Origin of the sequence: Sphingomicrobium aquimarinum, assembly GCF_039655735.1 — a bacterium.
Classification (GTDB): domain Bacteria; phylum Pseudomonadota; class Alphaproteobacteria; order Sphingomonadales; family Sphingomonadaceae; genus Sphingomicrobium; species Sphingomicrobium aquimarinum.
In genome coordinates, this window is record NZ_JBBYXH010000003.1 from 1 (window position 1) to 55,823 (window position 55,823).

At 64.1% G+C, this 55,823-nt stretch carries 56 protein-coding genes and 1 tRNA gene (1 of these 57 running past the window's edge); 25 read left to right on the forward strand and 32 right to left on the reverse strand.

The features are described from left to right. Nucleotides 1–803: SDR family NAD(P)-dependent oxidoreductase (locus tag WJS89_RS12025; protein ID WP_346341219.1), on the forward strand; the 803-nt coding region annotated here is incomplete at its 5' end. 54 nt (nt 804–857) lie between these two features. On the opposite strand, the gene WJS89_RS12030 is transcribed toward WJS89_RS12025, so the two are convergent. The 5 genes from WJS89_RS12030 to WJS89_RS12050 all read right to left on the reverse strand — a co-directional run bounded on the left by WJS89_RS12030 (nt 858) and on the right by WJS89_RS12050 (nt 7,385). Beyond that, on the reverse strand, nt 858–1,559 hold the full coding sequence (locus WJS89_RS12030; RefSeq protein ID WP_346341220.1) for an ATP-binding protein: 702 nt from the start codon (nt 1,557–1,559) through the stop codon (nt 858–860). A gap of 209 nt (nt 1,560–1,768) precedes the next feature. Then, the gene (locus tag WJS89_RS12035) at nt 1,769–2,824 is read right to left on the reverse strand and encodes a fatty acid desaturase (protein ID WP_346341221.1); all 1,056 of its coding nucleotides are present in this window, start codon (nt 2,822–2,824) and stop codon (nt 1,769–1,771) included. Nucleotides 2,825–3,240: 416 nt separating this feature from the next. Next, nucleotides 3,241–5,577 (reverse strand): hybrid sensor histidine kinase/response regulator, encoded by a 2,337-nt coding sequence (locus tag WJS89_RS12040; protein ID WP_346341222.1) that lies wholly within the window; start codon nt 5,575–5,577, stop codon nt 3,241–3,243. Between the two features lie 33 nt (nt 5,578–5,610). Beyond that, a complete protein-coding gene (locus WJS89_RS12045) occupies nt 5,611–7,083 on the reverse strand; it encodes an ATPase domain-containing protein (protein ID WP_346341223.1) in 1,473 nt (490 codons plus the stop codon). After that, complete coding sequence (locus WJS89_RS12050; protein ID WP_346341224.1) at nt 7,080–7,385, reverse strand: hypothetical protein; 306 nt, start codon at nt 7,383–7,385, stop codon at nt 7,080–7,082. Before WJS89_RS12050 ends, WJS89_RS12045 begins: the two co-directional genes overlap by 4 nt. 89 nt (nt 7,386–7,474) lie before the next feature. Between WJS89_RS12050 and WJS89_RS12055 the strand changes: the two genes are divergently transcribed. The 3 genes from WJS89_RS12055 to WJS89_RS12065 are packed head-to-tail and all read left to right on the forward strand — an operon-like array spanning nt 7,475 to nt 11,020. Continuing rightward, the gene (locus WJS89_RS12055; RefSeq protein ID WP_346341225.1) at nt 7,475–8,650 is read left to right on the forward strand and encodes a PepSY-associated TM helix domain-containing protein; all 1,176 of its coding nucleotides are present in this window, start codon (nt 7,475–7,477) and stop codon (nt 8,648–8,650) included. Further along, nucleotides 8,647–8,847: a hypothetical protein gene (locus WJS89_RS12060; RefSeq protein ID WP_346341226.1), complete on the forward strand. Its 201-nt coding sequence runs from the start codon at nt 8,647–8,649 to the stop codon at nt 8,845–8,847. The genes WJS89_RS12055 and WJS89_RS12060 overlap by 4 nt, the downstream gene beginning before the upstream one ends. A 37-nt stretch (nt 8,848–8,884) precedes the next feature. Continuing rightward, the gene (locus WJS89_RS12065) at nt 8,885–11,020 is read left to right on the forward strand and encodes a TonB-dependent receptor (RefSeq protein ID WP_346341227.1); all 2,136 of its coding nucleotides are present in this window, start codon (nt 8,885–8,887) and stop codon (nt 11,018–11,020) included. 44 nt (nt 11,021–11,064) lie between these two features. Here WJS89_RS12065 and WJS89_RS12070 read toward each other — a convergent pair whose 3' ends face one another. Beyond that, complete coding sequence (locus WJS89_RS12070; RefSeq protein WP_346341228.1) at nt 11,065–11,439, reverse strand: VOC family protein; 375 nt, start codon at nt 11,437–11,439, stop codon at nt 11,065–11,067. Between the two features lie 163 nt (nt 11,440–11,602). Here WJS89_RS12070 and WJS89_RS12075 point away from each other — a divergent pair, with 163 nt between their 5' ends. The 3 genes from WJS89_RS12075 to WJS89_RS12085 all read left to right on the forward strand — a co-directional run bounded on the left by WJS89_RS12075 (nt 11,603) and on the right by WJS89_RS12085 (nt 15,840). After that, nucleotides 11,603–12,322, forward strand: coding sequence for a helix-turn-helix transcriptional regulator (locus tag WJS89_RS12075; protein WP_346341229.1), 720 nt, complete (start codon nt 11,603–11,605; stop codon nt 12,320–12,322). A gap of 272 nt (nt 12,323–12,594) precedes the next feature. Beyond that, entirely contained in the window at nt 12,595–13,836 is a 1,242-nt protein-coding gene (locus WJS89_RS12080) for an MFS transporter (protein WP_346341230.1), read from the forward strand. After that, nucleotides 13,837–15,840, forward strand: coding sequence for a BCCT family transporter (locus WJS89_RS12085; RefSeq protein ID WP_346341231.1), 2,004 nt, complete (start codon nt 13,837–13,839; stop codon nt 15,838–15,840). Nucleotides 15,841–15,927: 87 nt separating this feature from the next. Here WJS89_RS12085 and WJS89_RS12090 read toward each other — a convergent pair whose 3' ends face one another. Both WJS89_RS12090 and WJS89_RS12095 read right to left on the reverse strand, forming a co-directional pair. After that, nucleotides 15,928–17,010 (reverse strand): extracellular catalytic domain type 1 short-chain-length polyhydroxyalkanoate depolymerase, encoded by a 1,083-nt coding sequence (locus WJS89_RS12090; RefSeq protein WP_346341232.1) that lies wholly within the window; start codon nt 17,008–17,010, stop codon nt 15,928–15,930. A 29-nt stretch (nt 17,011–17,039) separates the two neighbouring features. Further along, complete coding sequence (locus tag WJS89_RS12095; protein WP_346341233.1) at nt 17,040–17,486, reverse strand: hypothetical protein; 447 nt, start codon at nt 17,484–17,486, stop codon at nt 17,040–17,042. A gap of 249 nt (nt 17,487–17,735) precedes the next feature. On the opposite strand from WJS89_RS12095, the gene WJS89_RS12100 reads away from it, so the two are divergent. Together WJS89_RS12100 and WJS89_RS12105 are read left to right on the forward strand one after the other, a co-directional pair. Next, on the forward strand, nt 17,736–17,999 hold the full coding sequence (locus tag WJS89_RS12100; protein ID WP_346341234.1) for a hypothetical protein: 264 nt from the start codon (nt 17,736–17,738) through the stop codon (nt 17,997–17,999). A 73-nt stretch (nt 18,000–18,072) separates the two neighbouring features. Next, nucleotides 18,073–20,166 (forward strand): catalase, encoded by a 2,094-nt coding sequence (locus tag WJS89_RS12105; protein ID WP_346341235.1) that lies wholly within the window; start codon nt 18,073–18,075, stop codon nt 20,164–20,166. Nucleotides 20,167–20,189: 23 nt separating this feature from the next. On the opposite strand, the gene WJS89_RS12110 is transcribed toward WJS89_RS12105, so the two are convergent. The 14 genes from WJS89_RS12110 to WJS89_RS12175 form a co-directional block, all read right to left on the reverse strand. Next, nucleotides 20,190–20,264, reverse strand: a tRNA-Gln gene (locus WJS89_RS12110). Nucleotides 20,265–20,328: 64 nt separating this feature from the next. Continuing rightward, the gene (locus WJS89_RS12115) at nt 20,329–22,698 is read right to left on the reverse strand and encodes a putative bifunctional diguanylate cyclase/phosphodiesterase (protein ID WP_346341236.1); all 2,370 of its coding nucleotides are present in this window, start codon (nt 22,696–22,698) and stop codon (nt 20,329–20,331) included. Nucleotides 22,699–22,807: 109 nt separating this feature from the next. Next, on the reverse strand, nt 22,808–23,695 hold the full coding sequence (locus WJS89_RS12120; protein ID WP_346341237.1) for a branched-chain amino acid aminotransferase: 888 nt from the start codon (nt 23,693–23,695) through the stop codon (nt 22,808–22,810). Nucleotides 23,696–23,746: 51 nt separating this feature from the next. Then, a complete protein-coding gene (locus WJS89_RS12125; RefSeq protein WP_346341238.1) occupies nt 23,747–24,553 on the reverse strand; it encodes a pyrroline-5-carboxylate reductase family protein in 807 nt (268 codons plus the stop codon). After that, on the reverse strand, nt 24,550–25,047 hold the full coding sequence (locus tag WJS89_RS12130) for a type III secretion system chaperone family protein (protein WP_346341239.1): 498 nt from the start codon (nt 25,045–25,047) through the stop codon (nt 24,550–24,552). Before WJS89_RS12130 ends, WJS89_RS12125 begins: the two co-directional genes overlap by 4 nt. Before the next feature lie 15 nt (nt 25,048–25,062). Continuing rightward, complete coding sequence (locus tag WJS89_RS12135) at nt 25,063–25,341, reverse strand: accessory factor UbiK family protein (protein WP_346341240.1); 279 nt, start codon at nt 25,339–25,341, stop codon at nt 25,063–25,065. 14 nt (nt 25,342–25,355) lie between these two features. After that, entirely contained in the window at nt 25,356–25,862 is a 507-nt protein-coding gene (locus WJS89_RS12140) for a TspO/MBR family protein (protein ID WP_346341241.1), read from the reverse strand. Beyond that, complete coding sequence (locus WJS89_RS12145) at nt 25,859–26,605, reverse strand: TlyA family RNA methyltransferase (RefSeq protein WP_346341242.1); 747 nt, start codon at nt 26,603–26,605, stop codon at nt 25,859–25,861. The genes WJS89_RS12140 and WJS89_RS12145 overlap by 4 nt, the downstream gene beginning before the upstream one ends. Further along, nucleotides 26,589–27,719, reverse strand: a complete 1,131-nt coding sequence (locus WJS89_RS12150) for an endonuclease/exonuclease/phosphatase family protein (protein WP_346341243.1) — start codon at nt 27,717–27,719, stop codon at nt 26,589–26,591. The genes WJS89_RS12145 and WJS89_RS12150 overlap by 17 nt, the downstream gene beginning before the upstream one ends. Before the next feature lie 10 nt (nt 27,720–27,729). Beyond that, nucleotides 27,730–28,101, reverse strand: a complete 372-nt coding sequence (locus WJS89_RS12155; protein ID WP_346341244.1) for a diacylglycerol kinase — start codon at nt 28,099–28,101, stop codon at nt 27,730–27,732. An 83-nt stretch (nt 28,102–28,184) separates the two neighbouring features. Then, nucleotides 28,185–28,874: a helix-turn-helix transcriptional regulator gene (locus WJS89_RS12160; RefSeq protein WP_346341245.1), complete on the reverse strand. Its 690-nt coding sequence runs from the start codon at nt 28,872–28,874 to the stop codon at nt 28,185–28,187. 8 nt (nt 28,875–28,882) lie between these two features. After that, entirely contained in the window at nt 28,883–30,808 is a 1,926-nt protein-coding gene (dxs, locus tag WJS89_RS12165; protein WP_346341246.1) for a 1-deoxy-D-xylulose-5-phosphate synthase, read from the reverse strand. Between the two features lie 56 nt (nt 30,809–30,864). After that, the gene (locus tag WJS89_RS12170; protein ID WP_346341247.1) at nt 30,865–31,329 is read right to left on the reverse strand and encodes a Fur family transcriptional regulator; all 465 of its coding nucleotides are present in this window, start codon (nt 31,327–31,329) and stop codon (nt 30,865–30,867) included. Between the two features lie 54 nt (nt 31,330–31,383). Further along, the gene (locus WJS89_RS12175; protein WP_346341248.1) at nt 31,384–31,764 is read right to left on the reverse strand and encodes a MerC domain-containing protein; all 381 of its coding nucleotides are present in this window, start codon (nt 31,762–31,764) and stop codon (nt 31,384–31,386) included. A 126-nt stretch (nt 31,765–31,890) separates the two neighbouring features. Here WJS89_RS12175 and WJS89_RS12180 point away from each other — a divergent pair, with 126 nt between their 5' ends. The 6 genes from WJS89_RS12180 (at nt 31,891) to WJS89_RS12205 (ending at nt 35,911) form a co-directional block, all read left to right on the forward strand. Continuing rightward, complete coding sequence (locus WJS89_RS12180; protein ID WP_346341249.1) at nt 31,891–32,916, forward strand: COX15/CtaA family protein; 1,026 nt, start codon at nt 31,891–31,893, stop codon at nt 32,914–32,916. Continuing rightward, nucleotides 32,913–33,266 carry a divalent-cation tolerance protein CutA gene (cutA, locus tag WJS89_RS12185; RefSeq protein WP_346341250.1) on the forward strand — a complete coding sequence of 118 codons (354 nt, stop codon included), beginning with the start codon at nt 32,913–32,915 and terminating at the stop codon, nt 33,264–33,266. The genes WJS89_RS12180 and cutA overlap by 4 nt, the downstream gene beginning before the upstream one ends. A gap of 122 nt (nt 33,267–33,388) precedes the next feature. After that, complete coding sequence (gene rplM, locus WJS89_RS12190) at nt 33,389–33,868, forward strand: 50S ribosomal protein L13 (RefSeq protein ID WP_346341251.1); 480 nt, start codon at nt 33,389–33,391, stop codon at nt 33,866–33,868. Then, complete coding sequence (gene rpsI / locus WJS89_RS12195; RefSeq protein ID WP_346341252.1) at nt 33,868–34,434, forward strand: 30S ribosomal protein S9; 567 nt, start codon at nt 33,868–33,870, stop codon at nt 34,432–34,434. Before rplM ends, rpsI begins: the two co-directional genes overlap by 1 nt. Before the next feature lie 88 nt (nt 34,435–34,522). Next, nucleotides 34,523–34,936: a hypothetical protein gene (locus WJS89_RS12200; protein ID WP_346341253.1), complete on the forward strand. Its 414-nt coding sequence runs from the start codon at nt 34,523–34,525 to the stop codon at nt 34,934–34,936. A 123-nt stretch (nt 34,937–35,059) separates the two neighbouring features. Then, nucleotides 35,060–35,911: a serine hydrolase domain-containing protein gene (locus WJS89_RS12205; protein WP_346341254.1), complete on the forward strand. Its 852-nt coding sequence runs from the start codon at nt 35,060–35,062 to the stop codon at nt 35,909–35,911. A gap of 32 nt (nt 35,912–35,943) precedes the next feature. Here WJS89_RS12205 and WJS89_RS12210 read toward each other — a convergent pair whose 3' ends face one another. The 3 genes from WJS89_RS12210 to WJS89_RS12220 are packed head-to-tail and all read right to left on the reverse strand — an operon-like array spanning nt 35,944 to nt 39,052. Next, nucleotides 35,944–37,482, reverse strand: a complete 1,539-nt coding sequence (locus tag WJS89_RS12210; protein WP_346341255.1) for a DHA2 family efflux MFS transporter permease subunit — start codon at nt 37,480–37,482, stop codon at nt 35,944–35,946. After that, nucleotides 37,479–38,615, reverse strand: coding sequence for an HlyD family secretion protein (locus WJS89_RS12215; protein ID WP_346341256.1), 1,137 nt, complete (start codon nt 38,613–38,615; stop codon nt 37,479–37,481). The genes WJS89_RS12210 and WJS89_RS12215 overlap by 4 nt, the downstream gene beginning before the upstream one ends. Beyond that, entirely contained in the window at nt 38,612–39,052 is a 441-nt protein-coding gene (locus WJS89_RS12220) for a MarR family winged helix-turn-helix transcriptional regulator (RefSeq protein WP_346341257.1), read from the reverse strand. The genes WJS89_RS12215 and WJS89_RS12220 overlap by 4 nt, the downstream gene beginning before the upstream one ends. 80 nt (nt 39,053–39,132) lie before the next feature. On the opposite strand from WJS89_RS12220, the gene WJS89_RS12225 reads away from it, so the two are divergent. The 3 genes from WJS89_RS12225 (at nt 39,133) to WJS89_RS12235 (ending at nt 42,363) form a co-directional block, all read left to right on the forward strand. Beyond that, nucleotides 39,133–40,584 carry an AMP nucleosidase gene (locus tag WJS89_RS12225; protein ID WP_346341258.1) on the forward strand — a complete coding sequence of 484 codons (1,452 nt, stop codon included), beginning with the start codon at nt 39,133–39,135 and terminating at the stop codon, nt 40,582–40,584. Beyond that, on the forward strand, nt 40,581–41,024 hold the full coding sequence (locus tag WJS89_RS12230; protein WP_346341259.1) for a cytidine deaminase: 444 nt from the start codon (nt 40,581–40,583) through the stop codon (nt 41,022–41,024). Before WJS89_RS12225 ends, WJS89_RS12230 begins: the two co-directional genes overlap by 4 nt. Nucleotides 41,025–41,175: 151 nt before the next feature. Next, nucleotides 41,176–42,363: a GGDEF domain-containing protein gene (locus tag WJS89_RS12235; protein WP_346341260.1), complete on the forward strand. Its 1,188-nt coding sequence runs from the start codon at nt 41,176–41,178 to the stop codon at nt 42,361–42,363. Here WJS89_RS12235 and WJS89_RS12240 read toward each other — a convergent pair. The 5 genes from WJS89_RS12240 to WJS89_RS12260 are packed head-to-tail and all read right to left on the reverse strand — an operon-like array spanning nt 42,360 to nt 47,061. After that, nucleotides 42,360–43,148 (reverse strand): thioesterase family protein, encoded by a 789-nt coding sequence (locus WJS89_RS12240; RefSeq protein ID WP_346341261.1) that lies wholly within the window; start codon nt 43,146–43,148, stop codon nt 42,360–42,362. The genes WJS89_RS12235 and WJS89_RS12240 overlap by 4 nt on opposite strands. Before the next feature lie 35 nt (nt 43,149–43,183). Continuing rightward, nucleotides 43,184–44,128, reverse strand: coding sequence for an isopenicillin N synthase family dioxygenase (locus WJS89_RS12245; RefSeq protein WP_346341262.1), 945 nt, complete (start codon nt 44,126–44,128; stop codon nt 43,184–43,186). Between the two features lie 57 nt (nt 44,129–44,185). Continuing rightward, on the reverse strand, nt 44,186–45,466 hold the full coding sequence (locus WJS89_RS12250) for a NupC/NupG family nucleoside CNT transporter (protein ID WP_431994020.1): 1,281 nt from the start codon (nt 45,464–45,466) through the stop codon (nt 44,186–44,188). Between the two features lie 30 nt (nt 45,467–45,496). Beyond that, nucleotides 45,497–46,072 (reverse strand): LOG family protein, encoded by a 576-nt coding sequence (locus WJS89_RS12255; RefSeq protein WP_346341264.1) that lies wholly within the window; start codon nt 46,070–46,072, stop codon nt 45,497–45,499. Next, a complete protein-coding gene (locus tag WJS89_RS12260; RefSeq protein ID WP_346341265.1) occupies nt 46,069–47,061 on the reverse strand; it encodes an adenosine kinase in 993 nt (330 codons plus the stop codon). Before WJS89_RS12260 ends, WJS89_RS12255 begins: the two co-directional genes overlap by 4 nt. Before the next feature lie 114 nt (nt 47,062–47,175). On the opposite strand from WJS89_RS12260, the gene WJS89_RS12265 reads away from it, so the two are divergent. The 6 genes from WJS89_RS12265 to WJS89_RS12290 all read left to right on the forward strand — a co-directional run bounded on the left by WJS89_RS12265 (nt 47,176) and on the right by WJS89_RS12290 (nt 53,135). After that, complete coding sequence (locus WJS89_RS12265; protein WP_346341266.1) at nt 47,176–47,856, forward strand: queuosine precursor transporter; 681 nt, start codon at nt 47,176–47,178, stop codon at nt 47,854–47,856. Nucleotides 47,857–47,887: 31 nt separating this feature from the next. Then, nucleotides 47,888–48,175, forward strand: a complete 288-nt coding sequence (locus WJS89_RS12270; protein ID WP_346341267.1) for a GNAT family N-acetyltransferase — start codon at nt 47,888–47,890, stop codon at nt 48,173–48,175. Nucleotides 48,176–48,188: 13 nt separating this feature from the next. Beyond that, entirely contained in the window at nt 48,189–48,929 is a 741-nt protein-coding gene (locus WJS89_RS12275; RefSeq protein WP_346341268.1) for a Crp/Fnr family transcriptional regulator, read from the forward strand. A gap of 71 nt (nt 48,930–49,000) precedes the next feature. Further along, nucleotides 49,001–51,109, forward strand: coding sequence for an HAD-IIB family hydrolase (locus WJS89_RS12280; protein ID WP_346341269.1), 2,109 nt, complete (start codon nt 49,001–49,003; stop codon nt 51,107–51,109). Beyond that, the gene (locus WJS89_RS12285; RefSeq protein ID WP_346341270.1) at nt 51,106–52,224 is read left to right on the forward strand and encodes a glycosyltransferase; all 1,119 of its coding nucleotides are present in this window, start codon (nt 51,106–51,108) and stop codon (nt 52,222–52,224) included. The genes WJS89_RS12280 and WJS89_RS12285 overlap by 4 nt, the downstream gene beginning before the upstream one ends. Then, entirely contained in the window at nt 52,221–53,135 is a 915-nt protein-coding gene (locus tag WJS89_RS12290; RefSeq protein WP_346341271.1) for a glycosyltransferase family 2 protein, read from the forward strand. The genes WJS89_RS12285 and WJS89_RS12290 overlap by 4 nt, the downstream gene beginning before the upstream one ends. Here the strand turns inward: WJS89_RS12290 and WJS89_RS12295 are convergent. Then, the gene (locus WJS89_RS12295) at nt 53,063–54,187 is read right to left on the reverse strand and encodes a glycosyltransferase (protein ID WP_346341272.1); all 1,125 of its coding nucleotides are present in this window, start codon (nt 54,185–54,187) and stop codon (nt 53,063–53,065) included. The two genes, WJS89_RS12290 and WJS89_RS12295, sit on opposite strands and share 73 nt — an antisense overlap. A gap of 208 nt (nt 54,188–54,395) precedes the next feature. On the opposite strand from WJS89_RS12295, the gene WJS89_RS12300 reads away from it, so the two are divergent. Further along, nucleotides 54,396–55,154, forward strand: coding sequence for a hypothetical protein (locus WJS89_RS12300; protein ID WP_346341273.1), 759 nt, complete (start codon nt 54,396–54,398; stop codon nt 55,152–55,154). A 3-nt stretch (nt 55,155–55,157) separates the two neighbouring features. Here the strand turns inward: WJS89_RS12300 and WJS89_RS12305 are convergent, their stop codons facing one another. Further along, nucleotides 55,158–55,823, reverse strand: partial view of an LLM class flavin-dependent oxidoreductase gene (locus WJS89_RS12305; RefSeq protein ID WP_346341274.1) — the 3' portion only. It continues 345 nt past the right edge of the window; the window shows 666 of its 1,011 coding nt (coding positions 346–1,011); the start codon falls outside the window, past its right edge — the gene reads right to left on this strand; it ends in the stop codon at nt 55,158–55,160.

The following is a 55,823-nucleotide window of genomic DNA, read 5'->3' on the forward strand; positions in this document are numbered from 1 at the left end:
ACGTCGTGAGCAAGAACAAGATCGACAGGCTCGACGGCTTCGCGGTCATCACGGGAGCGTCGAGCGGTATCGGCCTCGAACTCGCGCGGCGGGCGGGCGAGGATGGAGCCGCGCTGCTTCTCGTCGCCGATCGTCCGTTGGACGAGGGAGTGGCTGCCGCACAGGAGGCGGGAGCGAGCGAGGTCGAAACGCTGCGCACCGATCTGGCCACGGAAGACGGCGTCGACGCGCTCATCGAGGCCATCGGCATGCGGCGCGTCGATGCCCTGATCGCGAACGCCGGTCATGGTCAGGGCGGGACGTTCCTCGGGACCGACTGGCGGTCGATCAAGTCCATCCTCGATACCAACGTGACGGGTACCATCTCGCTCATCCACCAGGTCGGCCGAAGGATGCTGGAGGCGAACCACGGACGCATTCTCGTCACCGGGTCGATCGTCGGGGCCATGCCCGGGCCCTTCAACCTCATCTACAATTCCACGAAGGCATTCATCGACGACTTCGTGGTGGGGCTTGCCGAAGAGCTGAAGGACAGCGCGGTAACCGTTTCCAGCCTGCTTCCCGGCGCGACCGATACGCAATTCTTCGAGCGCGCAGACCTCGACGCCGGCGGGATGGGCGATGCGCCCAAGGCAGACCCCAGGAAAGTCGCGCGCGATGGCTATCAGGCCATGCTCGACGGCGAGACGCAGGAGGTCAGCGGATTTCTCAACAAGCTGCAGTTCCTCGCCGCCGGGATCATCCCCGACGAGATCATGGCGAAAGTCCATCGCCGGATGATGGAGCCCGCGGTCGAGAAATGACCGAAGCGCGCTGGGGACGGCAACGCCAGTCGGGAATTCCGATGGGACGCGCCCTCATCGGTCGCGCATAAAGGGGGTTTGCCGATCAAGCGGTGCTTGCGCTCCCCTCGAAGGGACCAGGACGACGACGCCGTATCCTTTTCCTTCCAGACCCACGTCCGCCTCGAAACGCGAGCCAAGGACCTCGCTCAGGCGCCGCATCAGAGCGCTGCCCTGGCCCTTCTCCGCTTTTGCGCGCTTCCCGGTTCCATTGTCCTTGACCTCCAGCCGAATACCTTCGTGATCGGTGTGCAGGACGACCTCGATCCGGCCGCCACGCCCCTTAGGAAAGGCATATTTCAGGGCGTTGATGACGAGTTCGCTCGCGATCAGAACCAGGGCACGACGTTTCTCCGGTGGCAGTTTCACCGAGCCGACCCTCAATTCGCAGCGGATACCGCGCGCCTTTCCGAAGCTGCGTGTGAGCCCAACTGCGATAGCGGAAAGAATGTCGCCGCATTCGACGTCAGCCGACCGGCCTTCGATCCTCGAAAGCTCCGCGAACAAGGTCGACAGAGATCGAATCTCGTCCGCCTCCTCGGAATCCAGCCAGGCACGCGATGGGTGGCACCCGACGTCCGCTAGCGACATCGCCAACTGCGCCATGTTGCGGGCGCGGTGGACGGCATCGGCCTGCCAAAGCGGTTGGTTTGTGTTTTCACACTCCACGTACGATGATTCGGCTTTGCCATTGGAGGGGGCGAAGAGGCCCAGCATTCGACGTTCCATCGCTACCGATGGAGCCCGACGATCGCTTTTAGATGATTTCGGTTCCTCTTGCATGACGCCCCGTGTCCTGATGTTCCCACGGGATCATAACTTCGTGGCAGGGCGAAACCTTAAGGCGGATCAAGTTCCGTACAGACGCTACATATTCAAGATTGCCAGCAACATCATCCTCGAAGAACCGACCGCGCTGGGAGCGCTCAGACGGCGCCGGCGGACGCCAGCTTGCGGGCGGCTCGGAACGAGATCATGCGACGGCGATCTTCATCCCAAAGAGCTAGGCGAACGTTGCGAAAGCTTTCGCCCAACGTCACCCGCCCTATCCCCCTGAGCGCTTCCGTCTCTTTCATGGCGTCCGGCAGCCGATAGAAGGGAATGCGGCTCACGAGGTGGTGGATGTGGTGATAGCCGATGTTTCCGCTGAACCAGTGTAACAAGCGCGGCAATGCGTAGAAGCTGCTGCCGTAGATCGCGGCAGCATGGAAGGTCCACTCCTTCTCGTCCGACCACGACGTCTCCTCGAACTGGTGCTGGACGAAGAACAGCCAGACGCCGAACGTCGCGGCGACGAGGACGATGGGAAGAAGAACCAGCACGACCGTGCCGATTCCCCAGGCCAGCGACAACGCGCCGAACAGGGCCAGGGCCGCGGCGTTGGTTCCCATTGCGCTCGTCCACGGTCGCCAGCCGGCCTTCATCTGGCCCACGGGCAATCGGTGACGCAGCAGGAAGAGATAGGCAGGCCCGATACCGAACATGACGATGGGATGCCGGTAGAGCCGGTAGACAAGGCGACGGGATCGCGACAGCGATCGATATTCGGCGACGGTGAGCGTGTCGATGTCGCCGGTGCCACGTCGCCCGAGGTTGCCCGACGTGGCATGGTGACTGGCGTGCGACGTCTTCCATACCCGATAGGGAGTGAAGGTCAGGACCCCCAGGCAGGCTCCCACCAGATCGTTCGCCCGTCGTGTAGGCAGGAAGGCGCCATGCCCGCAGTCGTGTTGGATCACGAAGAGCCGCAACAGCAATCCGCCGGCGGGGGCTGCAAGAAGGAGAACAAGAGGCCAGCCTGCCTGTACGCCGATCAGCATGACCGTGGATGCAGCCAGCAACAGGCCAAGCGTCACGACAAGCTCGAAGACGCTGCGCATCACCCAGGGCTTGGCGTGGCCGGACAACCGCTTTCCCAAGACCTTCAAATCGGATGGGTCGCGCTCGATCTCGAGGCTCGCGATGCGGGAGCGATCGTACATCTGGGTCAAACGAAACTCACTCTACTCGTCATGGAAATCGATAGGGCCCGCTGTGGTTCGTTCGAACGAACGGCGAGCACTCGCGGGCTGATCGAGCCGCCTAGCATTTTTCGGCTCGACCGGTATTGATCGCAATCAACGGTTGCTGGGCAGGCGCAGCGCCGGCCGATCCAGCGCCCCCGTCGCGACAGGCACCCCTCGCCCGACGTGGTGGCGCTTCCATCGCGTTGAGTAACGTCCGAAATGACTGACGCTGCGTCGACAACCTGCACTACTCCAACACCCTTGGCCAGCGAAAGATACGCTCGATGCGCGTCGACATGCGTTCTGGCGCCCCTGATAACAACATCGGGCTGATGGGCTTTGCCCAACCATCATCCTCGCACAGCCATCCGCGCGCCCCCGAATTGGGTGCTCTACCCGACCTCGGAAGCGTTCGCCCCCGCAAGACTGACAGCGCGGAGAGCTGAATTCAGTTCATCGGGTCGGAAGGGTTTCGAGAGCAGCACGAATTCGGAATTCCTGATGCCTTCTGCGTATCCGGAGATGAGTAAGAGAACGAGATCTGCGTTCTTGGATTTGGCGCGCTCCAGAAATTCCTCACCCGTCATTCCCGGCATGAGATAATCGGAGATGACGACGTCGAAAACGTGCGCGTCGAGCATCCGCAATCCGCTTTCGCCGGAATCGGCCTCGGTCACGGCATGGTCTTCACTACGCAAGATCTCGGCAGTCGACCGGCGGACCAGCTCGTTGTCGTCGACGAGAAGAATGCGCTTTGGAGGGATGCGCTCGGCGACGCCCCTCTCCGCGACGGGTTCGTCGATCGCATCCTCGGTGGCCGACGGGAAATGCAACGTCACGGTGGTCCCCACACCGACTTCGCTTTCGATGTCCAGTCGGCCTCCCGACTGCGCGGCGAGTCCGTGCACCATCGAGAGACCCAGCCCGGTACCCTTTCCGGTCTCTTTCGTCGAATAGAAGGGCTCGATCGCGCGCGCCACCGTCTCATCGTCCATGCCCGACCCATCATCCTCGACCGACAGGGCAACGAGCCCCGGGTCCGCGGGATCGACCATGACGGCGATGGTCAGCGTCCCGCCGTCCGTCATCGCATCGCGCGCGTTCACGGCCAGATTGAGCAAGGCGAGCTCGAGCTGGTTGGGATCGACCATCGCCAACGGAACGTCGGGCGTCAGTTTCAGGTCGATTTCGACACGCGGTCCAAGTGAGCGTTGAATCAGATCGACCATTCCCTCGACGAGTTTGCCGACGTCGATCGGACGCGCCTCCAGCTTCTGGCGGCGCGCGAGGGATAACAGACGCGAGATCAGGGTGCGGGACCGCTCGGATGCTTCCTGCGCCCCGGCAATCAGGCGTTGTGTTCTCTCGTCATTCTCCCGCCGCGACAACAGGTCGAGCGTACCGATGACGGGCGTGAGAAGATTGTTGAAGTCGTGCGCGATGCCGCCCGTCAACTGGCCGATGGTCTCGATCTTCTGCGCCTCGTGCAGTTGCGCCGCCGTCTCGAGCTGTTTGCGGGTTCGCTCTTCGACCCGGCGTTCCAAATCGTCGGCGATGTTGCGAAGGGCCTTCTCGGCCTCCTGCTGGGCGGTGATGTCGGTATTGGTCCCGAACCAGCCCACCACGTCGCCCTCGGAACTCTTGACCGGAACGACCCTGGTGAGGAACGGCGAATAGGTCCCCGACGCGCTTTTGATCGGAAAGACCATTTCGAAGGGCTCGCCGGTCCCGATCGAGTGTTTCCACCGCTCCATGACCGATGGAAGGATCTCGGGATCGTGAACCGATTGCCACCCCCAGCCTTGCATCGAAGCCTCGGTCGTGCCGGTATATTCGTACCAGCGCGAATTGTACCAGTAGATCGACCCGTCGGCGTGGGCGACCCAGCATAATGTCGGAATGCTGTCGACAAGCGTTCGGAACTGTCGCTCGCTCTCGCGGAGGCGCTCATCGGCCTCTTTCTGGGCGGTGATGTCGCGCACGACGCCCGTCGCCCGTGTGACACGATGCGACTTATTGAACAGGGGGCGCCCCTGGGCCTGGACCCAGCAGATGTCGCCATTCGGGCGATGGAAGCGGAACGCGATTTCGTAATTCTGTTCTTCGACGAGCGAAGCGGCAATGGCCGCGTCAACCTTCGGACGATCCTCTCGATCGATGCCCTCCAGAAAGTCGTCCCACGTGAACGGCGCATCCTTTTCGCGACCGTAGATTGCCTTGCACGCGGGCGTGGCTTCGAGCCGCATGTCCGCGAGGTGGAGCGTCCATTGGCCCAGCGCGCCTGCACTCAACGCATCGCGCAACTCCATTTCGCGATCGGCAATCTCGAGGATGCGGGCGCGGGCATCGTACTGGCGTTGGCGGCCGCGTAGCGCGGCGCGGGCAAGACTGACGAACGTCGTGGGGTGAAACGGGCGTTCGAGGAAGGTGACGTTGCGCAGGACCTGGAGATAGCGCTGCGCACGGGGATTTCGTTCGAGACCCCCGCCTTGGCTGGTCAGAAGAATGAACGGAAGGTCGGACCATTGCTCCTGCTGCTCAAGAGTTTCGACCACGGGTTTGAGGTCGACGTTGAGAAAGGCTTCCTCGGTAATGACGGCGAGTCCCACCCCGGCCTGAAGGCTTTCGACAAAGTGCGTGATGTCGGCGCTGATATCGGACCCGATCCCGCCTTCGCGCAGCATCGAGGCCGCCAACTGAGCGTCCCGACCATTGGGCGCAAAGATCAAGGCTCTCTCGGATCGGGTAGTGTGCATCCCGCGTCAACGATCGAGGAGCGGTGTTTCATCCCCGACAAATGTCGGGACGCCTCGTAGGACCCCCTGGAAGCCGGTCAACGGTGGCCCGAGGTCGATTCCGGATTGCGAAATGGTGAATTCGCGGATCGTATCTTCGTGCGAGCCGGTGCGCTTTTTGACCACCGACAAGGCGCGTCGCACTCGACCCGCCGCTTCGAAATAGCGAAGCAGGATGACGGTGTCCGCCAGATAGGTCACGTCGACCGGCGTGCGCATATCGCCGACCAATCCATGCTGCGCGACCGTGAGAAAGGTCGAGGCTCCGCGCCGGTTCAGGAATTGCAGAAGCTCGTGCATGTGCAGGATGAGTGCCTGCTCCTCGGGCATCGCAGCCTGATAGCCGTTGAGGCTGTCGATCACCACGGTCATGGCGTCGTTGTTCTCGACCTGCTCGCGCACCCGTTGCGAGAATTGTCCCGGCGTCAGTTCCGCTGCGTCGACCTGATCCAGCGACAACTGGCCCTTGTCGACCATGGCCTGCAGGTCGATGCCGAGACCTTTGGCACGCTGCTTGAGCAGACCCAGTTCCTCATCGAACACGAACATCGCGGCGCGTTCGCCGCGATCGACGACGCTCTGGACGAAGCTCAGCGTGAGGAGCGACTTGCCGGTCCCGGCGGGTCCCAGGATGAGCGCGCTCGATCCCCGTTCGAGACCGCCGCCGAGGATTTTGTCGAGCTCCTCGTTCCCGGTCCCGACCGTGCTTCGCTCGAATGGCCGGTGATGCTCGGACGACACGAGGCGCGGGAAGATCTTCACCCCACCGGTATCGATGATCATGTCGTGAAAGCCGCCACGGAACCGACGTCCGCGATACTTGATCACGCGCATCCGCCGGCGTTCCGGGCCATAGGTCGGAGCCGATTCCTCCAGCCGCATCACGGCATGGGCGACCGAATGGACGGTCTTGTCGAGCACGTCGGTCGTCAGATCGTCGAGCAGCAGAACGGTCGTGCGGTGCTTCGCGAAATAATGTTTCAGCGAAAGGATCTGTCGCCGATAGCGGAGCGAACTTTGCGCGAGCAGGCGAATTTCGGACAGGCTATCGAGCACGACGAGATCGGGTTTGACCCGCTCGAACGCTTCGAAGATCCGCTTCGTGGTTTCACCCAGCTCCAGGTCGGACGAGTAGAGAAGACTTTGCTGCTCGTTCTCGTCCAGCAGCGTCTCGGGCGGGACGAGTTCGTAGATTTCGATGGATCCGTCGATTTCCCATCCGTGCGATCGGGCGCCGCTGCGAAGCTCTTCCTCGGTCTCGGAAAGAGTGATGTAGAGGCCCCGTTCGCCATTCTTCGCGCCTTCGCGCAGGAACTGCGTCGCGATCGTCGTCTTGCCGGCGCCCGGACTTCCCTCGAGCAGATAGATCCGCCCCCGTTGCAGTCCTCCGGCGGTGACGTCGTCCAGTCCCTCGACACCCGTAAGAGCATTCTCGATCATAACGGGTCGCCTTCTCGCAGCAGGAACTCAGTGTTGGGACGCGCAGTGGGATCGGCCAATTGTGCCGAGACGACAACAAGTTGCTTGGCTTTTTCATGTCGGAGCGCATCGAGGACATTCGAGACCGAATTTTCGATACGCCAATCAAGCGTTTGCGGGATTTTATTTAGCCCGTTCGATGTGGCCTCGCAATGGTGTTGGAGAAGTCCCGCTATCCGCCGAAATAGGACAATTTCCACGCCCAGAACGGGGTCGTGTCGATCGAGAGGCTCCGCCACTGATTCGACGCTTTGGCCTTTCATCGCGGAAGTCCGATAGACAGCCCCAGCTAGTTGCTATTGAGAATGATTATCATTGACCTGTCGCGATCGCGCTCATACGCGGTGGCCGCATGAAGCGCCGCACGATCCGGTTTTGGTTTCTCATGCACAAGTGGTCGAGCCTCGTATCGACCGCCTTCCTGCTCATGCTCTGCGCCACCGGGCTTCCGCTGATTTTCCATGACGAGATCGACGGCTTGCTGGGCGAGGATTACGAGGCGTCGCTTTCGGGTCCGGCTTCGGCCTCGGACGGGCAGCCGCTCGACACGATGCTGTCGTCCGCACTCGAACAACGCCCGGGTGAAGTGCCCTTGTTCATGGCGTTCAGTCAGGAAAGTCCGCTCTTGACCGTGACGACGGGTCCATCCCCGGATGCCCCGGGGTCCGAGATGACGCTCCTGTTCTTCGATCGCGCGAGCGGGGAAGCGCTCGGCCCCGCGCCCACGGGCGGCTTCATGGAATTCGTCCTGACGCTCCATACCGATCTCTTCCTGGGTTTGCCGGGGATGCTGTTCCTCGGCGCGATGGGGTTCCTCTTCGTGCTCGCGCTCGCGTCGGGGGTCGTGCTGTACGCGCCCTTCATGCGGAGACTGCCGTTCGGGACGTTGCGCGAACGACGAAGCCCGCGCACACGGACGCTCGATCGGCACAATCTTGTCGGGATCGTCGCCCTCGGCTGGATGCTGGTGGTCGGCATCACCGGGATCATCAACGCCCTCGCCGATCCGCTGACCGAGCGCTGGCAGACCGGCGAACTCGCCGAAATGACCGCCCGGTACGCCGACGAACCCGCACTCGAACCGGCCCGCTACGGTTCGATCGATGCGGCGATGCGGAGCGCACAGAGCGCGCTTCCCGGCCGCTCCCCGCAGTTCATCGGCTTCCCCGGCGGGGCGTGGAGCACTCCCCAGCATTACGCGATCTTCTTCCAGGGCGACCGACCGCTCACGCAGAACCTGCTGACCCCGGCGCTGGTCGATGCGCGGACTGGCGAGCTTACCGACGCTCGTGCCATGCCCGCGCTCAACCAGGCGCTGATGCTCTCCAAGCCACTGCACTTCGGCGACTATGGCGGGCTAGTCCTCAAACTCCTCTGGGCGGCGATGACGCTGCTGACCATCTGGGTTCTGTGGACCGGACTGCGACTCTGGTTCCGGCGTCGACCGGGCCACGTCGATCGCCGCGTCGACGAAATCCTGGCCGGTGCGGGCCGCAGTCCGGCGTCGGCGGAGAGGACTGTCGCATGATCCCGCCCGCCCGCCACCGCCGCACGCCGCGCGCCTCCCTCCACAGCGTTTTCGCGATTCCCCTCGCGCTTCTCCTCGCCACGATCGTGGGCCTTGTGTCGGGCCTTACCGGGAGCGGTTTGCGCGACGTGTTGGCGTGGGTCCTGCTCGGCGTCCCCCTGTTCGCTCTGGCCGTTGCGTGGGCCCGACGCGGCTGAACCTCCTTTTCATTCGATCACCACAGGATTTCCTCTCATGAATATGCATTTCTGCGCCTGCTCCGTCCTTGCCATCGCAACGTTCTTCGCAACGCCGGCCGCGGCGCAACAGGCGGATGCGAGCGAGAACGAGAACGAGAACGAGACGATCGTCATCACGGCGCAGCGCGACAATGCGACCGAGGTGATCAACGGCGGCGACGCCGGTGCGCTCGGCGACCAAGCGGCCGAGAATCTTCCGTTCAACATCCGCGCTTTCGACGAGACGCTCATCTACAACCAGCAACCGCTGACGATCGGGGAAGTCCTCGAGAACGATCCGACCGTCCGCACGACCTACGGCTTCGGAAATGCGGCCGAACAGTTCGTCATTCGAGGCTTCTCGCTATTCGGCGACGATGTCGGCGTGAACGGGCTGTACGGCATCGCGCCGCGCCAGCTGATCGCACCCGAACTGTTCGAACAGGTCCAGGTGTTGAATGGCTCGTCGGCATTCCTCAACGGCGCGGCGCCCGGCGGATCGGGCGTCGGTGGCAGCGTCAACCTGCTCCTCAAGCGTGCCGCCGAAGATCGCACGCGTGCGACCGCAACCTTCGTCGGCGAGGGGCATGTCGGGGGCAGTTTCGATGTCGGGCGGCGCTTCGGTGCGGGGCGTGAATGGGGCGTGCGGATCAATGGTGCCTACCGCGATGGCGAGGTCTCGATCGACCGCGAGGATCGTCGCGTCGGCGTCATCGGCGGAGCGGTCGACTATGATGGGGGAGCCGTCAGGGCCTCGCTCGACCTTGCGTACCAGGCGGTGCGCGTCGACAGCCTGCGTCCCAAGGTCACGCTGCTCGCCGATTCCATTCCCGAGGTCCCCGGCGCGAGCGACAATTATGCGCAGGACTATACCTATACCGAGCTGGCCGACCTGTTCGGCACCCTCAACCTCGAAGTCGATGTGGCCGCCGATACCTTGGTCTATGCCAAGGCGGGTGCCCGCCGCGGCGATGAGGAGGGGATCTACGGCGGCATCCAGGTCCTCGATGCCGCGACCGGCGCAGCCTCGAGCGGGTTCCACTCCTTCATCCCCTACGAACAGGATAGCGCGGCGCTAGAGACGGGCGTGCGTGCCGGCTTTTCGACCGGGAGCGTGACGCACAGCGTCAATATCGGCGGCAACATGGTTTGGCAGCAGGACCGCACCGCCTACGATTTCTATTCCCCCTTCGACACCAATCTCTACGCCCCCCAACAGGTCGCGCTCCAACCGACCGCTTTCGCCGGCGGCGACCTCGATGATCCCTTTCCGATCACCGAACGGCGCCTGGGGAGCCTGTTCGCGTCCGACACGATCGGCCTGTGGGACGAGCGGATCCTGCTGACGGCGGGTGCGCGCCTCCAGCATCTCGACATCCAGCGCTTCAGCTATTTTGGCGGTGCGCTCGACGCCGAATATGCGAAGAGCGCGGTCACGCCGGTGGCCGGCCTCGTGGTGAAGCCGGTGGACGGTCTGTCGCTCTATGCCAACTATATCGAGGCGCTGCAGGAAGGCGCAGTGGCGCCGCTCGAGGCCGAGATTTCGAACCCCGGCGCCGTGCTCGCGCCGCGCATGTCGACCCAATTCGAGATCGGCGGGAAGGTCTATTTCGACCCGGCCCTGTTCGCGACCCTCTCCATCTATCGGATCGAGCGTCCGGGCGAGGGCTTCGAAAGTGACGGAACGGGCGGCACGCGCTTCGCCTATCTCGGCCAGCAGCGCAACGAAGGCCTCGAGATCACCCTCAACGGCGAACCCATGCCGGGCCTGCGCATCATCACCGGCGTCGCCCTGGCCGATGCCGGCTTCGACAGCGGATTGGAGGCACCCGGCGTGCCGCAATTCGCTGCCAACGCCAATGTTGAGTGGGATGTACACGGCCTCCCCGGACTAACCCTAAATAGCCGTCTCACGCATACCGGGGAGCAGCAGGCCAACGCGGCGAACACGCTGCAACTCGGCGACTGGACCGTCCTCGACCTGGGCGCACGATACGTTTTCGCGGTCGGCGATGCACCGCTCACGCTTCGCCTGACGATCGATAACGTCACCGACGAGGCCTACTGGGCAAGTGCGTTCGACGCGTTCAATCCAGCCCTCCTTCAAGGAGCGCCGCGGACCGCGAAGGCTTCGTTGTCGATTGATTTTTGAGAATGCAGTGCCGTCTCCCGAGGCCAGCGGCTGGACAAGGCCGTTCATTCGGCTGGTGGATCGACGGAGAAAAATTCAAGCACGTTCCCGTCAGGGTCAGACATGCGAAAGAAACTGAAGGGGCCTTCCCTCACGATACCCGGTTGTTCGATCCCGTCCGCAGCCAGTGTTTGAGCGTGTGTAAAGGCCTGATCGATATCAACGACCCTGATGTAGGGCCGAGCGCTGTTGCCGGACGTTGATCCTTCCCCGTACTTTGCACGGTCGACGATGCCGAAGAGCCCTCCCGACACGTCGAAGCCGACGAGCGCCGGCGTTCTTATCTGGGGGCTTTTGGCGAACAACGCCTCGTAGAACGCTACCGACTGTTCGACATCCTCGACCAGGACATAAAGTCCAAAGCGCTGCGTTTCGATCATCGTCACCTCGTCCGGTTGAGAGATTGATGGGGATGGGACCAACAGAAAGGCAGCAAGCGCCGCCACGAAACATCGATTCATCAAGCACCTCCATCGAGCTTCCGCTTGATATCTGCACGCTACTGACAGCATGGTGTCAGCATCATTCGCTTGAGCTTGGGTTATGCGACGCGCCGACCGCCTCTTTGAGATCATCCAGCTCTTGCGGGAGGCACGAAATCCGGTTTCGGCCGGCTCGATCGCTGCCGATCTGGAAGTGTCCATCCGAACGGTTTACCGCGACATGGCCTCGCTCATCGCGCGGCGAATTCCCATACGCGGCGAAGCTGGTGTCGGCTATGTGCTGGAGAGCGGCTTTGACATGCCGCCGTTGATGTTGACGGAGGACGAGATCGACGCTGCCGCGCTCGGCGCAAGTTGGGTATCGACGCGTGGGGAACCCGAACTGGCGGAGGCTGCAAAACGCTTGCTGGCAAAGATAGAGGCTGTCGTTCCGCGCGAATTTGCGATTGGCCTGCGCGAACAATCGACAAGCGTCGCACCGCCCCAACCATCCGACGAGCTTATCAGCGCGAAAGAGATTCGCTTGGCGATCCGCCTTCGGAAGAAGCTGAAGATTCGGTATCGGGATTCGAAAGGTGCGAAGAGCGAACGCGTTATCTGGCCGGTAGTGCTCGGTTATCGTGACGCTGGTCGCATTCTTGCCGCATGGTGTGAGTTGCGACAGGCATTCCGATATTTTCGCACCGATCAAATGGTATCGGTAGAAACGCTCGAAGACAGAATTCCGGAGAGCTTCAATGGTCTACGAGCCCGGTGGAACGAGGCTATGGTGATCGAGCGTGCCCGCTATTCGTCCGCTGCTAGAGCAGCGGGCGACTAAAGATCCTGGTCTGTCTTTGCAGGTCACCAGCGCTCCACTGGAGCATCGCGTTCTCACCGTGCGGATCGACGGTTCCGGGGCCGATATTGGACCGACAGCGCTGAGGAGAAGCCGACCGGGAGCCGCCGATCGATTTTCGGCCCCCGGCTGATCGCATTGGCGTCCTATCCCGGAGAGTCCGACTTTACAGAATGATCGCACTCCGGCCCCTCTCCGGTGCGGAAATCAAAAACGGTTGTTTGTAGCCATCTTCCGCTGCCATAGGGCCCGAAATGTTCACTGCCATAGGTCCTGTACGAAGCATTCTTCTCGGCATCGCGGTCCTGATGCTCGGATCGGGATTCATGACGTCACTGGTCGGCGTGAGGCTTCAGGCAGACGGCGCGTCGTCGTTGGAAATCGGCTTGGTCGCGACCGGGTACTTCCTCGGCCTGTGCATCGGTGCCATGCGCGCCGGGAGGCTGGTCCAGCGGGTCGGTCATATCCGTGCATTCGCTGCATTTGTATCGCTCCTTTCGGCCAGCACGCTAGCCTATGCTCTCTGGCAGCAAGCCGGGTACTGGACGGCGCTGCGCCTGATCGACGGCTTCTGCATCGCGGGCGTCTATGTGTGTCTCGAAAGCTGGCTCAACGAACGCGCAGATCCTGCCGCCCGCGGTAGCGTTCTCGCCGCCTACATGATCGCGCTCTACCTCGGCCAAGGCCTGGGCCAGCAGTTACTCAACGTGAGCGCCGATGCTCCCGCGCTTCCCTTCATCTTCGCCTCGCTTCTCGTCTCGCTCGCCGTTCTTCCGATCGTCCTGACGCGAATGTCGGGCCCCGATCTTCCGCCCGCGGGCATGATGCCCCTTCGAGAACTCTATTCGAATTCGCCCCTCGGCACCGTCGGTGTCGCGATGACCGGCATCATGCTGGGTGCCTTTTACGGTCTGGCTCCCGCTTATGCGCGCGACTTGGGGCTACCGGTGTCCGCGACCGCGAGTTTCTTGACCGCAACCATCCTGGGCGGGGTCGCGCTGCAATGGCCGCTCGGCCGCGCGTCCGACCGGTTCGACCGGCGCCTCGTCATCATCGCCACGTTCGCGGGGGCCACGGCGACTGCCGCAGGACTATGGGCAATCGGCCCAGCGGGGAACGGCACCTTGGTCGCCGCCTTGTTCGGCGGGGCCGCGTTCGCATTGTATCCGCTCTGCGTCGCGCACGCCAATGATCGACTGACGTCCCCGCAACGGGTGGGGGCTACCGGTGCGCTGGTCCTGGTCTATTCCGTCGGCGCCGTTTTCGGCCCCCTCCTGGGCTCTGTTTCGATGGCGCTCGTCGGTTCGGACGGCCTGTTTGCGATGATCACGCTCGGGGCCGGGCTTGCCGCCGCGTTCGGCGTGTGGCGAACCCTCGTCGCAAATCCGGTTCCGGAAGAGGATCAAAACGCGTACCAGCCGCTTCCGCGTACCACGCCCGTTACCGCGATGCTCGATCCATCATGCGAGGGCGTCCAAGATCGAGAGGGGGAATAGGTGGACGATCCAGTTCTGGAAGAAGCGGCACCTGCGGGCGCAAGCCCGCGCATTGCGGTCAACCCGCCGGTCTTTTTTGTGTCGGCCGCGCTCATCCTGGCGTTTGCGCTGTTCGGCGCGGTCGCTCCCGATCTTGCCGGACGATTGTTCGATCGTGTGCAAGCGGGCATCGTTGCCGATTTCGGATGGTTCTACATCACCGCGGTCGCCGGCTTCCTGATCTTCGCCGTCTTTCTGATGGTGAGCCGGTACGGCGACGTGAAGCTGGGACCCGACGACAGCGAGCCCGAGTACAGCTATCTTTCCTGGTTCGCGATGCTGTTCAGCGCGGGCATGGGCATCGGACTGATCTTTTTCGGCGTTGCCGAGCCCATCCAGCACTACGCCACGCCGCCGGTGGGCGATGGACAGACTGTCGACGCCGCGCGCCGGGCCATGGTACTCACCTTCTTCCATTGGGGACTGCATGCCTGGGCGATCTATGTCGTCGTCGGCCTGGCGCTCGCCTACTTCACTTTTCGACGCGGTCTCCCGCTGACGGTGCGTTCCGCCCTCCACCCCTTGATCGGGAACAGGATCTACGGGCCGATCGGTCATGCGGTCGATATCTTTGCGGTGCTCGGGACGATGTTCGGGGTCGCGACCTCCCTCGGCCTCGGCGTTCTGCAGGTGAATTCGGGCTTTGCCTATCTGTTCGACCTACCCGTGAATGCCGGGGTCCAGATCGTCCTCATCGCAGTGATTACGGGATTGGCGACGCTGTCGGTGGTGATGGGGCTCGATCGTGGGGTGAAGCGATTGTCGGAACTCAACATCATCCTGGCGGGGCTGTTGCTCGTCTTCGTGCTTCTTGCCGGGTCGACGGTCTTCTTTCTCCAGGCCTTCGTGCAGAACATCGGCATGTATCTCGGCGAGGTCATTCCGCGCACCTTCCGCATGTATGCCTACGAGCCCAATCCGTGGCTCGGCGACTGGACCCTGTTCTACTGGGGCTGGTGGATCGCCTGGTCGCCTTTTGTGGGCATGTTCATCGCGCGCATTTCACGCGGTCGAACGATCCGTCAATTTGTCGGCGGCGTGCTGCTGGTCCCCGTGCTCTTCACCTTTTTGTGGATGACGGTGTTCGGCAATACCGCGATCGCCCTCGACATGAGCGGACTGGCGCCCATCGCCGACACGGTGGCGGACGACCTTCCCATCGCCTTGTTCGAGGTGCTGGCGCAACTTCCGCTTTCGGCCATCGCCTCCGGCATCGCCACTTTGCTCGTCATCACCTTCTTCATCACGTCGGCGGATAGCGGCGCCCTGGTGATGGATTTGATCGCATCCGGCGGAGCGGAAAACCCGCCGGTCTGGCAGCGCGTGTTCTGGGCGGTATGTGCGGGCGCGATCGCTGCGGTCCTGCTGGTGGCGGGAGGGCTGCAGGCGTTGCAAACTGCCGCGATCACCAGCGCGCTTCCCTTCGCATTCGTGATGATGTTCATCTGCTTTGGCCTCCTGCGCGCCCTGCAGATGGAAGGACGCAGCTCGAATGTGGGCTTCGTGGCCGCAACGCCACCGGCGGGCGGAAGCGGACCGAATTGGCAGAAACGCCTGGGCTCGATCGTTCAACATCATGAAAAGGACGAGCTGCTGTCCTATCTCGATGAGGTCGCCGTCCCGGCACTCTCGGACGTGGCCGAGCAAATCGAAGAGGGCGGGCTTTCGTCATCGATCGCGCGAAAGGACGATTCCGTTGCGCTGTCGATCGACCATGGCGAGCGGGGCGTCTTCGCCTACACGGTCCGGGTGCGCGGCTACCGCACGCCGAGCTTCGCGTGGATCGATCCTAGCAAACACGAGGGCGCCAAAGATCGCTACTATCGGGTGCTCGGCCGCTCCAGTGAAGATGCGGAAGAGCATGATCTGACGGGTACGACCGCCAACCAGATCATTCACGACTTCCTCGCACGATATGCCCACTTCCGGCACGCCACGCAGAACCTGCCGAGCTTCAAGGCTTGAACGGCCGAGCGGCCCCTAGGGCTCTCGATCCACGCCTTCTGTGCCGTCGAGCGCCCGTCTCCGAGGGCGCGAATGAAATGCGGGTTTTCAGCCCAACCGGTGCTGGAAGAAGAACCGAACCATTTCCCGCGATGCATTGGGACCTTCCTGTGACGTGTAGGACCCGTCGGGCGATCCGCCGGACCACGCGTGCCCGGCACCTTCGAGCGACCAGCTTTCCGACATGCTGCGCCCGTCGGCGGCGAGCATCGCCGTCTTGCGATAGGAGCCGCCAGACGGGGCGGATCCTTCAGTAACCGTGCGATCAAGTCCGGACATCGCGGGAGCCGCATCCCACGCTGCGTGGATGCGATCACTGTTGACCGGGTGGACGGTGCTGTCACGATCCCCGTGAAAGGTGATGAGGGGAACATAGGGCTGGGATGAGGGCCGCGGACGTACCGCACCGCTCCCGCGCATTGCCGCGAGGGCGCTCGGCAAATCCTTCGCCGATCCGCAGGCGAGGCCCGAGTGGATACCTGCTGCAGCATACAGGTCGGGAAAAGCGCTCGCCATGATCGCGGCGGCGGCTCCGCCTGCGGAAAGTCCGGCGACATAGACGCGCTGAGGGTCGATACTTTCTGCCGCGATGATCTCGCGGGTGATCGCAGCGATGACCGCCGGTTCGCCCGCGGCCTTGCCCTGGTCGCCCGGCCGGAACCAGTTCCAGCACTTCTGCATATTCGCCGACTGGGGCTGCTCGGGATATGCCACAATGAATCCAAGCTCGTCCGCAAGCTCGTTCATCCGCGTCCCGCGCGCGAAATCCTCGGCCGTCTGGGTGCAGCCATGCAGCATGACGACAAGCGGGACAGCCCGGGTCAGTCCGGCCGGCCTGTAGAGCATATATTCGAGGGAGCCGGCGGCGTTTCGGCAGACGCGCCGCTCAAAGCGCGAGACGCGAGGATTGGCCCGCGTTTCTCCCGTGTTGCCGGACCCGGCTGCCGGAGTAGCTGCGGGAGCGGGCAAGGCGCTGAAATCGCCGCTCGCTTTGGGCGGGGTATATCGCGAGGAAGACCGAGCATTTCCGACGCGCAGATTGCGCTGGATGAGCTCGGTCGCCTCATGGAGCCGACCCGTACGGGTCTGGGCAACGACTCCCGACATGCTTGCGGTGAGGGAATTGGACATCTGAAATACCTTCGGTGGCTGCATGGAAATCATGCAAGGCGGTCGGCGAGGGCCGATTTGACATCTGGAGTTGCGTGGAAAGCGCCAAGAATGGACAGCGAACCGATGGTCTCGCGCGCGAGTTTCGCGTCCACATCATAGGCGATGCTGAGCAGGCCGAGCACGCGAAACTCGAGCATTTCACCCGCGTCGCGGGCCTTTTCCAGATCGGTACGCGTCACATGGCGGATGCCTAGGACCGGCGTGTCGCGCCCTTTCACTTGGCGGGCGATTTCTTCGTGCCGGGCAAGCTCGTTTCGGATGGCGGTCCGGATGAAGTCGGTGCGGTTGGCGAAAGCGCTTTCGCGGACCAGCAGGTCTATCGAGCCGAGGTCGACGAAACCCAGATTGACGGTGATCTTCTCGGTCTCGATCTTGGGCCGATTTTTGGTTACCATCTCTTCGCCATCCTCTTGGATGGTATAGAGATGGCGCATAAGGTAGACCGGCGCAAGGGCCGAGCTGGCATATTTAACTTGTCCTCGGGGACTTATGTGGATTTTGGCCACACCATTCTCGGGGGTGCGCGGGAACGAATTGACCCGCCTGGCATTGGGAAAACAAGCTACCAGCCGGTATCGTCGGTTTCGGGCGTTCGATCGAGAAACGCCGATTCCTTCTATATCGACTTCTAGTCGCCTGCGTGGCCATCCCGGCACGCGGCCACTCCGTTCGAAGAAATAGGTATGGGCGCTCCCGAAAATCTGTCTGATCACTACGTCGAGGAAGCGAATGACGAGGTCCGTGCCGTGGCTGCGATCGCGCAATACCAGCGCGTGAGCCATGACGGCATTATCGGCTTCGGCACTGCGAAGGCCTATTCTGGCGCCTTGGACCGCGACGACACCACCAGGCTCGATGCCATCGCCGACGATATCTACGGTGCGGACGATTTTGCCAGCGAACTGGCTGATGGGTCGGTCAACATAGCGGCCAAGCAGGACAATTAGGTAGACTTCATAGGATATTGCGGCGGTTGCCGTCCCTCCCCTCGTCCAGCAATTTTATCGAAGGATTTGTCGCATGACCAAGCAGTTGGAACTTTCCGATGGCGGTGCGAACCACCAGAAGCCCACGAGCGACGACGACGTAATGACCACGGCGCAGGGCGCACCGGTCGCTGACGACCAAAACTGGCTGACCGCCGGTCCCCGCGGCCCGCAGCTGCTTGAAGATCACATTGCGCGCGAGAAGCTTTTTCACTTCGACCATGAGCGGATACCCGAGCGGGTGGTTCACGCGCGCGGCTATGGCGTCCACGGCGAATTCGAGCTGACCGACCCGATCCCCGATCTCACCCGCGCCAAGGTGCTGGCGGGCGAGAAGGGCAAGAAGACGCCCTGCTTCGTGCGCTTCTCCACCGTGGCGGGCAACAAGGGCTCGCCCGATTTAGCGCGCGACGTGCGCGGCTTCGCGGTCAAGCTCTACACCGAAGAAGGTAACTGGGACATCGTGGGCAACAACATCCCGGTGTTCTTCATCCAGGATGCGATCAAGTTTCCCGACCTGATCCACTCGGTAAAGCCCGCGCCCGATCGCGGCTTTCCGCAGGCACAAAGCGCGCACGACAATTTCTGGGACTTCATATCGCTCTCACCCGAGGCCATGCACATGGTGATGTGGCAAATGTCCGACCGGACCATTCCGCGCAGCCTGCGGTTCATGGAAGGCTTCGGCATCCACACCTTCCGCTTCATCAACGAGGCGGGCGAAAGCAAGTTCGTCAAGTTCCACTGGAAGCCCAAGCAAGGCCTGCAGTCCGTGGTCTGGAACGAGGCGCTGAAGATCAACGGAGCGGACCCTGATTTCCATCGCCGCGACATGTGGGACGCGATCGACTCCGGCGATTTCCCGCAATGGGATCTGGGCGTACAGGTCTTCGACGAAGAGTTTGCGGAAAAATTCGAATTCGACGTCCTCGACGCGACCAAGCTCATCCCCGAGGAACAGGTGCCCGTTCGCATCATCGGCACGATGACGCTGAACAACAATGTCGACAATTTCTTCGCCGAGACGGAGCAGGTGGCGTTCTGCACGCAGAATATCGTGCCCGGCATCGATTTCTCGGACGATCCGCTGCTGCAGGGCCGCAACTTCAGCTATCTCGATACGCAGCTCAAGCGCCTCGGTGGACCCAACTTCACGCACATCCCTATCAACGCGCCCAAGGTACCCGTTCGCCATTACCAGCAGGACGGACACATGGCGATGACCAACCCCAAAGGGCGCGTGAATTACGAGCCCAACAGCTGGGGCGATGGCGACGGAGCCGAGGAAGATCGCGGCCCGCGCGGGTGCCCGATGCAGGGCTTCACCAGCCATCGAGCCCCGGTCGAGAGCCCCAAGGTGCGGGTGCGTTCGGAGACCTTTGCCGATCACTACAGCCAGGCACGCCAGTTCTACATCAGCCAGACCGAGATCGAGCAGGGCCACCTCGGTGACGCGCTCGTCTTCGAACTGAGCAAGGTCGGCCGCCCGTCGATCCGCGAGCGGATGGTCGGACACCTGCGCCATATCGATGCCGATTTGGCGAAGATGGTGTGCGACGGGCTGGGCATGGACAAGCTGCCGGACAAGGTCCCGCTGGCGCGCGAGCCGATCACCGATCTGCCGGAAAGCCCTGCCCTGTCGATCCTCAAGAACGGCCCCGACAGCTTCAAGGGCCGCAAGCTCGGGATCTACATTGCCGAAGGTGCCGATGCCGCCGTGGTAAAGAGCCTCAAGGACGCGGCCGACGCTGCCGGTGCAATGGTCGGCATCGTCGCCCCGCACATCGGCGGCGCGAAGCTCTCAGACGGCAAGATGCTCGAAGCGAACGAGAAGATCGACGGCGGCCCTTCGGTGGTGTTCGATGCGGTCGCAATCGTGATGGGCGAAGCGGCGGCGAAGACGCTGGCCGATGACAAGCCGAGCCAGGACTTCGTGTCCGATGCCTTCGCCCACGCGAAGTTCGTCGCCCACGTGCCGGCGGTAAAGCCACTGTTCGAAGCGGTCGGCATCGCGGACAAGATGGACGATGGTTTCTTCGAGCTGAGCGCGGCCGCAGACGCGAAGGACTTCATCAAGGCTTGCGGCAAGCTGCGCTATTGGGACCGGGACCCCGTCAAGAAGGCCTAGCCCGGCTGGACACTACGCAAAAATGGCTGGGGTGGCAGGATTCGAACCTGCGCATGCCGGTACCAAAAACCGGTGCCTTACCGCTTGGCTACACCCCAGCAGGACGGACGCCTCTATAGCGCCTCGGTGCGCGTTGAAAAGGGGGCGCTTCCCGCCTGTCGCCTAGAGGATGATGTCGCGGCGGCGCGCCGACATGTCGACGACATTCTCGCCCAAGATTTCCGGGCGGCCGAAGAGATAGCCCTGCAGGCTTCCCACGCCCAGGTCGCGCATGATGTCGGCCTGAGCGCGCGTTTCCACCCCTTCGGCAGTGGTCTCGATACCGAGGCCGCCTGCCAGCGCGAGGATCGCATGGACGATCGCGACGCACTGCTGGTCGCCCGCCGCGGCGGCGGTGACGAAACTCTGGTCGATCTTGATCTTCGAGAAATGCGCGCGGCTGAGATAGCCGAAGGAGGAATAGCCCTTGCCGAAATCGTCGAGCACCATGCGGACGCCAAGTCCGCGCAACCGCTCGATCGAGGCTAGCGTGTCGGGGTCGTCTCCGAGAAACACCGTCTCGGTCACCTCGAGTTCGAGGCGGTGCGGATGGAGGCCCGAATGGGCGAGCGCGTTGACGACGGTTTTCGCAAGGCTGGCGCCGGTCAACTGGGCCGCCGAAATGTTGACCGCGATCCGCGCGTCATCCGGCCAGCGCGCCGCTTCCTGGCACGCCTCGTTGATTACCCAGTCGCCGATCTGGTTGATAAGACCGGCATCCTCGATGATCGGGATGAAGCGATCGGGAGCGATCGGGCCACGCGTCGGATGATACCAGCGAAGGAGCGCCTCTCGCCCGACCAGCCTACCCGACTGCGAGTCGACGATCGGCTGATAGGCGAGCCGCATGTCGTTATTCTTGAGCGCCTCGCGCACGTCGTTTTCGAGGAGGCGATGATCTTCTGCCGCCTGCAGCATCGATCGGTCGTAGAAGGCGTAGCCGCCGCGGCCCGAGCGCTTGGCGCCGTAGAGAGCGAGGTCGGCCGAGCGCATCAGCTCGTCCTCGCGTTTGCCGTCGTCGGGACTGCTCGCGATGCCCACGGTCGCACCGACGTTGATGTTCGCAGCACCGACGGTGACCGTCCGCGAGATCTCCGAAACGATCCGTTCCGCCAGACCCGAGAGCGAGTAGCGGTCGCGATCGCCGGTCCAGATCACCGCGAACTCATCGCCGCCGAGCCGTCCGACCTGTCCGTCTTCGCCCACGACCGTCTCAAGCCGCTCGGCGATCGCGCACAGAAGTTCATCGCCGATCGCATGGCCGAGCGTGTCGTTGACAAGTTTGAAGCGGTCGAGGTCGACGAGCAGCAGCGAGCAGCCCCCCTCCCCGCGCGCGTCGCCGAGAAGCGCTTCCTCCAGTAACTCGCGGATCAGGAGCCGGTTCGCGATTCCCGTCAAGGGATCCGAGCGGGCAGCGCCCAGCGCGTCGGCGTTCGCGATGCGCGCTTCGGTGACGTCGGAAGCTACCCCCTTCCAGCCCGTGAGCAACCCGTCCTCGTTATAATGAGGACGACCCGAGATCGACCACCAGCGATCCGTGAAGACCTGGGGAACCACCACGTCGCGAAAGGCTTCGCTGTTGCGGAAGTGGGAAAAAAGTTGCCGAACGCCGCTCGACATGTGCTGGTAGCGGCCGTCGGGGTCCACGAAGCGCATCACCGACATGCCGTGAATGTCCTGCGGCGTCCGGCCGATCGTTTGCGCCAACTGCTTGGAGACTTTCGAGAAGCGCAGGTCGCTGTCGAGCTCCCACAATCCTCCCGATCCGGGCGCATCGAGCTCGCGTAGTAGTTCGACGAGCTCGCCCATCTCCGCCAGCTCCATCTGGCTGCGTGTCTGGATGAAGAGTTCGCGCGCGATCACCATCGACACGCTGGTGACGACCCCGCCAAAGAGAAGCACCATAGCGCCGATCGAATAGGATTGCAGATGGAACGCGACCACCAACCCTCCCACCAGAAGGATGGCGACGTAGGTCAGCGATGCGGGTGGGACATATACGAGAAGGAAGGCGCCCGCGCTGATGAGAACGACGCCGAGACCCGCGATCAGGAGCTGCTGAAGCTGTGGCAGGTCCTGGAACCAGTAGATGGCGGGAACGAGCCACAGGAGCGTGGTGATCGCCGTTCCGACGGTCGCGCTCAGGAAAGTGGCGGGGAATCTTGAACGGTAGTCATCATCGATCGGGAGGCGACGATGGCGCCGGATCATCCATGCTCCAAGCAGCAGGCAGCCCGCCAACCACAGCAACAGCGGTGCTAGCGGCACGTAGGGCGACATTATTGCGGCGGACAGAATCGCGACCGACATATTGCCGGCAACCGTCGTGGGTCCCATTTTGATGAATTGCAGGATCTGGCGGCGATGGACCGCCTGAAGGATGGCCGATCGCCCGCCTTCGAAGGACAACAGGTCGCCGAGCGAGAACGCGGCGGACCGGCCGACGGGGACTTGACCGCCGACAGTCTTCGCCTCGAGCGAACCCCCACCCATCTGTTCGCCCGACCTCATGACCGGCAGAAACCCCTGCTAAAACGCGCATTAATACGCTTTATAGAAGGGTCTTTATCAAAATTCGGTTACGGCTTCAACGCGTTGAATTTCAACGCGAATTGACCTCGCGACCGTTGACCAGATCGTCATAGTCCTGGCGCAGCTGTCGCGACATCTTTCCGGGAGAGAAGGACCAGGGCCCCGCTTCGCGCACGAACGTCACTTCCGCTGCGCTGCCGGTCAGGAAGAATTCCTCGAACGTCGCCAGCTCCTCTGGCCAGATGCGCTTCTCGACCACCTCGATGCCGCGGCGTTTGGCAAGATCGATGACGGTGCGCCGCGTGATGCCGTTGAGGAAGATGTCCGCGATGGGCGTGTAGAGGACACCGTCGCGCACGAAGAAGGCGTTCGCTCCGGTGGCTTCCGCGACACGCCCTTCCCAGTCGAACATCAACGCATCGTCATAACCGCGCCCCTCGGCATGGTGCTTGGACAGCGTGCAGATCATGTAGAGGCCCGCCGCCTTGGCATGCACGGGGGCGGTATGCGGCGCAGGGCGGCGATAGGGCGCGATGTCGAGCCGGATGCCCTTCTCGGCCTTTTCCTCATCGAAATATTTGCCCCATTTCCACGCGGCCACCGCCATGTGCGGTTTGGTCGCCTGTGCGCTGACGCCCATCTGCTCGGATCCGCGCCAGGCGATGGGGCGGACATAGGCGTCGGTCAGGTCGTTGGCCTCGAGCACGTCCTCGCACGCCTTGTTGATTTCCTCCACGCTCCAGGGAAGCTCGAAGCCCAGCATCTTGGCCGACGCGCGCAAGCGCTCCGAATGCTCCGTCAGCTTGAAGATCGTGCCATTGTAGGCGCGCTGGCCCTCGAAGACACTCGAGGCATAATGCATCGCGTGGGTGAGGATGTGGACGTTGGCCGAGCGCCATTCGCGCATCTCGCCATCCATCCAGATGTAGCCGTCGCGATCGTCGTAAGCTTGTACCATGGGGTCATTTTCTCCTGTCGCCGTCGCGTAAAGCGCAGGCGGCGGGGCCGGTCAACCGCGCGCTTCGGCCGCCATTTGCTCGGTGCGCCGCCGCGCGGCTTCGATGGTGCGGTGGACAAGGTCGGCGATCCCGTTCGCGCCATCGAGCACGTCGAGCCCTGCCTGGGTCGATCCGCCGGGGCTGGCGACGCGGCTGGCGAGCGAGTCCATCGCCTCGCCCGACGCCAGCGCCATGTTGCCGGTACCGCCCAGCGTCTGAAGCGCCGCTTTCATGGCGATGCCGGGCGCGAGGCCGAGCCGCTCCGCTTCCGTGGCGAGCGCAGTGGCGAAGCGCGCGACATAGGAGGGTCCGGAGCCTGCGACCGTGCTGATTGCGGTGAGATCGGCTTCCTTCTTGCCCCATAGCGCGAGGCCGAGCGCGGAGACGAGCCCGTCGATATCGGCGCGGAGAACGTCAGCGATATCGTCGCTGTAGAGGCCGGTGACGCCCTCGCCTTCGCTCACCGGCAGGTTCGGCATGGCGCGCACGATCGCCCGAGCGCGCGGGAACAAGCGGCGCAGGCTGGCGCATTCGACTCCGCCGAGGATGGAGATGACGACGGTCTCGTCCGTGACGGTATCGCCCAACCGCTCGGCCACTTCATCCACCTGATAGGGTTTATGGCCGAGCCAGCAATGCGCCATCGGATGGGTCGGCCAGTCGCTCGTAACGCGCACGCCATCAACGGTGCGACCGCTCGGGGAGAAGATGCTCAGGCCCGACAGATCGACGCCGGCCTTGCGCCACCCGGCGATCATCGCGCCGCCCATATTGCCGCAGCCGATGAACCAGCTGTTGGCGGGAAAGGACAGGGTCACGCCTCGCCTGCCGTGTCGATCAGCGCGGCCTGGATGGCTTCGGCCGGAGTCTTGTCACCCCACAGCACGAACTGGAAGACAGGGAAGAAGCGTTCGCATTCCTCGAGCGCGGCCTCGCTCACACCTTCGGCTGCCTCGAAGGGAATCGTCCCGTCCCCGCCCACCAGGATGGCGTGACGGAAGGCGATGACACCCGGCCCCGGCCAATATTCGAAATGACCGAGCCAGAGCTGCTCGTTGATGAGGCCCATCGCCTCGTAGATCTGCGCGCGCTTGTCGACGACGACCTTGATGTCGGGAAAGGCGAGGAACTGGAGCACCTGGTCGTCGGGACGCCAGATCGCCCGCAATTCATATTGCGACCAGCTACCGCTCGCGCTGGCGACGACCTCGCCCTCGCCGACGCGTTCCGATGCCCAGCCGCGCGCGTCGAAATAGGCCGCGAACATCTCGATGGGCGCGCCTTCCGGCGTATCTTCGCTAAGGTCGGTCATCGGGATCGGCTGTCGCTATTTGGACTTGGGCGCGCTTTTCTTCGGCGAGGACTTGGCGCTCGCCTCCATCGCGTCGAGGCGGGCCTTGAGGGCTTCGTTCTCCTCGCGCGCCTTCAATGCCATCGCCCTGACCGCCTCGAATTCCTCGCGGCTGACCATGTCGTCGGTGCCCACGAGATCGCGCATCCGCTCCTTGAAGCTGGCCTCCGCCTCGCGGCCCATGCCGGCGAAGGTGCCCGCTGCCCCGTTCACTACCTTGGCAAGATCGTCGAAGAATTTGTTCTGCGATTGCATGGTCCTGTTTCCTTCTAGCCGAACAGCGGCTGGGCCGCGTCCGGATTGAGCGCCACGATCGCCCGGTTGAGCGTGAAGGCGAAGATGAGCCACGCAAGATAGGGCAGCATCAGCGCGCCCGCTAGGGGCTTGAGGCTCCAGAAGCGGCGCGTCGCCAGCGTGGCGAGAACGAGAATGGCCACGATGTGCCATTGCGCGATATGGATCGCGTGCGCACCGAAGAACACGTAACTCCACGCGAAATTGAGGAGAAGTTGCACGACAAAAAGGATGATGGCGGTGCGTCGCGTGCGGCTGGGCGGCTGGGTGAGGACGATCGACAAGGCGAGGCCCTGCAGCGCGTAGAGGATCGGCCAGACGATGCCGAACGCGGCGCCGGGGGGCTGGAAACTGGGCTTGGCGAGGCCCTCGTACCAGTTGTCGGGACGGAAGAAATAGCCCGACAGGCTGCCCGCGACCACGATCAGCGGCACGATCCAGATCGCGCGCTTGCCGACCGCTTTCCAGTCGATACTCTTCATCCTTCTTGCTCCTTGATGGCCCCCAGCAGAAATTCGACATTCCCCTCGGGGCCTGTAATCGGGCTGGTCTCGGTTCCAAGCACCCGCCAGCCCTTGGAGGCGACCCACGCCGCTGCTTCCTCGCAAACGCGCTCGTGCACCGCGGGGTCCCGGACCACACCGCCCTTTCCGACTTCCGCTCGCCCTGCTTCGAACTGCGGCTTGACGAGCGCGACGAGCATCGCGCCATCGGCGGCGAGATCGAGCGCTGCATCGAGCACCTTCGCGAGGCTGATGAAACTCGCGTCGCACACGACGACCTGCGGCGCTTCGGTCACGATCTCGGCGGTGAGGTGCCGCGCGTTGGTCTGCTCGTGGACGACGACCCGGTCGTCGCTCCGTAGTTTCCAGGCGAGCTGGTTGGTCCCGACGTCGACCGCGAAGACCTTCGCCGCGCCGCGCGTCAGGAGCACGTCGGTGAAACCGCCCGTCGAACTGCCGACGTCGAGCGCGGCCAGACCGGTCACCTCGAAACCGAAATGGGTGAGACCGTGGTCGAGCTTCATGCCGCCGCGGCTGACCCACGGATGCTCCTTGCCGCGCACCTCCAGCGCCGCGTCGGGCGCCATTTGTTCGCCCGCCTTCACCAGCTTGCGCTCGCCCGAATAGACATTGCCCGCGAGGATCAGCGCCTGCGCCTTCGAACGGCTTTCCACGAGCCCGCGCTCGACCAGCAGCACGTCGGCCCTAATATTTCTTGCCATCGACCTCGGTCGCTTCTTCCTCGCGTCCTTCCTGCAACTGCTCGCTCGCCTTCGCCTCGGTCTCGCCGTCGGCGGCGGGGGCGACCAGCCGCTTGTCCGCATCCTCGATGAGACAGGCAGTGAAGCGGACGGGAAAATGGTCCGAGCCCATCTTGTCGAGCCGTTCCATGTCGACGAGGCCCCAATGCGGCGTGAGGAACAGGTGATCGAGCGGCCAGCGCATCGCAGGCCATTTGGCGTTGAAGGTCGGCATCAGCCGCCGCCCGACGCGGGGGTCGCGGGTGCCCGAAACCTCCACGAACAATTTGGTCGTTTCCGACCAGGCGACGTCGTTGAGATCCCCGAGGATGATCGAGGCACCCCCCTCGTCGCGCGCCTCGCGACCGACCAGCACCAGTTCGGCATCGCGCTCACCGGTATCGTCGCCAGGCCGCGGCGGCTCGGGATGGATGGCGTAGAGGATGATCTCGCTCCCGTCGCGCAGGGTCACGCGCGCGTCGATCGAGGGAATGTCGTCCTGCACCCGATACTTGACCTCGCCCGTCATCGGCAGGCGCGAATAGAGGTGCATGCCGTAACTGTTCTCCAGCGACACCGCGACGCGATAGGGATAGTCGGCGTGAAGTGGCTGCATAGCATCTTCCCACGCTTGGTCGCTCTCGGTCAGCAGGATGATGTCGGCATCGGCCTCGCGCGCGGTGCGAAGCATCGCCTCATAATCCTGGTTCTCGATCAGAACGTTCGCACCCAGCATCGAGAGGCGCTGGTCGGGCGTGCAATCCTTCGCGCTCGCAACCTCGGCGGGATAGAAGAACAGGAAGCGCGCCGCGTGAACGAATTGCCAAGCCGTCGCCACGAGCAGCGTCGAAATGACGAACAGCGAGCGACCCCGACGCGTGTGCGGCGTGAGAATGGCGTAGAGGATCGCGACGAACAGGCCCGCGAAGCCCAATTGCATGCGCGGGTAGTCGAGGACGCGAATGAACCAATAGTCTGTCTGCCACGCAGGCAGAAAAGCCGCGATCGTCAGCAGAATGGCAAGGAGCCCCAAGGCATGGACGAGCCAGCGGCGCCAGCCGGAATAATGGGGTCGCTTGGGCGGGTTGAGCGGCATGGCGGGCTTTCTAGCGCAAAAGGTACGGCACGAAAATGATCGCGCCGCCGATGAGTGCGGTCAGATTGCTGATAAGGACAGCAGCGGACGCAACGTCCTTGGCCTTGCCGATCATCGGATGATGTTCGAGCGTGACCGCATCGGCAAGCCGCTCGATCGCGGTGTTCACCGCCTCGGCGAACCAGGCGAAGCCGATGAACGTCACCACCAGCACCCATTCGATCCGCTCCAGCCCCGCCCAGAAACCGAGCGCGACGGCGGCGAGCGAGGTGACCGCATGAAAACGCGTCGTCGGCTCCTCGCGCCACAGCGTCGCCACGCCCTTCAAGGCGAAACGAAACGCCTTGATGCGATCGACCGCGCTGAACCGTCTTTTGGACAACCGTCGCCCCTCCGTCTCGCCCTTCACAGGCGCGATGTTACGGAGCGGCGAGACTTAACGAAAGCGCTGAAAAGCCCATCTTTCTATTTAACTGAAAAATCCAGTCGGTACGGCGATGCCGATTGGCCGTCTTCGCTCCGGAATTCGCCGAAGTCTTCGTGACCAAACCAGACCACGTGCTCCTCGCCGTCCTGCGCGATGCAGAACTGGCTGAAGCTCAAGCGGTCCTGCGACAATTCGGGCGGACCCTCGCAGCGCACGGGGCTGCTATCCGTAGCGGGCGAATAGACTGAATGGAGTCGCCCGATCATCGGCCGATCGAACGTGACTCTCAAAATGAATGGTCCCGCCTCGATCTCGGCATCTTGCGCAGGCAGGGTCGACACGACCTTTGGGCCGCTGGCCGCGACGGGGCCGGCGCCGGCGCCGGGAACAGCCGGTTGGAGTTGCAAAGCGGTGAAAATCAAAGCGGCAATCATCAAAAGTCCTCCCATATATTTCCACCGTCGAGATGGAGAAGGGGGACCAGCACTCTCAATGCCAGAAATGGTGGTACAGTTTTTCTGTGAGGCCTCGCTGTCGGCCGCGATCAGGCGCGCCGCTTCGCGGCTACTGGAAACGCCGAGCTTCTTTCGCGCCGAGCGAAGAACTTCCTGCGCTGCAAATTCGGTATCGCCCGTTTCGGCGATCGCCGATTTGATCGTGTGACCTCCTGCGAGGAGTTTGAGCAGCCGATATTCTCGTTGCGTCAGCGATCGCAGCTTCTGCGTCATGCTTTCGCTCAGGCGCGGGCGCCTTCTTCGACCCCGACATCGTTGCGGCGAAGCGCGGTCAGCACGGTCTCGACGATGTCGGGCGCGGTGAGCTTGGCTTCCTGGTACTGCTTGTCGGGCGCGTCCTGGTCCTGGAACGTATCGGGCAGGCGCATCGTGCGGATCTTGACGCCGCTGTCGGTGATGCCTTCGTCCGACGCCATCGTCAGCACATGCGCGCCGAAGCCGCCGACCGCCGCTTCCTCGATCGTCACCGCGACTTCGTGGCGCGAGAAAAGGTTACGAATCAGCGCTTCATCGAGCGGTTTGGCAAAGCGCATGTCGGCGATCGTCACCGAGAGCCCCTTGGCCTCAAGCATCTCTGCCGCCTTCTTGCATTCATCCATGCGGGTGCCGAGACACATCAGCGCGACGGTCTTGCCGTCCTTGACGATGCGACCCTTGCCGATTTCCAGCTTCTGGGGCGCCGGGATGGCGACTCCCGTGCCGTTGCCGCGCGGATAGCGCACCGCAATGGGGCCTTCGTCATACTGCGCCATGGTATGCACCATGTGGGTGAGCTCGGCCTCGTCGCTCGCCGCCATCACGACGAAGTTGGGGAGCGTGCAGAGGTAGGCGAGATCGAAGCTCCCCGCATGGGTCGAGCCGTCGGCGCCGACCAGTCCCGCGCGGTCCATCGCAAAACGGACGGGCAAATTCTGGATCGCGACATCGTGAACGACCTGGTCGTAGGCGCGCTGGAGGAAGGTCGAGTAGATGGCGACGAACGGCTTGTGTCCCTGTGCGGCGAGACCGGCGGCGAAGCAGACACCGTGCTGCTCGGCGATGCCGACGTCGAACATCCGGTCGGGGAAGGCCTTCTCGAAATCGTCCATCCCCGTGCCGCCGGGCATCGCGGCGGTGATGCCGACGATCTTGTCGTCCTTTTCCGCCTCGGCGATCAGCGCGTTGGCGAACACCTTGGTGTAGCTCGGCGGCCCGCCGCCCGCGCCCTTCTTCTGCTCGCCCGAGACGACGTCGAACTTGGCGACGCCGTGATATTTGTCGGCGGCATTTTCGGCCGGTTCATAACCTTTGCCCTTGACCGTGCGCGCATGGATCAGGATCGGGCCTTCCTTGGCATCGCGCACATTCTCGAGAATCTCGACCAGAGTCACGACGTCATGTCCGTCGACGGGACCGACATAATAGAAGCCCAGTTCTTCGAACAGCGTACCGCCCGTGACCATGCCGCGCGCATATTCCTCGGCCTTCTCGGCCGCACTGGTCGCGCCCTTGCCGAGGCGCTTGAACAGCCGCTTCGCGAAGTCGCGGGTCTTCAAATAGGTGTCGCTCGACACGAGCCGCGCGAGATAATGCGACAGGCCGCCGACGGGCGGCGCAATCGACATGTCATTGTCGTTGAGGATGACGATCAGGCGATTGCCCGCCTGCTCGGCATTGTTCATCGCCTCGTAGGCAAGGCCCGCGCTCATCGACCCGTCACCGATCACGCTGATGACGCGCCCCTCGCGCCCCGCCAGCTTGTTGGCAACCGCGAAGCCGACACCCGCCGAGATGCTCGTCGAGCTGTGCGCGGCGCCGAACGGATCATATTCGCTCTCGCTCCGCTTGGTGAAGCCCGAAAGCCCCCCGCCCTGCCGGATGGTGCGGATGCGGTCGCGGCGACCGGTCACGATCTTGTGCGGATAACATTGGTGTCCGACGTCCCAGATCAGCCGGTCGTTGGGCGTGTCGAAGACATAGTGGATCGCTACCGTCAGCTCGACCACGCCGAGCCCGGCGCCGAGATGGCCGCCGGTCTGCGAGACGGCGTCGATCATTTCGGCGCGCAGTTCGTCGGCGAGCTGCTTGAGCTGGCTCTTCTCGAGCTTGCGGATGTCGGCGGGATACTGGACGGTATCCAGAAGAGGCGTATCGGGGCGCTGGTTCATGTCGCCACTCTAACGAGGGGGATGCGGCGAGTCATCAGCCGATCGCACGCTGACTTCTAGTCGGCGCAGTCCCCGCAGGTGCCGCGCACTTCGATAACCGGACGCTTTGGCTGGAAGCCCGCCCCGACCGCCATGTCGCGCACGCCGCCAGTCAGCCGATCGTCGTCGACATGGGTCGCCTTGCCGCAATCGTCGCAGATGAGGAAGATGCAGTCGTGCAGGCAGCCAGGATGCTCATTGGCGATGTAGGCATTGGCACTCTCGACCCGCGCCGCGAGGTTGGTCGATACGAACAGGTCGAGAATGCGATAGACGCTATTGGCGGCGACGCGCTTGCCCCGCGCCTCGCCGACTTTCTCGGCGATGTCGTAGGCGCTGGCCGGCTGGTCGAAGGTGGCGAGCACGTCGAAGACCGAGGCGCGCATCTGCGTCCACTGCTCGCCCGCTTCCTTCATCCGCGTCTCGGCTGCGGCCCGCAGGTCGTCGCCCTCGTGATGATGGTGGTCGTGATGTTGCGCCATGGGCGGGGATATAGGTTTTCGCGCGACGCTTCACAAGCGCCGCGACGGGGGTGGCTAATCGCGCGCCATCGCGTTCAGGCGGTGGCCGAGCGCGAGGATGCCGACGCCTAGCATCGTCGCGAAGATTTCCGATCCGCCATGCGGGAGAGCCAAGGCGCCGCCCATCACGCCAAGGCCCAGGCCGCCGATTGCGCTGGGCATCATGTAGCCATGCTCCGAAATGCCGCGACCCAAGGCGAAGGCACCGAGGATGATCGCCAGTCCGAGCCCCGCTTCGTGCATCCATTCGGCGCCGAGCAGTCCGCCCGCGCTGGCCACGATCGCCACCAACGCGGCGGTCGCGACGCAATGCACGAGGCACAGCGTGGACAGCATGATCCCCATACGGTCGAGGGTCGTCGAATTGCGGAAAGCGGAAAGCATGATGAGGCGCATATAGACCGCTTGCGGTGAAGATACAATATCACATTGCATGATTTTTCGCCGAGCGCATTTCGTCGGCGGTTAAGCCCTTGGTTCCCCTTCCCTAATGCACCGCGCGGCGGCATAGGAGCGCGCACCATGACTGCACGCCCTTCTCCCCGACCCCTCGCAATCGCCAATTGGCTGCTCGCGGTCGCCGCGCTCGTCTTCACCATGGTCGTCGTCGGCGGCATCACGCGGCTGACCGAGAGCGGCCTGTCGATCACGCGCTGGGACCTCATCACCGGCGCGATGCCGCCGCTCAACGAGGCGCAATGGCAGAGCGAGTTCGATCTCTATCGCCAGACGCCCGAATATATCGAGATCAACGGCCCCGCGGGCATGGGTCTCGAGCAGTTCAAGTTCATCTATTTCTGGGAATGGTTCCACCGCTTCCTCGGGCGCCTCGTCGGGCTCGCGTTCGCGCTGCCGCTGGCATGGTTCTGGATTCGCAGGGCGATTCCGCAGGGCTACAAACCGCGCCTGCTTGCGCTGCTGGCCCTGGGCGCGAGCCAGGGGGCACTCGGCTGGTACATGGTGCAATCGGGCCTCGTCGACCGCACCGATGTTTCGCACTTCCGCCTGTCGGCGCATCTCCTGACCGCGCTCTTCATTCTCGCCGGCCTCGTCTGGACCGCGCTCGATCTACGGCAATGGAAGGCCGGGAACCGCACACCCGCCGGGATGACCGGCGTCGCGCTACTCGGGATCGGCACCGTGTTCGTACAACTGCTGATGGGCGCATGGGTCGCGGGGCTCAACGCCGGCTACATCACCACCGAATGGCCGCTGATGGCGGACAGCCTCTTTCCCGCCGGCGCGGTCGACTGGGCGCGGGGCGCCTGGTTCGCCTTCACACACGATCCCTTCCTCATCCACTGGATCCACCGCTGGTTTGCCTTCGTGGCGCTGGGCGTCCTCATCTTCATGGCGACCCGCGTGAAGAAGCGCGACCGGCGCGCCAGCATCGCCATTCACGCCACCCTCGGCATCCAGATGCTGCTCGGCATCGCGACCGTGATGAGCGGCATGAACATCGTACTCGCCGTGCTGCATCAGGCGAACGGCGCGCTGCTGGTCACCAGTGTCGCCTGGGGCGCGCATGTGCTAGGACGGCGGGCATGATCGACCCCTCCCCTTGCAGCGTCTTCATCATGTGCTCCTCGCTGGGCGAAGCGCAGCAGATCGCGCGTACGCTGGTCGAGGAGCGGCACGCGGCCTGCGTCAACATCCTCGGGCAGGCCAAGTCGATCTACCGCTGGGAAGGCCAGATCGAGACGGGCGCCGAATTCCCGATCATCGCCAAGACTCGCATGGACGCAGCCGACGCCCTGATCGCCCGCGTGCGCGACCTCCACGGCTTCTCCAACCCCGCGATCACCGTCTGGCCGATCGCCAAGACCCCCGTCGATTATGCCCAATGGGTGGCGGACAATTCGGGTCCGCGCGGCGACGTCGGCAGCAATATGGTATGATGATACCCGCCAGCAACCGCGCGGATTGCTTGACTTAATCGCGCCTTTCCATCATTAGCGCGCCCAACGGCGGGGGACTGCACCCTCGCCTTTTCGTATTTTTTACATCGGGAGATCAGGCCATGAAGGCGCTGATGAAGACGACCAAGCCGGCCAAGCCGCACGAGGTCGAGAAGAAATGGCATCTCATCGATGCCGAAAATCTGGTGGTCGGCCGCCTCGCCAGCGAGATCGCGAAGCTCATTCGCGGCAAGCACAAGGCGAGCTTCACGCCGCACGTCGACAATGGCGACCATGTCGTGGTCATCAATGCCGACAAGGTCCGCTTCACCTCGGACAAGGCCAACAAGAAGATCTACTACAAGCACACGGGCTATGCGGGCGGGATCAAGGAGACGACCCCGGCGAAGATCCTCGAGGGCAAGTTCCCCGAGCGCGTGCTGGAGAAGGCCGTCAAGAACATGGTTCCCCGCGGCCCGCTTGGCCGTGCGGTGATGAAGAACCTGCACCTCTACAATGGCACCGAGCATCCGCACGATGGCCAGAGCCCCGAGGTCTATGACTTCGGCTCCAAGAACCGCAAGAACAAGGTGGGCGCATAATGGCCGACGAAAAGAAGGGTCTCGAAGCGCTTGGCGAACTGACCAAGCAGGACCAGGGCACCACGAACGAGGACACGGTGACCGCTCCGGAAAAGACCGAGAGCGCGACCCCGGAATCCGAAGCTCCGCAGGCACCGGAACGCGAGCCCGCACCGCTTCGCGAGCAGGAAATCGACGATCTGGGCCGCGCCTATGCGACCGGTCGCCGCAAGGACGCCGTCGCACGCGTCTGGCTCAAGCCCGGTTCGGGCAAGATCACGGTCAACGGCCGTGACCAGGGCGTCTATTTCGCCCGTCCGACGCAGCGTCTCGTCATCAACCAGCCGTTCGGCATTACCGATCGCGCGGGCCAGTATGACGTGATCGCCACCGTCAAGGGCGGCGGTCTTTCTGGCCAGGCCGGTGCGGTCCTGCACGGCATCGCGCAGGCGTTGACCCGCTACGAACCGGCGCTCCGCTCGACGGTCAAGGCCGCCGGCTTCCTCACCCGCGACAGCCGCGTGGTCGAGCGTAAGAAGTACGGCCGCGCCAAGGCCCGCCGCAGCTTCCAGTTCTCGAAGCGCTAAAGCGAGCGAGCTGCCAAGATCGAGAAAAGGGCTGTCCGGGAAACCGGGCAGCCTTTTCTTTTGGGCCGACGCGCGTATCATCGTCGCCATGAAGCATCTTGCCCCCCTCGCAGCCCTTGCGCTGTTCGCCGCTCCTGTCGCCGCCCATGCGCAGGACATCGACGCCGCCGGAGCCATCGGCACCTGGGAAGGCGTCCTCGAAATCCCCGGCAACCAATTGCGGTTCGTTATCCAGCTGACGGACGAGGACAAGGACGGCACGCTCGAAGCGATGGCCTACAGCCCCGACCAGGGTGGCGGCGGGCTTCCCGTGAGCGGCGTCGCGCTGAGCGACGACGTGCTGACCATCAACATCCCCGAAGTCGCAGCATCCTACGAAGGCACCTATAACGGCGAGGCATTTGTGGGCACGTTCAAGCAGGGTCCGGGCGAACTCCCGCTCACGCTCGAGCGCTCCGACTGGACGCCGGAATCCGAAGCGGCGAGCGCCCCAGACGACTGAAAGAGTCCGGATGCTGCAGCCGTCCGCGAGAAGCTGGCGGCAGTCGTCGAAAACAAGGATGGATATCGCGTCGCCGCCGCGCGCTTCGAAGGAGCGTCCGACGAGGACTTCTTCATCGGCGACGTGAACGGGGACACACGTTTCGAGATCGGCTCGATCACGAAGGTCTTCACCAGCCTGCTTCTCGCCGACATGGTTCTCGCCGGTGAAGTGTCGCTGGACGATTCGGTAATGAAGCATCTGCCCGAAGGTGCGCTCGCCAACGCCCCGCACATCACCCTGCGGATGCTCGCCGCCCATCGCAGCGGGATCGCCAGCGTTCCCGCGCCCTTGATCGACGCCACCGGGATGCAGGTCCGCGATCCGCTGGATCCTTATGCTAGCTTCAACGAGGAAGCCTTCTCGACCTGGCTGAGGGAGGTCGAGCCTGTCGCCGAGCCCGATGCGGAGTTCGCTTATTCCAACGCGGGCTTCGCGTTGCTCGGCCAGGCGCTCGCGCATGCCGCGGCACGTGATTTCGAGAGCCTGCTCATGGAGCGGATCGTCCGGCCGATGGGGCTTGAGCACACCGACTTCGACAAACAGGGCCTCGTGGACGCCTATGCGAATGGCGAGAAGACGCCGCCCTGGCACCTCGCGATGATCGCCCCTGCCGGCGGCCTTGTCTCCACGCTGGGTGACGTGACCGCGTTCGCGCGCCTGCTCGCCGAACCGGACGAGCGATGGAGCAACCATGTCGACATGCTCGTGGCGGATAAGAGCCCCGCGATGGGTTCGGCAACGGTCGGCCTCGGCCTTTTCCAGATCGATGTTGGGAAGCAGCGTTTCTGGCTTCACAACGGTGGGACCGGGGGCTTCAGTACCGCCTTGTGGATCGAGCCCGCCGCCGACCGGGGCGCCGTCGTCCTGCTCAACAGTTCGGATGAGTCTGCCGAACCGCTGGCTCTCTACATGCTGCGCCGCACCGCGCCCTGATCCCATTCCGTCGCGCTCGCGCGACGTAGGAGTCAGTCCGCCATCGCCGGCTGCGCGGGCGGTTCGCCCCGTTTTGCCGGACCGAGCGGCCGGAGGAGGAGGACGAGCGGGATCGCCGCGAAGGTCAGCCAGGTCATCGCCTGGAAATCGTCGAGATACGCGATAAAGGCCGCCTGGCGGTTGATTTCGGCGTCGATCACCGCGAGCGCCGTGCCCGCGTCGAGCCCCGCCTGCCCGCCGATCTGGTCGACGATCCGCGGCACCACGCTTTCATCGACATTCGCCGCCATGTCCGCATGGGCGATCTGCATGTTGCGCGCGAGCAGGGTAGCGACGAGACTGATGCCGACCGATCCGCCGATATTGCGCGAGAGATTGAGAAGGCTGGCCGCGCTGGTGCGCAGCCGCGGCTCGAGCGTCGCGAAGGCGAGACTCTGCATCGTCACGAAGACGAGGCCGAGGCCGAGGCCCTGGACGACACCCGACCAGATGATCGGCCCCGCCCCCATTTCGATCGCGAAGCCCGTCATCATATGCGTCGACCATCCCATGAGCCCCATGCCGAGCGCGACCAGGACGCGCAGATCGACCTTGCCGACCAGGCGGCCCGCCATCAGCATCGAGAGGAGGGTGCCGATGCCGCGCGGCATGGTGAGGATACCCGACTGCAGAACCGAATAGCCGTAGAGCTTCTGGAGAAGCGGCGGCAGAAGCGCGAGACCGGCGAGCAGCAGAACACCGGTCACGACCATGAAAAGAAGGCCGATCGAGAAATTGCGATCGAGGAACATCTGTCGCTCGAACAGGGGATCGCGGCCCAGCACGGTATGGATGAGGAACATCCAGCCAGCGCCCGCGAAAATCGCCAGTTCGAGCCAGATCTCGATGCTCTGGAACCAGTCGAGCTGATGTCCGCGCTCCAGCAGTAACTGCAGACTGGCCAGCGACAGGCCGAGCAGCGCGAAGCCGAACAGGTCGAACCTGCGGCTGCTGCGCTCGGTCTCGGGAAGAAAACGCAGCAGCATGACCGTCGCGATCGCGCCGACGGGAATGTTGACGAGGAAGACGTAGCGCCAGTCGAAACTGTCGGTCAGCCATCCCCCGAGCACGGGGCCGAGGATCGGACCGATCATCACGCCGCCGCCGAACAACGCCATTGCGCGGGCATGGCGCTCGGGGGGATTGATGTCGAACAATGTCGCCTGCGCGAGCGGAACGAGAAAAGCGCCCGTTGCGCCCTGCAGCAGTCGGAACAGCACCATCTCGGACAGCGAGGTCGCGATGGCGCACAGGAAGCTGCTGATCGTGAAGCCGATGACCGAGATCACCAGCAGCCGCTTGCGCCCTACGCGGTCCGCGAGCCAGCCCGCGATCGGCAGCGCGATGGCGGAGGCGACGATATAACTCGTCAGCACCCAGTTGATCGTTTCCTGCGTCGCGCCGAGACTCGCCTGCATATGCGGCAAGGCCACATTGGCAATGGTCGTGTCGAGAACCTGGATGAGCACCGCGAGCATGACCGCAACCGTGACCGCCGCGCGGCGGGTGGGGCTGAGATTCTCGCCGATCATCGATCCGGCAGGTCGATCTCGACGACGCTCGACAAACCCGCGATCATCTCGCGAGGCGGTTCCTCGTCGAATGCGATGCGCACGGGCACACGCTGGGTGGTCTTGACCCAGTTGGCGTTCGCATTTTGCGCCGGAAGCACCGAGAATTCGCTGCCCGTGCCCGCACCGATGCTTTCGACATGGCCCGAGACGACGTCGCCCGGATAGGCGTCGAAGCGAACGCGCGCAGCCAACCCCGGGCTGATGCGTGCCAGATCGCCTTCCTTGAAATTGGCCTCGACCCATGCCGTCCCGTCGCGCACGATCGACAGCATTCCGACGCCCGGAATGACGGTCTGACCGGGAAGGAGCTTCTGCGACTTCGAGATCGTCCCTGCCATCGGGGCGCGTACGAGTCCGTTCTTGAGGTTGAGCCTGGCCTGCGCGATCGCCGCATTGGCTGCCGCGATCTGCGGTTGCTGGCCCTTGGGCGCGATCGCCGCATTGGCGCTCGCCGCCCGCGAATGCGCGTCCGCCAGTCGCGTTTCGGCCTGCCGCACGGCATTGAGTGCTTCCTCGTAGCTCGCCCGCGTCGTGAAGCCGCGGTCGAGCAGGTCCTGCTGGCGCGAGAGCGCGGACCGCTTGGTCGCGAGATCGGCCTGCGCGCCGCCGATATCCGCCCCTGTCCCCGCGGCACTGACGTTGAGCTGGCGCGTCTCGAGATTGGCGGCTGCCAATTGCGCTTCTGCCTGGAGAAGCGCGACGCGGGCGGGTTCGGGATCGATGCGAAACAGCGGATCGCCCGCCTCGACGTGATCGCCCTCCTTGACGAACACCTCGACGACCGGCCCCCCGACCTGCGCGCTCACCGACACGATGTCCTGTTTCACATAGGCGTTGTCGGTCTCGACCGTCTTTCCGCCCGTCAGCCAGAAGAACAGCCCCGCGCCCGCCATCGCGAGCGGAACGATGAGCATGAGGAGCGTCTTGAGCCGACGACGACGCGTCGATGCGCGTGGCTCGGCGTCGATGAAATCCTCGTCCTCCACGACATCGGCATCGAGATCATTCGTTGTTGCAAGCGTCGGCGCCGTCGTGGGGCCGTCCTCGCGCGGCGCATCGCCATCTACCTTTTTCTCGATAGTTTCGCTCATGAGGTCACCTGTTCGTCCGTTTCAATCGCCGCGACGTTCGCGCGGATAATTTTGAGGGTGTCGCTCAATCGCCGCAGTCGTTCGGGATCCAGTCCCGCAAAGGCCTCTCGCGTGACCTCGTCGGCAACGAGATGCAGCTTCTCGAGTATGGGCGCCGCTTCCGCGGTCAGGCGCAATCGCCGCACGCGTCGATCGTCGGGATCACGCTCGCGCGCAACGAGACCCGCGTCGGCAAGTCGATCGACAATCCGCGAAAGGGTGATCGGCTCGATATCCAGCCGGTCGGCCAGTTCGACCTGCTTGAGCCCGGGTTCGCGCTCGAGCCGCGCGAGAACGCGCCACTGCGAGCGCGTCACGCCATGATCCGCCGCACGCCGATCGAAGTAGCGCCGCAGAGTGTGCGCCGTTTCACCGACCGCGAATCCCAATTCTTTCATAGCGGCGCATATAATAAGCACACTTATTAACCGCAATGGGGCTTGAAGGGCGGCGTTTTTGGCGTCAGTGACGCTCCATCATGACAGACGAAAACGATATCGACGGCCTCCTCGACGAACTCGAGGCCATCTACGAAAAGAGTGTCGCCAATCTCCACAGCGCGCTGCGCGCCTACGCCGAAGATGGCGAGCGTCCCGCCCAGAACGAGCGCGAGAGCGGCCTCTTCGCGTATCCCGAACTGCGCATCGTCCACGATCCGCGTAGCGAGGTCCCTGTTCCCGGACGCGCCTTCGCCCGGCTGAACCAGCCAGGCACCTACTCGACCTCGGTTGCGCGCCCGGCGCTGTTCCGGACCTATCTCAAGGAGCAGTTGACGCATCTCATCCGCGACTATGACGTGACGGTTTCGGCCGGACGCAGTCATAGCGAAATTCCCTACCCCTTCGTGCTCGACCAGATCGACCTCGACCTGTCGGGCATTTCCTCGGCCGAACTTTCGCGCTGGTTTCCCTCGACCGACCTGGAACTGATTGGTGACGAAGTTGCGGACGGCGTCTGGGATTTCTCCCTCCACCCCTCGCGCCCGCTGGCATTATTCGACGGGCCGCGCACCGACTTCAGCCTCGCGCGTCTCAAGCACTATAGCGGCACCTCGCCCTGGCATTTCCAGCGCTACGTCCTGTTCACCAACTACGTCCGCTACGTTGACGAATTCGTGCGCTTTGCAATCGACGAACTGCGCCGCGAGGACAGTCGCTTCGTCGGTTTCAGCGTACCTGGCGGCTATTACGAGCGCGGACAGCTCAACGATGCCGAGGCGCAGATTGCGGCGGGCACTTGGCGGCGTCACCAGATGCCCGCCTATCACCTCGTTGCCGAAAACGGCGAGGGCATCACGCTCGTCAACATCGGCGTCGGACCCTCGAACGCCAAGACGATCTGCGACCATATCGCGGTGCTGCGACCCGAGGCATGGCTGATGATCGGCCACTGCGGCGGCCTCCGCCCCAGTCAGACGATTGGCGATTATGTGCTCGCTCACGCCTATCTGCGCGATGATCATGTCCTCGACGACGTGCTGCCGGTAGAGATCCCCATCCCCGCCATCGCCGAGGTTCAGACGGCGCTCTTCAACGCGGCGATCGACATTACCGAAGAGAGCGAGGACGAGCTGAAGAAGCGGCTTCGCACCGGCACGGTCGTCACCACCGACGATCGCAACTGGGAATTGCGCTTCACCCTGTCGGCGATGCGCTTCAACCAGAGCCGTGCGGTCGGCATCGACATGGAAAGCGCGACCGTCGCTGCGCAGGGCTATCGTTTCCGCGTCCCCTACGGCACCCTCTTGTGCGTGTCGGACAAGCCGCTGCATGGTGAACTCAAGCTGCCGGGACAGGCCAACAGCTTCTACGAAAAGGCTATCAGCCAGCATCTTCGCATCGGCATCAAGGCGCTCGAGCATCTGCGCCACGAGGGCGACGGATTGCACAGCCGCAAGCTGCGCAGCTTCGACGAGCCGCCCCTGCGATGACCGACGAGGACCTGATCGCCGCCGCGCGCGCGGCCGCCATGAAAGCCTATGCTCCCTATTCGGGCTTCTCGGTCGGTTGCGCGATCGAAAGCGAAGATGGCGAGGTCGTCACCGGCGCCAATATGGAAAACGCCTGCTACCGCCTCGGTATTTGCGCCGAGCAGAGCGCGCTGACGGCGGCGCAACACGCCTTCGGCCTCGCCCGCATCAGGCGCATCGCGGTGGCGGGTGGCGATGGTTCGGGAGAGGAATTGGCGGGGGCCCAGAGCGTCACCCCGTGCGGTGGCTGCCGACAGGCGATCCTCGAAGCCGCGCATCTTGCAGGGCGTGACCTCGCCATCCTTGCCGCATCGGGCGATGGACGCGCGGTCGAACGTCTGTCGATCCGCGACCTGATCCCCCATGGTTTCGGACCTGAGAATCTCGCCGACGGGGCCTAGGAAGAGGTCGGTGCGGCTAACGCTCCCTACACCCGCCTAAGGCGTTGGAAAATCAGGCGATGCTCCCCAAAAGCGATGAGGCTTGGGGAACCCGAGCAAGCGGGCGGGCATTGTTTTCCAAGCCCGTGACGGGCATAGCGGCAAGGGCGTCATGATCGAAACCGTCAGCATCCTGAGCGTCCAGCTCGGAATATTCGCCTTTCTGGCGATCAAATGCTGTGCGCTTCATTATGCGATGCGCGGCGAAAGTTCGCTTGGCTGGCTGACGGGGGCGCTTCTGAGCGCGGTTGCGATGTCGATCGCGTTCGAGCTGCTGCCCACCTCGCCTTTCGAGGCCGCGGTCGGTTTCATCGGCATTCCTGCTGCCCTGTTCTGCATCGCCAACGCCGTGCGGCTCATTGCGCGCGACGATCGGCGCTATGCGACCTTTTGGGCCGCAGTCGCGACGGTCTGTCTTGCCTGCACCAGCCTGCTCCTGCTCGGCACGCCCTATCTCATCGTGGGTTCGCTCTTCAAAGTGACGCTCGCGCTGGCGGCTCTCGAACCCGTCTATCGTCTCATGCGGCGTGACCACCGCTCGCTCGTCGACCGGATGGTGATAGCCTGCGCCGCCCTTCTTGCCGCCACATTCCTCGTTCGCCTGCCCTTCTGGTGGACCCGTCAAACCCTGTCCTCGTCGGTCGGCGATTTCACCGGGTCATCCGGCGAGACCGCGTTCCTCTACGCCAGCGGCGCGATTGCGAGCCTGTACGTCCTGATCCTGATCGGGCGGGGACTCATGGGCTTCGTCGGCGATCTGCGGACCCTGTCTCAGCGTGACGAACAGACCGGCCTTCTGCGCCGCGAATATTTCATGAGCCTTGCCCAGGAACAGCGCGGCAGGTTCGGCGCGCTCCTCTATTGCGATCTCGACTGCTTCAAGGACGTCAACGACCGCTACGGCCATGCGCGCGGCGATGCGGTGATCGAGGCCGTCTCCAAGGCGCTGCGCGACATCGCCCCGGTGTCGGGCCGCGTTGGTGGCGATGAGTTCGCGGTGCTCCTGCCTCGCGCCTCCGCCCATGCCGCGCACGCGCTTGCCGAACGACTGCGCCATCGTGCGACCGAGCAGACGAAAAAGCTCGATCTCGGCGAACTCGCGCCCACGATGAGCGTGGGTGTCGGCGTCTATTCGGGCGAAGAAGATCTCTCGCGCATTTTGGCGCGTGCCGACGATGCGCTTTACGCCGCCAAGCGCGCGGGCCGGAACCGGACGGTCATGCTCGTCTCCGACGTCAATGGCGTGATCGAGCAGGACGCCTCCATGCAGGCCCCTGCGGTAACGACCGCCACCGCCTAGACGAAAATCGCGATCTGCTGGCGACCGATGGCGAGGCAGTCGCCGCACTCGCTCCACAATTTCATGTCCTGCGTCGTCATGCCGCTCGCGGCTTGATCGGCTTCCGCCCGGGCAAGCACCCACCCCGCCGGATCGTCCCATGGCGCAATCATATCGACGTGCCAGGTCACGCTGGAGAGCGGCCCCATCACGGGGAACCGCGTGATCGCCGCGGGCGGCGGTGCGTCCGCAATAGCGAGCAAAGCGGTCGTCGGGTCGCAATCGGGCGCCTCGGTAAAGCGCGACCAGACGGCCATCATCGCCTCGCCCCCCGATCCGCCCTGAGAACCGCCGCCGAGCCGCATGTCGAAGTTCGCGGTGAACCCGGGCGCGCGGCTTTCAGAATGTCCGAACAAGGGCCCCGATTGTTCGGGCGCCAGGACCTGCGGCAAGGGCGGCGAATCCACGGATACCTCGCTCTCGCGGTCGGCGCCGAAGACGAAACTGGCGCGCAGCACCGGCCCCTCGTCGCTGACCGCCTCGACCGCGACCATCGTCGTCGAGCGCCCGCGCCGTAGCAATCCGGGCATGAAATGCAGCCTGCCCGATGCCGGTCCGACGAAGACGCATTGCGCGCTCCGGAGCGGTGGCAAGTCGTCGAAGTAGCGCCGCGCTGCCTCGTGCGCGAGCGCCAACGTCATCCCGCCATAAAGCGTGCGCCCCTGCGCCCACGCTTCTGGCGCAACGATCGTGAAGCGGTCGCCGTCACGGGCAAAGGATTGTAGCGCGTCAGAAAGATTGGCCATTCCCGAACCCTAGCAAGTCCGTTGCAAACCGCAATCTATGCCAGCTTGATCTCGCGCAGGCGTTCCATGAGATACTCGTGGCTGCTGATCGGCGGCCACTTCGGCTCCTCGCCGTCGGGCACGCAGGACGGCAGCGCTTCGATCTCGAAGTCGGGGCGGAAGTGGAGGAAGAAGGGCATCGAGTATCGCGCGTTACTGGCGCGATCCGGCGCGGGGTTGATGACGCGGTGGCTGGTCGACCGCAGCTTTCCGTTGGTCAGCCGCTGCAGCATGTCGCCGATGTTGATGACGAGTTCGCCCGGCTTGGGACTGACGTCGAGCCATTCGCCCTCGCGCGTCTTGAGCTGGAGACCCGCCTCCTCGGCACCCAGCAGCAGCGTGATCGTGTTGATGTCCTCGTGCGCGCCCGCGCGAATATGCTCGCCTGTCGGCTCGGGCTGCGGGGGATAATGGAGCAGGCGCATGACCGAATTGCCCTCGCGCACGCTGTCGAGAAACCAGTCGGTATCGATCTCGAGATATTCGGCGATTGCGGTCAGGACCTTGCGCCCCGCCGCGTCGAACGCATCGTAGAGCTCGAGAAAGGTTTCCTTGAAGCCGTCGACCTCTTCAGGCCAGACATTGGGCGGCATCACGTCGGCGAACTTGTGTCCTTCGGGCAGTTCGCGCCCGACGTGGTAGAACTCCTTGAGGTCGTGCGCCTTGGCGCCCTTGGCCGTCTCGATCCCGAACGGAGTCAGCCCCCGCGCGCCGCCCATCCCCTCGATGAAATACTGACGCTTCACGTCTTCGGGCAAGGCGAAAAAGGCTTTCGACTTGGCTTCGGCCCGCTCGATCAGCTCTTGCGGGATCCCGTGATCCCGCAGGATGGCGAAGCCGTAGTCGACGAAGCTTTCCCCCAGCTCACGGGTAAAGTCGGGAGTGCCTGCGTCGTCGAGGCTGACGGACGCGACCGTATCGGAGGTGAGAACCTGGTTCATGACGCGCTTCGTAACGCCGCGCGAGCGTGCGTGCAAACATCAATGGAAGCCGCAGCCTCAGAAGCTGAGCAGGAGTCCCGCAAGCGCCGCGCTCATGAGGTTGGCAAGGCTGCCCGCCGCCAGCGCGCGCAAGCCCAGCCGCGCGATGGTCGGCCGCTGGTTGGGCGCGAGGCCGCCGGTCACCGCCATCTGGATCGCGATCGAGGAGAAGTTGGCGAAACCGCACAGCGCGAAGGTCACGATCGCGACGGTGCGCTGGCTGAGGCCCTCGAGGCCGCCCAGTTCGATGAAGGCGACGAACTCGTTGAGAACGACCTTCGTGCCGAACAGGCCGCCCGCCAAATTGGCTTCGTCCCACGGCACGCCGATCAGATACATGATGGGCTGGAAGACATAGCCGACTATGCGCTGGAAGGTGAGACCCTCGACCCCGAACCAGTTGCCGACGCCGCCGAGCAGTCCGTTGGCCAGCGCCACCAGCGCGACGAAGCTCAAGACCATCGCGGCAACCGCGACCGCGAGCTTGACGCCCGTCTGCGCGCCCATCGCGGCGGCCATGATGATGTTGGCGGGCTTTTCCTCGTCGGCGTGCGGATCGACATCGTCGATCTCGGCATCGTCGAGCGCCACGGACACCGCATCCTTGGGCGCGCGTGACAGTGCGACGTCCGCATCTACGCCTTCGGTAACGGTTTTGGGATCGGGCATGATGATCTTGGCCATCAGGATCCCGCCGGGGGCGCTCATGAAGGCGGCGGCGAGCAGGAACTCGATGTCGATCCCCATGGCCGCATAAGCAGCAAGAATGGTACCCGCCACGCCCGCCATGCCGACCGACATGATGGTGAACAGCTGGCTCGGCGCGAGGCGCGCGAGATAGGGCTTCACCACCAGCGGGCTTTCCGACTGGCCCACGAAGATGTTGGCGCCCGCTGCGAGGCTTTCGACCTTGGTGATCCCGGTGATCTTCTGCAGGCCGCCGCCGACCCATTTGATGATCAGCTGCATGAGGCCGACGTGATAAAGGATGGCGATGAGCGCGGCGAAGAAGACGATGACCGGCAGCGCCGCGATCGCGAAACTGTTGCCGCCAATTTCGGGCGTCGCGATCGGGCCGAAGATGAAATTGGTGCCGGCTTGCGCATAGCCGAGGAGATTGGACACGCCCCCCGCCATCCAGCTCAGCACGTCCTTGCCCCACGGCACATAGAGGACGAGCGCGGCAATGGCAGCCTGCAGCGCGAACGCGGCGCCGACGACGCGTAGCCGGATCGACCGGCGATCGGCAGACAGCAGGAAAGCGATCAGCAGGATCAGCGCGATCCCAGCGAAACTCATCAGAACTTGCACGTGTCGCCCTCCCCGGCGTTACCAGACCATGCCCTTTTGCGCGGCCCCCGCCGCGGCGTCCAGCTTTTCGATGGCATCGACCGGCGTCGCCGCCATCAGCAGTTGCGCGCGCCGGTCGGGGCTCATGAACCCCTCGTCGCGCACCGTGTCGCAAAAGGACGCGAACCCGTCCCAGAAGCCGTTGACGTTCAACAGGCAGAAGGGCTTGGCATGATAACCAAGCGCATTCCATGTCCAGGCTTCCATCAATTCGTCCATCGTCCCGATCCCGCCCGGCAGGCAGACGAACGCATCGGTCAGCTCGGTCATCTTGGCCTTGCGCTCGTGCATACCCGGCACCGGGTACAGTTCGGTCAGCCCCTGATGCGCGACTTCGACATCGACGAGGCTCTGCGGAATGACGCCATAGACCTTGCCGCCCGCCGCGAGGATCGTGTCGGCCACGATGCCCATCAGCCCCAGCTTCCCGCCACCATAGACGAGATCGATGCCGCGCTGCGCCATCGCGTTCGCAAGCGCGACGGCGGTATCGGCATAGGCCGGATTGTCGCCCGCCTGGTGGCCGCAATAGATGGCGATGCGATTGAGGTTCACAGGTCGACCAGCTTTCCAAGATCGCTTTCGGGGCGCGCGCCGTAGTGGGCAATGACTTCGGCAGCCGCAATCGCGCCCGTCGACAGGCACTTCTCCAGCCCCGCGCCCTTGGCGCGCGCGGCGAGAAAACCGGCGGCGAAGAGATCGCCCGCGCCCGTCGTATCGACGACCTGCGCGACCGGAACGGCGGGCACGCTCACCCGCTTTCCGTCCTGAAGCGCATTGGCGCCCCCGGCCCCATGGGTGACGACCAGCGTCCTCACCTTCTGCGCCAACCGGTCCTCGGCGGCCGTGACATCCGCCGCACCCGTCAGCATCACGGCTTCGTCCGAATTGCAGAACAGAAGATCGATCCCGCCTTCCTCGATCATCGCCGTGAAGCGATCGCGGCGTTCCGAGATGATGACGCTTTCGGACAGCGTGAAGGCCACTTCCCGCCCGGCATCGTGCGCCACGTGGCGCGCGGCTTCCATCGCGCTGCGCGGCTTTTCGGGGCCGAACAGATAGCCCTCGAGATAGAGGATGCGCGCATCGCGAACGAGGTCGGGACTGACCGCCTGCGGTACCAGTTCGTGACTGGCGCCGGGCGCCGTGTTCATCGTGCGCTGGCCATCGGGAGTGACGAGAATGAGACAGCGACCGGTCGGGCAATCGGCGCTCGCGACAAGCGGCGGCGTATCGAAATGCACGCCGAGCGAGCGAAGGTCATGCGCAAAGATCGTGCCGAACTGATCGGCGGCGATCTGGCCGATGAAGGCCGCCTTGCCCCCCATCGCCGCGATCCCCGCCATGCTGTTTGCCGCCGACCCGCCCGAATGTTCTTCCGCGACACCCATGCTCGCATAGAGACGGTCGGCCTCGTGCGGCGCCAACAGTTGCATCGAACCCGCAGGCAGGCGATGTTCGGCCAGAAATTCCGGCTGGCACGGCGCGATCACGTCGACGATTGCATCGCCCATGGCAACGATATCGAAGCGGGGATCGCTCATGACGCCTTTCGGTCAACTTGGTGTCGGGAAAAAGTCGTGACCGCCTAGCCGCGAGCCTGCGGTGCGTCAATCAAAAGCCTTTATTTCGGGCGCCATTGTCGGCACAAACCCGCCATGATCGACCAGCCCTCGCGCCCCGCGCCGACCGCCATTCCCCTGTCTCTCTTCGCGCTGTCCGTCTTCTATGGCGGCATGGTGTGCATCGCGGGGGTCTTCGCCAACAAGCAGGTCGAACTGTTTCCGATCCCCGGCTTCGGCACGCTGGCGGTCGAGGCCGGCATTTTTGCGTTTCTCATGCTTGTCGTGACCTCATCGGCGGTGACCGAATTGTTCGGCGCCGGGGCAGGCCGCCGCATGGTATTGTTCGGTTTCGTCCCTCTCCTCGTCGCCTCGCTGCTGACGGTCATCATCCTCGCGCTCCCGCCGGCGCCCGAAATGGAAGCCGAGCGGCTCGATGCCCTCAACCTCCTTCTGGCCTCCACTCCGCGTATCTGGCTCGGCGGCATTCTCGCCTACGGCATCTCGACGCTGCTCAATGTCTGGATCTTCGACAAACTGCGGCGTCCGGGCGGCCGACTCCTGTGGCTGCGCAGCGCGGTCGCGGGCATGGTCAGCCAGGCGCTCGACACGCTCATCTTCATCTCGGTCGCCTTTTACGGCGTCTTCCCGATCGCGAACCTGATGGCCGGACAGATGCTCGCCAAGGTCATCCTCTCGGCCGTCCTCTTCCCTCCGCTCATCTATGCGATGGTCGCGCTCGCGCGCCGGCTCGATCGCCCCCGCGTGGAAGCCTGAACCATTCGCCGCCTGGAATGTTGGGCGGTGCATGGACATAAAATTTGACGAACAGAACGGTCGCGGTCGCTGGCATTTCACGCCCGACGGCGTCGAGGAAGAGGCTGAGATGACCTTCAGCCGCACCAACGATACACTCATCATGCTCGATCATACCTACGTGCCGCCTTCCGCGCGCGGACAGGGCATCGGCGAGAAACTGGCCGAACGGGCCGTCGCCGATGCGCGCGAGAAGGGCTGGACGATAATTCCCGTCTGCCCCTTCTTCAAGGCCGAGGCCGAACGACACGGATGGGACGACGTCGTCCAGGGCAAGTAGCCGAGACGCAGGCATGATCACCGACGATTTTCTGAAAGGACGGCTTCGAGAGGCTCTTACCGAGCGCGAACGCGAAGCGCTGGAAGGGGCGATCGACGAGGTCGTCGATGTCCCGTCGCGCACGACGCTCGTCAAACGCGGCGAGAAGGTCGATCGCAGTTTCTACCTCATCGACGGCTTCATGACCCGCTACCTCCAGGACCGCGACGGCTATCGGCAGAGTGCCGGCATTCAGGTCGTGGGGGACTGGGTCGACCTTCATAGCTTCCCCATGAAAAAGCTCGACCATGACGTGGCCTCGCTCGGCGACGTGAAGCTTGCGATCTTCAAGCATCAAACGCTTGGCCGGCTCGTCGCCGAGCAACCGCGGCTCGCGCGGCTGATGTGGTTCTCGACCCTGCTCGATGCGGCCATCCACCGCGAATGGGTGTTCCGCCTTGGACGTCTCAACGCCGAAGGCCGGATCGCGCATCTGATCTGCGAGCTCGCGCGCCGCCTCGAACATGTCGGTCGCTTCGACGGCGAGCATCTCGAGGTGCCGATGCGGCAGGCCGACTATGCCGAGGCGTGCGGTATCACCCCTATCCATGCCAACCGGACCTTTCGTCTCTTGCGCGAACGCGGGCTGATTGCCAGTCGCGACGATCATCTGGGCCTCGTGATCCTCGATCGAGACGAATTGGCGCGGGTCGGCGAATTCCGCGGAGACTATCTCTACGGCGAGGGTGAACTGGAATTGTCCGACCCCTACTAAGTATATCACCTTAAACAATTATCAGCGCGTTTACCGGGAACGCGAACCCTTCTCCTCGCGTCCCTTGAAGAATGATCCCTTCGAAAATCGACGTCCCGGCCCCCTCGCCCGATTCCCGCGACCGCCAGCCGCTCCGCATCGGCATGATCGCGCTCGGAGGATGCATCAAGGCGCCCCCAATCGCCTTCGGGCTGACCCCCGATACGGGCGGGCATATCACCTACCTGATGGACGAGGCGCTGGCGCTTGCCGAGCGCGCGGACGTCGCGGCGGTCGATATCTACACGCGGCGGTTCGACGCGCCCTATCTCGGGCCTGAGTATGCCGAGGCGGAGGAACGTGTCAGCGACAAGGTCCGCATCCTTCGCGTCTCGAGCGACAACCCCCGCTACCTGTCGAAGGAAGCGCTCGCCGACGATCTTGCGGGCTGGACGGCCGCCCTAATCGAGAGGCTGGAACAAGAACCACGGCCCGACATCTTCCACGCCCATTTCGCAGATGCCGCCGCGGCGGCCAGTGCCGTGCGAGAGCGCTTCAAAATTCCCTATGTTTTCACCGCCCACTCGCTTGCCGCCGACAAGAGCGATGCGATGCGCGAGTTAAGCGAGGGACTGACGCGGCGGCTGGCACAGGAAGGCGCCGCCATCGCGGGCGCGGACGCCGTGATCGGTTCTTCGCGGGACGAATGCGAACGTCAGTTGATGCGCTACGAGGGCGCGCGGCCGGAACGCATCCATCATGTCGCGCCCGGAGTGGCCCGCATTCCCGAGGGCGCGGCTGACACGAACGCCGCACGCCGATTGATCGCGCCCTTCCTTCGCGAGCCCGGCAAACCCTTTCTCCTCGCCATCGCCCGCCCGGTGGAGAAGAAAAACCTCGTCGCGCTGATCGATGCGTACGGCTGCGACAAGGAATTGAGAAAGCGCGCCAATCTCGTGATCCTGGCGGGCCTTCGCGACGACATCGCCGATGAAGAGGATGAATGCCGCCAGGTACACCGGGCCATGCTCGACACGATCGACCGCCACGACCTCTACGGCTCGATCGCCTATCCCAAGCGTCACACCCGCAATGAAGCCGACGGGCTTTACGCCCTCGCCCGCGAGCAGCGCGGACTGTTCGTCAACAACGCGCTGTTCGAACCGTACGGACTGACCATTGTGGAAGCGGCAGCACACGGCCTCCCCGTCATCGTGACCGATCAGGGTGGGCCCAAGGACATCATCTCGCATTATGGTCACGGCGTGGCGGTCGACCCCCGCGACGGCGCGGCGCTTGCGCGTGCCGCCAATCGTCTTCTTGGCGACCACCGGGCCTGGGCCCGTCATTCCGCCTCTGCCCTCGAAAAGGTCGATACGGGCCAGTGGGATGTCTATGCCGCGCGTTTCCTTTCCGTCGCCCGCGGCCTGCTGCCGAAAAATGCGGTGCGGCAGCCCAGGCCCGACCTTCTGGTCTTGTGCGACATCGACAACACGCTCACCGGCTGCGCCGCCGGCGCTCGCCGCTTCGGCCGCCTCATCGATCGCCAGAGCGCATGGGCGTTCGGAGTCGCGACAGGTCGTTCGTTGCAACAGGCGGACATGGTGCTCGATCGCTGGGACCTGCCGCATCCCCGGGTCATGATCACTTCGGTCGGAAGCGAAATCTACTGGTGCGCATCGGACGGCGCGCGCGAACGGGATGACGACTTTTCCCTGATGATTCGCGAAGGCTGGCATCCCAAAGCCGTCGAGGCGGCGCTCGCGAAAGTCGCCGGACTTGCGCCCCAGCCGCTCCTCGAACAACGCGAGTTCAAGCGATCCTACACCTTCGATGACCCTTCGGTCGTCGCCGAGGTTCGCGCCCGCTTCGACGATGCGGGCCTCGATGCACGGGTCATCGCAAGTCACGCCACGCTTCTCGACATTCTCCCCGCGCGCGCGGGCAAGGCCGCCGCCCTCTTCTGGGTCGCCTCGAAGCTCGGCATCCGGCCCGAACGGGTCGTCGCCGCCGGAGACAGCGGAAATGACGAGGACATGCTGGCGGCCTGTCCGAACGCGGTTCTCGTCGCCAACCACGAACCTGCCCTTGCCCACCTGATCGGTCGGAAGAACGTCCACGCCGCTGCTCGTCCGCATGCGCTGGGCGTCGTCGAAGGGGTCCTGCGCGCCTCGCGCTCGATGCGGAGGGCAGCGGCATGAGACCGATCGGCTATTTCGTCCACCACCAGGGACGCGGTCATCTCAACCGCGCGGCCGCCATCGCGGCGCGACTGGTCGAGCGTCGCCCCGTCACCCTCTTCTCGCATCGCTTCGACGAGGCGGTGCCGCTCGATGCGCGCATCGAGACCGTGCATCTCCCCTCGCTTTTCGAACCCGAGGGCACGGAACCCGTCGCCATGCCGGAAACGGCGACCCCGGAAACCTTGCATTGCGCGCCGCTCGGGTGGCCCGGGATCACGCGAGCGATCGCGACCTTGGGACGCTGGTTCGAGAGTGCGCGTCCCGCTCTTTTCATCACTGACGTGAGTGCCGAACTGGCGCAGTTCGCACGCATCGCCTCGGTACCGCACGTCGCCGTCCTCCAGCACGGCGACCGCTGCGATGCAGGCCACGCGAGCGCCTACGACGGCGCGATCGGACTCCTCGCGCCCTATCATGCCGCGCTCGACCAGGGGGACCGCGCCCGCTGGGCAGAGAAAACCCGCTTCTTCCCCGGGGTCGGCGTCGACCCCGTGCCATCGAAGCGCGCCGAGGCACGGCAGCGGCTCGGGATCGACCCGTCGCAGCGCCTCGCGGTCGTTCTCGGCGGCGGTGGCGGGGACGGGCTTCCCACGACGCCGCTCACCCTCGCCGCACGCGCCCATCCGTCGATGCGATGGGTGACGCTCGGCAAGGTTCGCCATGAATGGCATGCCACCACGCCTTCCAATCTCGAGCATCTCGGCTGGGTCGAGACGGTCGCCGACTGGCTCGCCGCCAGCGATCTCGTCATCTCCTCGGCTGGGAACAGCACGGTGCACCAGATCCTCGCGCTCGGACGCCCATGGATCGTCGTGCCCGAATGGCGCTATTTTGCCGAGCAGCGCCGCAAGGCCGAGGCCCTTGCACGCGCCAAGGTTGCCATCGCGCCGTCCGACTGGCCTGCCGACATGATGCATTGGCAACGCGCCGTGGACGACGCATTCGCGCTCGACCTGTCGCGCCAGCGCAGCCTCTTCGATCCGGGAGCCGCCGAAGCAGCGGCACGCTGGATCGACGAGACCGCGTGCGCAATCTGGTCCGAGAAGCCTGCCGAGAAGGAACTGGCGTCGTGACCATCAGCGTCTGCACCATCGGCGCGGGCCGCGCCGCGCATCTCGACCTTCTCGTGCGCGGCCTTCGCGCATCGCGATGCCAGCCCGACGAATTGGTCATCGGGGTCATGCAGGACCAGCTCTACGACCTGCCCGAGACGGACTTTCCGATCCGCCAGATCTTCGTGACCGGCGACGGACTGCAACTGGCCAAAGCCCGCAATACCGCCGCCCGCGCAGCACGCGATGACCTGCTCGTCTTTCTCGATATCGACTGCATCCCCGCGCCCGAACTCGTCGGCGACTATGCGGACGCGGCGCATGCGGAAGGCATCCTGATGGGCGAAGTCCGCTATCTCCCTCAAGGCGCCACCGAAGGCGGAATCGACTGGGAAGCGTTCGACGATTGCTCGGTCGAGCATAGCGAGCGCGCCGGTCCTCCCGTCGAACCGCTCGGCCCCTGCAGCGACTATCGCTGCTTCTGGTCACTGAATTTCGCGATTTCCAAGCGAACGTGGGACGACATCGGCGGGTTCGACGAAGGCTACGACGGCTATGGCGGCGAGGACACCGACTTTGGTCGTATGGCGCAGGAAGCCGGACATCGCTTCTGGTGGGTCCGCGGTGCGCGCGCCTATCACCAGTATCATCGCCACCACATGCCGCCCGTCCACCATCTCGACAGCGTCATCGCCAATGCCGAGCGGTTTCGCGACAAATGGGGGCATCATACGATGGAGCATTGGCTGCGCTGCTTTCGGCTCATGGGGCTCGCCGCGCCGGTTAACGGGCGATGGAAGCGCCTTCGCCCCACGCGCGAGGAGGACCTGCAGCTCACCCGCCAGCAGGAACACCAGCCTTATGCGAGTTCGGCCACCGTCCTCGAGCAACTCGAAGCGCGCGAAGCGGCACCCGAGATGGCGCTCTCGTAAAGCGCTTCGTATCGTTCGAGCATCCGCTGCTGGCTGAAGAGACCTGCTCGACGAAGACACGTATCCGCAGCGATCGACGATGCGCGCCGCATCGCTCGAGCCAGACCCGCCACATCGCCTTCCTCGACAAGGCAGCCGGCCTCGCCGACGACTTCCCCGATCGCACCGCGGGCAAAGCCCGCAACCGGTGTGCCGCATGCCAGCGCCTCCGCCGCCACGAGGCCGAAAGGCTCGTCCCAGCATGGCGTGACGAGCGCCACCCGGGCCCGGCGATACGCATCGCGCAGCCGGTCCGCAGACTGCGCGCCCTCGTAGCGGATCTGATCTCCGAGCAGCGGCGCCACCGTTTCCGCGAAATAGCCCTCGTCCTCGATCGGTCCGTAAAGCGACAGCGGCATTCCCGCCGTCAATGCCGCGCGGCAGGCCATGGCGGTGCCTTTCGTCGGCGTTATCCGGCCGATCCAGACCGCGCTCTCGCGCCGTTCGCGACCCTGTCCCCACCGATCGAGATCGATGCCGTTGGGAACGGCGGAGAAATGCGGATGGCCTCCGGTGGGCCAGTGTTTCAGCTGCGAACGGCTCACGGTCACGAACCGCTGCCCGGGATCGTCGCACACTTCTTCGACGGCCGAGGAGAGACGGGCGAACGGCGGCACGTGCAGGACGGTGACCATCGCGATCCCGTCCCGCGCCGCCCAGCGCGGAATATCGCCATAAAGGCAATTGTTGTGGACGACATCGGGCGCAAAACCACGCATCTCGTCCCATGCGGTGTTGAAGATGCGTTTCTGCATCGCGTCGAAGCGGGCATCGCCGTGCCAGAGCGCCCACGGCATGTCTGCTTCGTAATGCCGCTCACAGGCGGGCACGAGCGGCAAGGACGGATCGCTGTCACCCGATGCGAAGAGCGCGACCTCGTGCCCCCGCGCCTTGAGGCTGCGAACCAGCGCGTGCGTATGCGATTCCATCCCGCCCTTGAACGGAGGACGGATCGGGAAGCGCATATGCGCGATGACCGCGATGCGCCGAGGGACGGAAGCTGTGAACATCATCCTCGTTCAATGAACGGAAGCACCACCACGCTCCGGCAGACGACGCCCACAGGGCCGCAATAGCGACTAACATTTGTCACCCCCCGCCCAGCGCGTCGCGGCGATTGAACCAATCGCGCCCCCCGCGCCTTGGTAGCGGTGGCGGCCCGCGCGAAGACGTGGACCTTTTCCACCGTCGAACATCACCGGGACGAGCGAGCAGGCACGCATGAGATTAAGTGAGAACTTCTGGAATTTCCGGGGCTCCTTCAAGGTCGCCAAGGTTATCGAGATCGGAACGCATATGTCGCTCGTACGGCGACCGAACGGCAAGTTCCTCGTTCTCGACAGTTACGATCTGGACGGCGAGCAGCGCGAGCAATTGCTGCGTCTTACCGACGGCGGCGCGGCGGTCGAAGCCATCCTCAACGTCCATCCCTTCCACACCGTCTTCTGTCGCGCCGCCCATCGGATGCTTCCGAACGCACGCCTCCTCGGCACACGGAGACACCTCGATGAGGTCGCCGACCTGCCGTGGGAAGACCGCCTTCTCGAAGATCCGGCGACCCAGGCCGAATTCTCCGACAGCCTCGACTTCTCGGTCCCCGATGGCGTCGATCTCGTGACCGAGGACCCGAACGTCCATGCCGGCTCGGTGTTGGTGCGCCATCGCGAGAGCGGGATCGTCCATGTCGACGACACGCTCAATGTCATCGCTGCGCCCGGACTGCTCGGCCGCCTTCTTCCTCAGTCCTCGCTTAAGTTCCATCCGATGCTCGGCAAGGCCTTGGAAGACCGGCCCGGCGCCGCCGCGGATTTCGAGCATTGGGCACGATCGCTTGCAGACGACTGGTCGGACACGCGGATCGTCTGCGCCGCCCATTCCGACGTGCGTCGCCTCGGCCCAATGGGGTGGCGCAAAGAAATCCTCAAGGCGTTGAAGGGGGTCGGCAAGACCCTCGACAAACACCGAGAGCGCTTCGCCTAGGGGTCAGCGCGCGGCGGTGTTGCCGATGAAGCCCAGGCCCGCCCCTACCTCCGCGAGTAGCTCGAACGAACGAATACGGGCCTCGTGATCGAAGATCTGCGAGGTCACGATCAACTCGTCGGCCCCAGTGCGTTCGACGAACGCTTCCAACTGTCGCCGTGCGGTTTCCGGCGATCCGATCGCGGAGCAGGAGAGCACGCTTTGGAGCGTCTCGCGCGCCGTCGGCGGCAGGGTCTCCGCATAGCCTGGGCTTGGCGGAGGAAGTTGCATCGGCCGACCCGAGCGCAGGGCCACGAAGGCCTGCTGGATCGATGTCGAGAGCAAAGCGGCCTCTTCGTCGCTTTCCGCGACGAACGCGTTAAAGCCGAGCATCACGTGTGGCTTGTCGAGATGCTCCGACGGTTCGAAAGTGCGGCGGTAGAGCGCGATCGCCTGCGTCATCATGTGCGGCGCGAAATGCGAGGCGAAGGCATAGGGCAGCCCCAGCGCGGCCGCCAGTTGGGCGCCGAAAAGGCTCGACCCGAGAATATAGACGGGAATATCGAGACCCTCGCCGGGAATGGCGCGGACGCGTCCGTGCCGTCCTTCGAAATAGCCCATCAGTTCGACGACATCGTTGGGGAACTGATGTTCGTCCGTCGTCATGCTGCGTCGCATGGCATGGGCCGC

Excerpts from the sequence above, each read along its gene's own strand:
- WJS89_RS12080 (WP_346341230.1), top strand. The coding sequence starts at position 12,595 with ATGTTCACTGCCATAGGTCCTGTACGAAGCATTCTTCTCGGCATCGCG.
- WJS89_RS12230 (WP_346341259.1), top strand. The coding sequence starts at position 40,581 with ATGACCGACGAGGACCTGATCGCCGCCGCGCGCGCGGCCGCCATGAAA.
- WJS89_RS12265 (WP_346341266.1), top strand. The coding sequence starts at position 47,176 with ATGATCGACCAGCCCTCGCGCCCCGCGCCGACCGCCATTCCCCTGTCT.
- WJS89_RS12055 (WP_346341225.1), top strand. The coding sequence starts at position 7,475 with ATGAAGCGCCGCACGATCCGGTTTTGGTTTCTCATGCACAAGTGGTCG.
- cutA (WP_346341250.1), top strand. The coding sequence starts at position 32,913 with ATGATCGACCCCTCCCCTTGCAGCGTCTTCATCATGTGCTCCTCGCTG.
- WJS89_RS12220 (WP_346341257.1), bottom strand. The coding sequence starts at position 39,052 with ATGAAAGAATTGGGATTCGCGGTCGGTGAAACGGCGCACACTCTGCGG.
- WJS89_RS12250 (WP_431994020.1), bottom strand. The coding sequence starts at position 45,466 with ATGAGTTTCGCTGGGATCGCGCTGATCCTGCTGATCGCTTTCCTGCTG.
- WJS89_RS12145 (WP_346341242.1), bottom strand. The coding sequence starts at position 26,605 with ATGGCAAGAAATATTAGGGCCGACGTGCTGCTGGTCGAGCGCGGGCTC.
- WJS89_RS12285 (WP_346341270.1), top strand. The coding sequence starts at position 51,106 with ATGAGACCGATCGGCTATTTCGTCCACCACCAGGGACGCGGTCATCTC.
- WJS89_RS12045 (WP_346341223.1), bottom strand. The coding sequence starts at position 7,083 with ATGATCGAGAATGCTCTTACGGGTGTCGAGGGACTGGACGACGTCACC.
- WJS89_RS12295 (WP_346341272.1), bottom strand. The coding sequence starts at position 54,187 with ATGATGTTCACAGCTTCCGTCCCTCGGCGCATCGCGGTCATCGCGCAT.
- WJS89_RS12065 (WP_346341227.1), top strand. The coding sequence starts at position 8,885 with ATGAATATGCATTTCTGCGCCTGCTCCGTCCTTGCCATCGCAACGTTC.
- WJS89_RS12095 (WP_346341233.1), bottom strand. The coding sequence starts at position 17,486 with ATGCGCCATCTCTATACCATCCAAGAGGATGGCGAAGAGATGGTAACC.
- WJS89_RS12215 (WP_346341256.1), bottom strand. The coding sequence starts at position 38,615 with ATGAGCGAAACTATCGAGAAAAAGGTAGATGGCGATGCGCCGCGCGAG.
- dxs (WP_346341246.1), bottom strand. The coding sequence starts at position 30,808 with ATGAACCAGCGCCCCGATACGCCTCTTCTGGATACCGTCCAGTATCCC.
- WJS89_RS12050 (WP_346341224.1), bottom strand. The coding sequence starts at position 7,385 with ATGAAAGGCCAAAGCGTCGAATCAGTGGCGGAGCCTCTCGATCGACAC.
- WJS89_RS12130 (WP_346341239.1), bottom strand. The coding sequence starts at position 25,047 with ATGACCGACCTTAGCGAAGATACGCCGGAAGGCGCGCCCATCGAGATG.
- WJS89_RS12030 (WP_346341220.1), bottom strand. The coding sequence starts at position 1,559 with ATGCTGGGCCTCTTCGCCCCCTCCAATGGCAAAGCCGAATCATCGTAC.
- WJS89_RS12090 (WP_346341232.1), bottom strand. The coding sequence starts at position 17,010 with ATGTCCAATTCCCTCACCGCAAGCATGTCGGGAGTCGTTGCCCAGACC.
- WJS89_RS12115 (WP_346341236.1), bottom strand. The coding sequence starts at position 22,698 with ATGGGTGGGGGTTCGCTCGAGGCGAAGACTGTCGGCGGTCAAGTCCCC.
- WJS89_RS12070 (WP_346341228.1), bottom strand. The coding sequence starts at position 11,439 with ATGATCGAAACGCAGCGCTTTGGACTTTATGTCCTGGTCGAGGATGTC.
- WJS89_RS12210 (WP_346341255.1), bottom strand. The coding sequence starts at position 37,482 with ATGATCGGCGAGAATCTCAGCCCCACCCGCCGCGCGGCGGTCACGGTT.
- WJS89_RS12100 (WP_346341234.1), top strand. The coding sequence starts at position 17,736 with ATGGGCGCTCCCGAAAATCTGTCTGATCACTACGTCGAGGAAGCGAAT.
- WJS89_RS12270 (WP_346341267.1), top strand. The coding sequence starts at position 47,888 with ATGGACATAAAATTTGACGAACAGAACGGTCGCGGTCGCTGGCATTTC.
- WJS89_RS12235 (WP_346341260.1), top strand. The coding sequence starts at position 41,176 with ATGATCGAAACCGTCAGCATCCTGAGCGTCCAGCTCGGAATATTCGCC.
- WJS89_RS12140 (WP_346341241.1), bottom strand. The coding sequence starts at position 25,862 with ATGAAGAGTATCGACTGGAAAGCGGTCGGCAAGCGCGCGATCTGGATC.
- WJS89_RS12170 (WP_346341247.1), bottom strand. The coding sequence starts at position 31,329 with ATGGCGCAACATCACGACCACCATCATCACGAGGGCGACGACCTGCGG.
- WJS89_RS12180 (WP_346341249.1), top strand. The coding sequence starts at position 31,891 with ATGACTGCACGCCCTTCTCCCCGACCCCTCGCAATCGCCAATTGGCTG.
- rplM (WP_346341251.1), top strand. The coding sequence starts at position 33,389 with ATGAAGGCGCTGATGAAGACGACCAAGCCGGCCAAGCCGCACGAGGTC.
- WJS89_RS12105 (WP_346341235.1), top strand. The coding sequence starts at position 18,073 with ATGACCAAGCAGTTGGAACTTTCCGATGGCGGTGCGAACCACCAGAAG.
- WJS89_RS12175 (WP_346341248.1), bottom strand. The coding sequence starts at position 31,764 with ATGCGCCTCATCATGCTTTCCGCTTTCCGCAATTCGACGACCCTCGAC.
- WJS89_RS12225 (WP_346341258.1), top strand. The coding sequence starts at position 39,133 with ATGACAGACGAAAACGATATCGACGGCCTCCTCGACGAACTCGAGGCC.
- WJS89_RS12035 (WP_346341221.1), bottom strand. The coding sequence starts at position 2,824 with ATGTACGATCGCTCCCGCATCGCGAGCCTCGAGATCGAGCGCGACCCA.
- WJS89_RS12060 (WP_346341226.1), top strand. The coding sequence starts at position 8,647 with ATGATCCCGCCCGCCCGCCACCGCCGCACGCCGCGCGCCTCCCTCCAC.
- WJS89_RS12200 (WP_346341253.1), top strand. The coding sequence starts at position 34,523 with ATGAAGCATCTTGCCCCCCTCGCAGCCCTTGCGCTGTTCGCCGCTCCT.
- WJS89_RS12275 (WP_346341268.1), top strand. The coding sequence starts at position 48,189 with ATGATCACCGACGATTTTCTGAAAGGACGGCTTCGAGAGGCTCTTACC.
- WJS89_RS12075 (WP_346341229.1), top strand. The coding sequence starts at position 11,603 with ATGCGACGCGCCGACCGCCTCTTTGAGATCATCCAGCTCTTGCGGGAG.
- rpsI (WP_346341252.1), top strand. The coding sequence starts at position 33,868 with ATGGCCGACGAAAAGAAGGGTCTCGAAGCGCTTGGCGAACTGACCAAG.
- WJS89_RS12160 (WP_346341245.1), bottom strand. The coding sequence starts at position 28,874 with ATGACGCAGAAGCTGCGATCGCTGACGCAACGAGAATATCGGCTGCTC.
- WJS89_RS12120 (WP_346341237.1), bottom strand. The coding sequence starts at position 23,695 with ATGGTACAAGCTTACGACGATCGCGACGGCTACATCTGGATGGATGGC.
- WJS89_RS12135 (WP_346341240.1), bottom strand. The coding sequence starts at position 25,341 with ATGCAATCGCAGAACAAATTCTTCGACGATCTTGCCAAGGTAGTGAAC.
- WJS89_RS12260 (WP_346341265.1), bottom strand. The coding sequence starts at position 47,061 with ATGAGCGATCCCCGCTTCGATATCGTTGCCATGGGCGATGCAATCGTC.
- WJS89_RS12240 (WP_346341261.1), bottom strand. The coding sequence starts at position 43,148 with ATGGCCAATCTTTCTGACGCGCTACAATCCTTTGCCCGTGACGGCGAC.
- WJS89_RS12245 (WP_346341262.1), bottom strand. The coding sequence starts at position 44,128 with ATGAACCAGGTTCTCACCTCCGATACGGTCGCGTCCGTCAGCCTCGAC.
- WJS89_RS12300 (WP_346341273.1), top strand. The coding sequence starts at position 54,396 with ATGAGATTAAGTGAGAACTTCTGGAATTTCCGGGGCTCCTTCAAGGTC.
- WJS89_RS12280 (WP_346341269.1), top strand. The coding sequence starts at position 49,001 with ATGATCCCTTCGAAAATCGACGTCCCGGCCCCCTCGCCCGATTCCCGC.
- WJS89_RS12150 (WP_346341243.1), bottom strand. The coding sequence starts at position 27,719 with ATGCCGCTCAACCCGCCCAAGCGACCCCATTATTCCGGCTGGCGCCGC.